Source organism: Winogradskyella wandonensis, from assembly GCF_004346845.1.
GTDB classification, from domain to species: domain Bacteria; phylum Bacteroidota; class Bacteroidia; order Flavobacteriales; family Flavobacteriaceae; genus Winogradskyella; species Winogradskyella wandonensis.
In genome coordinates this window covers 403,700-461,370 of sequence record NZ_SMGI01000001.1, presented here as the reverse complement: position 1 = coordinate 461,370, position 57,671 = coordinate 403,700, and the positions used below count along the sequence as shown (strand labels likewise).

The following is a 57,671-nucleotide window of genomic DNA, read 5'->3' as shown; positions in this document are numbered from 1 at the left end:
AATGCTAAAGGTACTATTTGGCGACACCAAACCTTTAGAAATTGAGCCTGATTGGAAGGGATTTAGCAATATTACCACCTATGGTGAGCAATACCTTAATTATTTTGTGACCCAGAAAAAGGCAGAAGGTAGCGACGATGTGCTTATTTTCATGGTAATCCTTATCGTTTCAACCTTTTTACTTAAAAATCTGTTCGGCTACTTAGCGATGTTTTTTATTACGTTTCTAAGAAATGGTGTTTTAAAAGACATGCGTAACGAGTTGTACAATAAAACCATAAATCTTCCTATTTCGTTTTATTCTGAAAAAAGAAAAGGCGACACCATGTCTCGTATTTCGACAGATGTTTTAGAAATTCAACACTCGTTCTTATCTATTTTAGAGCTAATTGTAAGAGAACCTTTGATGATTATTTTCACAATAATATCAATGTTTTTAATAAGCCCTAGTCTTACTTTGTTTGTTTTCATCTTTATTCCTACAAGTGGCTTTTTAATTTCACTTATTGGAAAAAGCTTAAAACGCAAATCAGATAAAGTACAGAAAGAACAAGGATACTTCTTATCTATTGTCGAAGAAACGCTTGGCGGATTAAAAGTGATTAAAGGCTTTAATGCCGAATCTATTTTTGCTAGAAAATTTCAAAACTCGACCAACCGTTTTTATAAATTTTCAAATAGCTTGCTTAACCGTCAAAATTTAGCTGGACCTACAAGTGAGTTTTTAGGCATTTCTGTTATCGCCGTACTTTTATGGTATGGTGGCCAGATGGTTTTAAGAGATAAATCATTAGACCCAGGTTTATTTTTGGTCTACATGGGACTTGCATATAATATACTAACGCCAGCAAAAGCGATAAGTAAAGCAAGTTACAGCGTAAAAAAAGGGAATGCAGCCGCAGAGCGCGTATTGGAAATATTAAATACCGAGTCGCCACTAGAAGATAGTCCTAACGCAAAAACCAAGGACGACTTTACATCTGATATAAGCATTAACAACATTTCGTTTAAATACGAAGATGACCTGGTCTTAAAAAATTTCACCTTAAAAGTACCAAAAGGAAAAAGCGTTGCCTTGGTGGGACAATCTGGGAGCGGAAAAAGTACGATTGCTAATCTAGTGACGCGATTTTACGATGTAAATGAAGGCAATATCTCAATTGATGGCGAAGATATTAAAACTCTAAAAAAAGCGTCTCTTCGAAGCTTAATGGGCTTAGTAACGCAAGACTCTATTTTATTTAATGATACGGTTAAAAATAATATTTTAATAGGTAATGAAAATGCTTCTGATGATGCGGTTATTGAAGCTTTAAAAATTGCCAATGCTTGGGAATTTGTTAAAGATTTACCAAACGGAATAGACACTAATATTGGTGATTCTGGTGGTAAATTGTCAGGCGGACAAAAACAGCGTCTTAGTATTGCTAGAGCTGTTCTTAAAAATCCACCAATAATGATTTTAGACGAGGCTACATCCGCTTTAGACACCGAGAGCGAACGCTTGGTGCAGGTTGCCTTAGAGAACATGATGAAGAATAGAACATCAATTGTTATTGCGCATCGCCTGTCTACCATCCAAAATGCAGACCAAATCGTGGTGATGTCTAAAGGCGAAATCGCAGAACAAGGCACGCATACCGAACTTTTAGCGAGAAACGGCGTGTATAAAAAGCTGGTGGAAATGCAGAGTTTTGAGTGATGTTAGTGACAAGTAATTAGTAAAAAGTGTAAAGTTGAATAAATTAGTGCAATTTCCAACTTCCATCCTCCATCTTCCATCTTCTAACTTCCATCTTCAAAAATTAAACCTTTTCTAGTTATCTTAGTCTAAGAAGAAAATAACATGTTTTTTGACGGACGAACTAGACTTAATATCTCGGCTTAAAAACGACGCTACAAAAGAAACCGCTTTTAGAGAGTTAATGACACTCTACAAAGAACGGCTGTATTGGCATATTCGTAAAATTGTAATAAGTCACGACGATGCAGATGATGTGCTTCAAAATACATTTATAAAAGTGTTTCGCAGCATAGATAAGTTCAAAGGTGATAGCAAACTCTACTCGTGGATGTATAGAATAGCTACTAACGAGTCGATTACGCACATCAATAAAAATGCAAAGCGTTTGCAAATTTCTAATGAAGATATGCAGAACAACGCCATTAACAACCTAGCAGCAGACGTTTATTTCGAAGGTGATGCTATTCAGTTAAAGCTTCAAAAAGCAATAGCTACATTACCACAAAAACAACAATTGGTATTTAACATGAAATATTTTGATGACATGAAGTATAAAGACATGTCAGACATATTAGATACAAGTGAAGGCGCATTAAAAACGTCGTATCACATCGCTGTAAAGAAAATTGAAACGTTTTTAAGTTCAGATTAAACCTTTTAAAAAAATGAAGGTCAAAGACATAGAAATAGATACTGAAACAAATTCAGCACAACGTGAAAAAAGATAAATTACATAACATTAATTCTAGCGGTTTTAAAGCACCTAATGGCTATTTTGAGTCTTTTGATGAAAAACTTATGCAACGCTTAGAGGATGCAAATTCTTTTAGTAAAGTTGAATCTCCTGGATTTAAAACGCCTGAAGCTTATTTCGATACTATTGAAGATAATGTTCTTAATCGCCTAAATACCGAAAAGCAAACACCAGTTATTAGTTTATTTAGAAACAAAAAGCTGTATTATATTTCTGGTATTGCAGCGTCACTACTATTGTTATTTGCCATTTTTATTAATAAATCAACTACCTCTGACTTGTCTGTAGAAATGGTAGAGAATTACTTTTTAAATAGCGATTTAGACACATATGAGTTAGCCGAACTTCTTGAAGACGCTGACATTTTAGAAGAAAATTTTACAATTACAGAAACTAATTTTAACCAAGATAATCTCGAAGAATACCTACTAGAAAACGCAGATATCGAAGCCATTATAGAATAAAAAATATATCATGAAAAGAATAATTACACTATTACTACTTTTTGCAGGACTATTAAGTGTTGCACAACCAGGACAGAATGGAAGAATGCAAGAGCGTATAAAAGCACAAAAAGTCGCTTTTATAACAGAACAGCTAGAGTTAAGTGCAGATGAAGCGGAAAAATTTTGGCCTATCTACAATAATTTCGATGATAAGTCTAATAAGATAAAATCAGATTATTTTAGACCTATTATGCGTAAAATACGCAAAAATCAAGAGGTGTCTGAAAGCGAAGCAAATACCTTATTAGAGCAAATGATAGAAGGCGAAAACAAAATGCATCTTGCCAAGCAAACGCTTTTAGAAGATTTAAAAAAAGTAATACCTGCTAAGAAAATCATTAAACTTAAAGCAGTAGAAGACGCTTTTAATAAAAAACTTCTAGAACGCTTAAAAAGTCTTAGAGATAGACGAAATAAAAATTAAGAAGAGGCTTTTTAAAAAGGCTCTTAAATGTCATTTCGAGCGTTCGCGTGTCGTTGAAGCTTTAGCGGAGGACCAAGTCGAGAAAACTTAATATTTGAATTTTAATTTATTTCGACTACGCCCTTCCGAGGCTTCGGAAGTGACAAATTCATGTTTATTACACTTTTTAAACATCCTCTTTTTATCTAAATGTAAGTTTACTTATGCGTCCATTACCCGCTGCATAAGCCACAGAATCATTCAAAAACCGAATAGTATAAAATCCTTCATCACTAAGATGTTTCCAGTTTTCACCGCCATCATTACTGTAATCGATGCCTTTAATGCCTACAGCTACTAATTCTTTTGCATTTCCGTTAGGCACATATTGCACGCAGCTACGATAACCAGGCGACTTACCGTTTCCAACAACTTGCCAAGTTTTACCACCATCGGCAGTTCTAATCTTATTGTTTAAGGAGTCGTTAGGTTTGGTATAATCACCACCAATGGCAAAGCCATTTTTAGCATCATAAAAATCTATAGAATATATGCCTGTAGTTGGTTTCCCTTGGATAATCGGTGTATCATAAACCGTCCATGTTTTGCCTTTATCTGGGGAATATAAAATACGACTAGCCATACCGCCTGTAGCAATCCAAGTATTGTCGCCAACAATAGCAATATTTGTATCACTGGCTGCGAAAGCAGCTTCGCCTTCAACAGCTTTTGGTAAATCGTCACAGGATAATTTAGTCCAAGATTCACCGCCATCACGTGTAATAATAATGCTAATACAATCGTCTGTTGGGTCACCCATGGCAATACCTTCTTGGTCATTCCAAAAGTCCATAGAATCATAGAAGGCTTTGGGGTGATTTTCTTGATATACCAATGTTCCGTGTTTGTATAATTTGGCAGGACTTCCAATCGTAATACCAAAAACTGGAAAATAGGTGTTCGTTTTGGGATGGTCAGTAATTGTTATTGCTCTAAAATTATTATTACCTATGGAATCTAAATCGTTCTTACCATTATCAAAGTTTATTCTTCCAATTGTTTTCTTATCATAAAACAATCTATAAAAATGGCCGTTTGACGCTGCAACAGTCACTTTATTAAATTTGACCTCCAAAGCCCTAACATTCAAAGTAGAGTCTTGTAAGAGGGTTTCTATTTTAACTTCAGAAATACTTCTAGATTTTATAGTCTTTTTAGACGTACAAGAACTTAAGCAAATCAATACAAAACATATAACTAGTAAACGCATAAACTGTATTTTCTTTAAAAATAAAAAAGCCAACTGAATAAACGACTAAACACTATAACAAATAAACATTTAATCGTACCTTTGCACGCTAATTTAAATATGGTTTTTAATAGCAAAAACATATTTAAAACACTGAATACTAGAATCATGCGATTACACAGAAATTTATGCTTTGCTGTTATTGATGGCCTTCACCTCATTTTTAATGAAGGAGAATATGCCGATAAGGTTGTACAACAACTTTTAAAACGTGATAAGCGCTGGGGAAGTCGCGACCGTGGTTTTGTTGCCGAAACGGTGTATCAAATCGTAAGATACAAACGCTTATATGCAGAAATCGCTGACGTGAAAGAACCTTTTGACCGCAATAATCTCTGGAGAGTTTTCGCTGTTTGGGCAACACTAAAAGGTATAAAACTCCCTGATTGGAAGTATTTTACAGAAACTCCGACACGAAAAATTAAAGGGCGTTTTGATGAGCTTTCTAAAACTCGAAAACTCAGAGAATCCATCCCAGATTGGATGGATATTCTTGGCGTTTCTGAACTAGGTGAAAACCTTTGGACCGCCGAAATTGCCAAACAAAATGAGCAGGCTGATGTTATCTTAAGAGTCAATACCCTTAAAACCACAAAAAAGGATTTACAACTGAAGCTTCAGTCCGAAGATATAGAGACAGAATTTATCCCTAATTACCCTTACGCCTTAAAATTAGTAGAACGTGCAAATATTTTTAAAACTGAAGCCTTTAAAAATGGCTGGTTCGAGGTACAAGACGCCTCATCACAGTTGGTTGCAGATTTTTTAGATGTAAAACCGGGCATGAAAGTTGTAGATGTATGTGCAGGTGCAGGTGGAAAAACCTTGCATCTGGCATCTTTGATGGAAAATAAAGGGCAAATCATAGCTATGGATATTTACGAAAGTAAACTGAAAAAGCTAAAAGTTAGAGCTCGTCGTAACGGTGTTCATAATATAGAGCTAAAGGCCATTGAGTCTACTAAACCTATTAAAAAATTACACGGTAAAGCAGACCGATTGTTAATCGATGCGCCATGTTCTGGTCTTGGTGTTTTAAGACGAAACCCAGATGCCAAATGGAAATTACAACCTGAGTTTATTGAGAACATAAAAAAAACTCAAGAAGATGTCTTGCAGCAATATTCAAAAATGGTAAAAGCTGGCGGTAAAATGGTTTATGCTACCTGTTCTGTTTTACCTTCTGAAAATGAAAAACAAGTTGAGAAATTCTTAACTTCAGATATTGGAAAAGATTTTAAATTTGTAAAAGACAAAAAAATATTAGCCCACAAATCTGGATTCGATGGCTTTTATATGGCCTTATTAGAAAAAAGCAATTAACTATGAAGCACTTCTACCTACTTTTTTTATTAATCACTACGTTGGGGTTTTCCCAAATCCCTTCAAACTATTACGACACAGCAAATGGTTTAAGTGGTTTTGCTTTAAAAACCGAATTACGGAATATCACTACCAACGGTCATTTTTGGTCTACAAGTAATCCAGACAGTTATGACGAGTTGTATACGGCATATGTCAATACGCATAGTGACGTTAATGTGTCTTCTGGTAACATCTACGAAAATGATGGAACTGTTTTAGATTTTTATTCAGAAAATCCATCTGGTGCTGACCCTTACAATTACACACACGGTAATATGCAATGCGGTAATCAAAGTGCAGAGGGCGATTGTTATAATAGAGAACATTTAGTTCCACAATCTTCATTTAATAGTGCCTATCCTATGCAGAGTGATATCCATCACGTTATCCCAACCGATGGTCGTGTAAATAATTTTAGAGGGTCGTTACCTTTTGGAGAAGTAGCCACGCCTAACTTCACCTCCTTAAATGGTTCTAAGCGCGGAAGTAGTGCTATAACTGGATATAGCGGTACGATGTTTGAACCAATAGATGAATTTAAGGGAGATATTGCCCGTGCCCTGTTATACTTTGCAACACGTTACGAAAATACTGTGGACGGATACACAAGTTTTGACATGTTTAATGGTACAAACAATCAAGTATTTTTTGGTTGGGCAATAGATATGTTATTAGATTGGCATTACAATGTCGACCCAGTCGACCAACGTGAGCGCGATAGAAACAATGCTGCTTATAATTTTCAAGGGAACGCCAACCCTTTTGTGGATCATCCAGAATATGCAAACTTAATTTGGAATCCTAGCTCAGATACGCAAGCTCCAACTACACCAACAAATTTAGTAGCTTCTAATCCGACCTCTTCTACTGTTGATTTATCTTGGACAGCGAGTACAGATAATGTTGCTGTTGTAACATACGATATATATGTTGACGGAAGTTTTTATATAACAACAAATTCAACAACACCTTCGTTTACCGTCACTGGTTTAAGTCCAGAAACATCTTATACATTTGCGGTTTTAGCAAAAGATGCTGCTGGAAACTCTTCTGCACAAAGTGCCTCCGCAAGTAGCACAACTACTGCTGGACCGCCAGTAGGTAGTGATTGTGTCTCCGAAGATTTTGAAGGCATTCCGGCAAACTCAGGATCATATTCAACAAGAATATGGACAGGTGTTGATGGTATTACAAATGGATGGACAGCTACTGATGCACGTACAGACCAAACTTTAAATGGTAGATCTATTTGTATCAGAAACGGAAACTTATCTTCTCCGACTATTGTAGGCGGAATTGGTAACTTAACCGTTACCACACAACTTACATTTGGTGGTTCTGCTGGTACTTTTGATGTTTTAGTGAATGGAAGCTCTGTAGGTTCAATACCTTACAGTGGTGATAATAGTATGCCAACTACTACTACAATCCCCAATATTAATATTTCTGGAGATATTACCTTAGTGTTAGATAATCAATCTACTTCCAACCGCGTAAGAATTGATGATTTGTCTTGGACATGTTACTCAGAAACTTTATCAAACAGTAATATAAACTCTATCGAAGATTTAAAACTTTTCCCCAACCCTACAAAAGGAAATTATATAACTATTGCCTATAATAAGGATATTACTGTAGAAATCTATGATGTCTTGGGAAAACGCGTAAAAGTGGCTTATCTACATTCAAGCATAAAACAAATCCCTATAAATAATCTACGAAAAGGCATTTATCTTCTTAAAATATCTGACGGTAATAGTAGTATAACCAAAAAGCTAATAAAACAATAAAATTTAAAAAGAGCGGCTAAAAATAGTCGCTCTTTTTTTTGCGATGATTTGTATCTTTACTTTTTGAAAAGAAAATGCAATGAAAAAATTCTACTTGCTTCTATTATTCTTTAGCTGTTTAATAACGGCACAACAGCCTTATTACGATAGTATAGATTTTACAGGACTTACCGGTGATAACTTAAAGAATTCTCTAGCGCAATTAATAGACAACGCGAGCACGACTTATACTTACGGCGATGTAAGAGATGATTTTAAATTTATGGAATTAGACCCTGATGATACTACTAACAATAATGTTTTACTGCTTTATGGATATGTTAATGATATAAGCTGCACAACCAGCCCTTTGACGTCAGACAGAAGAATTAGAAACAAAAATGATTTCGGAGGCTTATCATGCGATTACAATAGAGAGCATGTTTTTGCGCGATCAAATGCTAACCCAGGTATGGGACCAACAGATAATAGCTTTACAGGAATTGTTGCAGACCCGCATAATTTACGTCCAGCAGACAGAGATAGAAATAGCACTAGAAGTAATAGAAAATTTGCCGATGCTACAGGAAATAGTAGGGTGCTTCCAAGTGGAGATTGGTATCCAGGCGATGAGTGGAAAGGTGATGTAGCACGTATAATGATGTATATGTATACGCGCTACGGCGAAAGATGTTTACCAGAACTTAATGCTTCTGGCGCAAAACAAGGTACTACAGATATGCTTCAAATTTTGTTACAATGGAATGTCGATGACCCTGTTTCTGATATAGAAGACAATAGAAATAATTTTTTAGAAGGTGTTTATTTAAATAGAAATCCTTTTATAGATAATCCAGCTTTAGCAACTGCAATTTGGGGCGGACCAGATGCGGAAGATCGATGGGGCAATATTTTATCTGTCAGCAATTTTCGTCAGCCAAAAGTAAAGATTTATCCTAACCCGGTTAGTGGTAACGAAGTTTCAATTATATCCACCAAAGATATAGTGTTAGAAATCTACGATGTCTTAGGTAAAAAAGTGAAACAACAGAATTTAACCTCCAACCAGAAGAAAATTAATATCTCTGGACTAAAAAAAGGGATATACCTTTTAAGACTAAAATCCGACACTGGTACAATAACCAAAAAATTAGTAAGACAGTAATTAAAAGCGACCTAATTGGTCGCTTTTTTGTTTAAAAATAAGTGGATAACTCTAAATTTTCTTGAAGATTATTTAAGTTAAATACGCTTAAAAAAAGTAAATTTACAACTTCAAAAACACAACATAATCTTTTATAATGATTCACTTCTTCGGAAACCAAAACAGTAAAGTATTTGCTGTTCAAGCCACAAAAGAATTATCAACAGAAACCATCTCTAAACTGGTATGGTTATTTGGCGACCAACCAAAAATAGAACAAGCATCAATCGATGCTTTTTTTGTTGGACCTCGTGCCGCCATGATAACCCCTTGGAGTACAAATGCTGTTGAAATCACCCAAAATATGGGAATAGATGGTATCATCCGAATTGAAGAATTTCAGGCTTCAACAGAAGATTTCAAAGATTATGACCCTATGATTTCTGAGAAATTCAATGGTTTAAATCAAGATGTTTTTACTATTGATATTCAACCTGAAGCTATTCTCAATATTGAGGATATTTCAGCCTACAATCAAAAAGAAGGTTTAGCATTAAGCGATGAAGAAATTAAATACCTCGAAGGTGTCTCGAAAAAAATAGGTCGACCATTAACAGACTCTGAAGTGTTTGGTTTTAGTCAAGTAAATTCAGAACACTGTCGTCATAAGATTTTCAACGGTACATTTGTTATTGATGGTGAAGAAAAGCCGATGTCTCTCTTTAAAATGATTAAAGAAACATCAAAACAAAACCCTAACGATATCGTTTCGGCATACAAAGATAACGTTGCGTTTATCAAAGGTCCAAAAGTGGAACAATTTGCACCAAAACGTGCCGACATTCCAGATTATTACGCGACAAAAGCCTTCGATTCTGTTATTTCTTTAAAGGCAGAAACACATAATTTCCCAACTACAGTAGAACCTTTTAATGGTGCTGCAACGGGTTCTGGCGGCGAAATTAGAGATAGACTTGCTGGCGGAAAAGGCTCTTTACCATTAGCCGGAACGGCCGTCTATATGACGTCTTATTCTAGATTAGAAAAAGATAGACCTTGGGAACAAAAATTTGAAGCCAGAAAATGGCTCTACCAAACGCCAATTGATATCTTAATTAAAGCCTCTAATGGAGCATCAGACTTTGGAAACAAATTCGGGCAACCATTAATTTGTGGTTCTGTTTTAACATTTGAACATAAAGAGAATAACAGACAACTTGGCTATGATAAAGTAATCATGCAAGCTGGTGGAATTGGCTACGGAAAAGCAGACCAAGCTTTAAAAGACACACCTAAAGAAGGTGATAAAATTGTAATTCTCGGCGGTGAAAATTACCGTATCGGAATGGGTGGTGCTGCCGTATCATCAGCAGATACTGGCGAGTTTTCAACAGGCATAGAATTAAACGCTGTTCAACGTTCTAACCCAGAAATGCAAAAACGTGCCGCAAACGCCGTTCGTGGTATGGTAGAAAGTGACGAAAACCATATTGTTTCTATCCATGACCATGGTGCTGGTGGACATTTAAACTGTCTGTCTGAATTGGTGGAAGATACTGGCGGGAAAATTGACTTGGATAAATTACCTGTCGGTGACCCAACGCTTTCAGACAAAGAAATTATCGGTAACGAATCTCAAGAACGTATGGGATTAGTTATTGCCCAAAACCATCTAGACACGCTCCATAAAATTGCTGATAGAGAACGCTCGCCCATCTATGACGTCGGAGATGTAACCGGCGATAACAGGTTTACATTTGAGTCTAAAACCAATGGAAATAAACCAATGGATTTAGCACTTGAAGATATGTTTGGTAGTTCTCCAAAAACCATAATGACAGATAATACAGTTGACCATAACTATGGCGGAATATCATACAATCCAGATGATTTTTATAATTATTTAGACCAAGTACTTCAACTTGAAGCTGTGGCTTGTAAAGATTGGCTAACTAATAAAGTAGACCGCTGTGTTGGTGGTAAAGTAGCTAAACAACAATGTGCTGGTCCGCTACAATTACCGTTAAATAACCTTGGCGTTATGGCACTCGATTACAACGGAAAAGAAGGTATTGCTACCTCAATTGGCCACTCGCCTATTTCCGGTTTAATTAATCCTGTTGCAGGTAGTCGTAATAGTATTACCGAAGCGTTAACCAACATCATGTGGGCACCACTTAAAGACGGATTGAAAAGCGTTTCACTTTCGGCAAACTGGATGTGGCCTTGTAAAAATCCTGGTGAAGATGCACGCTTATATGAAGCTGTAAAAGCCATTTCAGAATTTTCTATTGACTTGGGCATCAACGTTCCTACAGGAAAAGATTCCTTATCCATGAAGCAAAAATACCCTGATGGCGAAGTGATTTCTCCCGGTACAGTAATTATTTCTGCTGCTGCAAATTGTAATGATATTACCCATGTAATTGAGCCTGTTTTTCAAAAAGGAAAAGGTGATATTTACTACATTAACATTTCTCAAGATGACTATAAATTAGGCGGAAGTAGCTTTGCACAAATAAAAAATAAAGTTGGAAGCAACACACCAAATGTTCAAAGTGCGGACTATTTGAAAACAGTGTTTAATACCATTCAGAAATTAATAAACGACCGAAAAATTGTTGCAGGACACGATGTCGCTTCTGGTGGATTGATTACAACCTTATTAGAATTATGCTTCGCCGATACTAATCTAGGCGCTGAATTAGATATTACTTCGCTTCAGCAAAAAGATTCTATTAAAGTATTATTTGCAGAAAATGCTGGTATTGTTTTTCAAGCCGAAGATAATTCTATTGAAGCTATTCTTTCTGATGCAAATATCGATTTTCATAATATCGGAAAAGTCACAGAAAGCGATGTTTTAAGTATTATCAATAGAGATGAAGTTTACACCATGACGGTTTCGCGTTTAAGAGATATGTGGTACAAGACTTCATATCTATTAGACCAAAAACAAACGGCAAATGGTTTGGCAAAAGCACGATTTGAAAATTATGCAACTCAACCTTTAGACTACAAATTTCCTTCAAAGTTTGATGGTGTTTTAAAAGACTACAGAGCCAATTCAAATAAACCAAAAGCGGCTATTATCCGAGAAAAAGGAAGTAACTCCGAACGCGAAATGGCAAATGCTATGTATTTAGCAGGTTTTGATGTTAAGGATGTGCATATGACCGATTTAATTTCTGGTCGAGAAACTCTTGAAGACATTCAGTTTATTGGCGCCGTTGGTGGCTTTTCAAACTCTGATGTACTTGGCTCAGCAAAAGGTTGGGCCGGCGCCTTTAAATACAATGAAAAAGCCAACATAGCATTGAAAAATTTCTTCGAAAGGGAAGATACGTTGTCTGTTGGTATTTGTAACGGTTGCCAATTGTGGATGGAATTAGACCTTATCAATCCAGACCACGAACAACACGGTAAAATGACCTACAATGATTCTGGAAAACACGAAAGTGCCTTTACTTCGGTAAAAATCCAAGAAAACAACTCAGTGATGTTATCGACTTTAGCCGGAACAACTTTAGGTGTTTGGATTTCTCATGGCGAAGGTAAATTTAGCTTACCATATACTGAAGATAAGTACAACATTGTTGCTAAATATGCTTACGATGCATATCCACACAACCCAAATGGTTCTGACTTTAATACCGCGATGATGACGGATAAAACAGGTCGTCATTTAGTAACGATGCCACACATTGAGCGTTCTACATTTCCATGGAACTGGGCATATTATCCCAAAGATAGAAATGATAAAGTATCGCCTTGGTTAGAAGCATTTGTAAATGCCAGAAAGTGGATAGAAAAGAGAAATTCTTAAAATATTCGTTCAAAACTATTAATCTTTTAGTTTCTACTGTTAATTTTCATATTTTCGTAATATTGCGTTCCCTTAACTGAAAAATGACTATGACAGAAATAAAAAGACTCTTTGACTTTCCATACCATCAGCTCAAAAATAACCCTAACAATTCCGCTTTAGTTACCAAGTACGATGGCAAATGGACGCCGATGTCCACGCAAGACTATTTAGACAAAGCCAATGCAGTTAGTCGTGCTTTACTGAAAATGGGCGTAAAAAAAGGTGATAAAATTGCGCTTATTTCTTCAACAAACAGAACCGAATGGAATATTATGGACATTGGCACACTACAAATTGGCGCTACAAATGTCCCTATTTATCCAACGATTTGTGCTGAAGATTATGAGTATGTGCTGAATCATAGTGAGTCGATTTACTGTTTTGTTTCTGATGAAGAAGTTTTAGAGAAAGTCAATAAAATTAAGGCGAATACAAAACTGAAAGACGTTTACTCTTTTGACCAAATTGAAGGCTGTAAGCATTATTCAGAACTATTTACGCTTGGAAAAGACGAAACCAACCAACCAGAAGTTGAAGCTAGAAAAGACGAAGTCGATAAACACGATTTAGCAACCATAATTTACACGTCGGGTACAACAGGAAAACCAAAAGGGGTTATGCTAAGTCATTGGAATATTACAAGTAACGTTCTGGCAAGCTCTCCTCGTGTACCTCTACCAGAATCTGGAGAAACCAGAATATTAAGCTTCTTGCCAATTTGCCATATTTTTGAGCGTGTACTTATTTACGTTTATCAATACGCTGGCACATCAATTTACTTTGCTGAAGCCCTAGATAAAATTGGTGATAATGCCAAAGAGGTTAAACCAAATCTTATGAGTGTTGTACCTCGTTTACTCGAAAAAGTGTTTGATAAAATTATGCTTAAAGGAGAAGAGCTTACAGGTATTAAAAAAGCGCTTTTCTTTTGGGCCGTTAGTTTGGGCGAAAAATGGGAGCCTTACGGAAAAAATGGTGCATGGTACGAGTTTAAACTTAAGATTGCTAACAAACTTATTTTTAGTAAATGGCGTGAGGCATTAGGTGGTCAGCTATACACTATGGTATCTGGTAGTGCAGCTTTGCAACCAAGATTGGCTAGAGTTTTTGGGGCTGCTGGCATGCGTGTTATGGAAGGCTACGGCCTTACAGAAACATCTCCTGTGGTTTCTGTTGGTCTTTACAAAAATAATATGTACCAAATTGGTACAGTTGGCAAACCCATAGATGGCGTAGAAGTAAAAATTGCAGATGATGGCGAAATTTTAATTAAAGGACCAAATGTCATGCAAGGCTATTACAAGGATCCAGAAAAAACAGCTGAAGTCATGTCTGGCGATTATTTTCATACAGGAGATAAAGGAGAAGTCACTGCTGATGGATTTCTTAAAATAACAGGACGTAAAAAAGAAATGTTTAAAACCTCAGGCGGTAAATACGTTATCCCTACGCTTCTAGAGAATGATTTAAAACAATCCTTATTTATAGAACAAATTATGGTTGTAGGCGAAGGTGAAAAAATGCCTTGCGCTCTTATTCAACCAAATTTTGATTTCGTAAGAGATTGGATAGAACATAAAGGTCATAATATCGGAACGTCTAATGAAGACATCGCTGCTTCGGAAATTGTAATAAAGCGTATCCAAAAAGAGGTTGATAAATACAATATCAATTTTGGAAAGTGGGAGCAGGTTAAGAAATTCGAATTAACATCTTCAGTCTGGTCTATAGATAATGGAGAACTAACACCTACTATGAAGATGAAACGCAGCGTTATTAAAGAGATGTATAACGACTTATACGAGAAGATGTATCGCGGATAACAAAGAATCTTCTCATCGAAATGTAAGTAAATGTCTCACTAACTCTGAGACATTTTTTATTTCAATAGATAAATTTACTATGCATGCATAATTTATTTTTAAATACTATGCGTGCATAGTATTTTTTATTATATTTGTCTTCCTAACACGAAAACGTTTGAGTTTGAAAGACAAAACTATAGATTACGTACTCAGAACCACATGGTTAGCAGTAAATAAAATGTATAACGAAGAAGCCGCTCAATTCGATACAACAATGGCAACCGGTTTCGCTTTATTAAGTATTGACCCTGAAGAAGGAACACCTTCCACCTCACTTGGTCCAAAAATGGGAATGGAAGCTACAAGTCTTTCGCGTACCCTTAAAACGATGGAGGAAAAAGGACTGATTACAAGAAAACCTAATCCTGAAGATGGTCGTGGCGTATTAATTCACCTAACTGATTTTGGAAGAGAAAAGCGTGCCTACTCAAGAGACCGCGTACTTACGTTTAATGAAGCCATTAGAGATAACGTTTCTAGAGAAGAACTCTCTGGCTTTTACAAAGTAGCAGAGATTATAAATCACATGATATCAAATAAGAAAATATACAATCAAAAAGAAAAAATTCTAAAATAACATGAGCAAACGTAGAATTAAAAAAGTAGCAATTATCGGTTCCGGAATTATGGGAAGTGGTATTGCTTGTCATTTTGCCAATATAGGTGTAGATGTCCTTTTACTAGATATTGTTCCACGAGAACTAAATGAAAAAGAAAAAGCAATGGGACTTACACTTGATGATAAAGTGGTAAGAAATCGCATTGTTAACACTGCGCTTCAAGACTCTCTAAAATCGAAGCCCTCGCCTATTTACAATCAAAAGTTTGCTAGTAGAATTACCACAGGTAATCTCGAAGATGATATTGCTAAAGTAGCGGATGTCGATTGGATTATGGAAGTTGTTGTTGAACGTCTCGACATTAAACAACAAGTTTTTGAGAAGTTAGAAAAATACAGAACACCAGGTACTATTATTTCATCTAACACTTCTGGTATTCCTATTAAATTTATGAACGAAGGCCGTTCTGAAGATTTCCGTAAGCATTTTGCAGTGACGCATTTCTTTAACCCGCCACGTTACTTAAAGTTATTTGAGGTTGTTCCAGGTCCAGATTGCAAACAAGAGGTTACAGACTTCTTAATGGAGTATGGTGAAAAATTCTTAGGTAAGACTTCGGTTTTAGCAAAAGACACACCTGCGTTTATTGGAAACCGTATTGGAATTTTCGGTATTCAATCGTTATTCCACCAAGTAAAAGAACTAGGCTTAACGGTTGAAGAGGTTGATAAATTAACTGGCCCAGTCATTGGTCGTCCAAAATCGGCAACATTCCGTACAGTAGATGTTGTAGGTTTAGATACATTAGTACACGTTGCTAATGGTATTTACGATAATTGCCCAGATGACGAAGCGCATGAGCTTTTCAAACTACCAGATTTCATCGACACTATGATGGAAAATAAATGGTTAGGAAGCAAAACTGGTCAAGGATTTTATAAAAAATCGGTAAATGCAGATGGTAAAAAAGAAATTCTAACACTCGATTTAGACACGATGGAATATCGTTCTAAAAAACGTGCGTCTTTTGCGACTTTAGAATTAACAAAAACAATCGATAAACCAATTGACCGTTTTAAGGTTTTAGTTGGTGGTAAGGACAAAGCTGGCGAATTCTACAGAAAGAATTTCGCAGCGATGTTTGCTTACGTACAAAATAGAATTCCAGAAATTTCTGATGAATTATACCGAATTGACGATGCAATGAAAGCTGGTTTTGGTTGGGAAAATGGACCATTCGAAATTTGGGATGCCGTAGGTGTTGAAAAAGGTATTGAACTTATGAAAGCTGAAGGCAAAGAACCTGCAGCTTGGGTTAAAGAAATGGTATCAAAAGGCGAAACGTCTTTCTATACCGTAAAAGATGGCGCAACTTATTATTATGATGTTCCTACAAAATCTCAGGTTAAAAAACCTGGTCAAGATGCATTTATCATCTTAGATAACATCCGTAAATCAAACGAAGTATTCAAAAACTCTGGAGTTGTTATCGAAGATATCGGTGATGGAATTATCAATTGTGAGTTCCAATCTAAAATGAATACCATCGGTGGTGATGTTTTAGCTGGTCTTAACAAAGCAATTGACTTAGCCGAAAAAGATTTTGATGGTTTAGTAATTGGTAACCAAGGCGCAAACTTCTCGGTTGGTGCAAACATCGGAATGATTTTTATGATGGCTGTTGAGCAAGAATATGACGAGCTTAACATGGCTATTAAATATTTCCAAGACACGATGATGCGTATGCGTTATTCATCTATCCCAACAATTTCTGCGCCCCATGGTATGACGCTTGGTGGTGGATGTGAATTATCACTTCACGCTGATAAAGTAGTCGCTGCTGCAGAAACGTATATGGGACTTGTTGAGTTTGGTGTTGGTGTTATTCCTGGCGGTGGTGGTTCTAAAGAAATGGCGTTGAGAGCTTCAGATACATTCCGTAAAGGTGATGTGCAGCTGAATGTTCTCCAAGAGTATTTCTTAACTATTGGTATGGCCAAAGTATCGACTTCAGCATATGAAGCTTACGATTTAGGTTTATTACAGCACGGTAAAGATGTTGTGGTGGTGAATAAAGACCGTCAAATTGCTGAAGCTAAGAAACATGCCAAATTATTGGCAGATGCTGGTTATACGCAACCTGTAAAACGCAATGATGTTTTAGTTTTAGGTAAGCAAGCATTAGGTGCATTTTTAGTGGCGACAGATTCTATGCAAGCCAGCAACTTTATTTCTGAGCACGACCAGAAAATCGCTAACAAATTAGCTTACGTTATGGCTGGTGGCGATTTATCAGAGCCGACCAAAGTATCAGAGCAATATTTATTAGATATCGAGCGTGAAGCCTTCTTAAGTCTTTGTACAGAGCGCAAAACATTAGAGCGTATTCAGCACATGTTAAAAACTGGTAAACCGTTACGCAACTAAAGTTGCTAAGCTATGAGCCATTAGCCTTTGGCTATTGGTAAATCAATAATTATAAAACGCTAAAAGCTAAGAGCTATTAGCCAAAAGCTATAAACTATGAAAACAGCATATATAGTAAAAGGATATAGAACAGCCGTTGGGAAATCCAAAAAAGGCGCGTTTAGATTTAAAAGAGCTGATGAGTTAGCTGCAGAAACCATCTCATACATGATGGAGCAGTTACCAGAGTTTGATAAAACACGTATCGACGATGTTATTGTTGGTAATGCGATGCCAGAAGGTTCTCAAGGACTAAACATGGCACGTCTCATCTCTCTTATGGGATTAAAAATTGAAGATGTACCTGGTGTAACGGTTAACCGTTTTTGTTCTTCAGGATTAGAAACTATTGGTATGGCCGTCGCAAAAATTCAATCTGGAATGGCAGATTGTATCATTGCTGGTGGTGTAGAGAGTATGAGTTCTGTACCAATGACAGGTTTTAAACCAGAATTAAACTACGATACCGTTGCAGATGGGCACGCCGATTATTACTGGGGAATGGGAAACACTGCTGAAGAAGTGGCAAACAAATTCAATGTGTCTCGTGAAGACCAAGATGAATTTGCTTACAATTCTCATATGAAAGCCTTAAAAGCTTTAGAAGAAAATCGTTTCCAAGATCAAATTGTTCCGATTGAAGTTGAAGAAACCTACATCGATTCCAAAGGAAAAAAGGCGACGCGCACATACACTGTGACTAAAGATGAAGGTCCGCGTAAAGGAACAAGCAAAGAAGCTCTAGCTAAGCTTAGACCTGTTTTTGCTCAAGGCGGAAGCGTTACCGCTGGTAACTCTTCTCAAACAAGTGATGGCGCAGCTTTTGTTATGGTGATGAGTGAAGATATGGTGAAAGAACTTAATCTTAAACCAATCGCTCGAATGGTGAGCTATGCTGCTGCTGGTGTTCCTCCTCGTATTATGGGTATTGGTCCTGTTGCTGCAATTCCAAAAGCATTAAAGCAAGCTGGACTTAAGCAAGACGATGTTAAGTTAATTGAATTGAATGAAGCCTTTGCTTCACAATCGTTGGCGGTTATTCGCGAATTGGACTTAAATCCAGATATCATCAATGTAAATGGAGGTGCCATTGCTTTAGGTCACCCGTTAGGATGCACTGGAGCTAAATTATCTGTACAGTTATTTGACGAAATGCGTAAGCGCAACATGCAAGGACAATACGGTATGGTAACCATGTGCGTTGGTACAGGTCAAGGTGCCGCAGGAATATTCGAATTTTTAAATTAAAAAAAGATACAAATCATAAGAGTTATGGAAGCGACTACAGAAAAAGAAATCCTTCGCGGCGGACAATTCCTCGTTAAGGAAACCAAATGCGAAGATATCTTCACTCCAGAAGATTTTAACGAAGAACAAACAATGATGAAAGAAGCGGTTATGGAATTTAACGACCGTGAAATCATTGCACATAGAGAACGTTTTGAAAAGAAAGACTATGCCTTTACAGAAGAGTGTATGAAAAAGGCTGGAGAATTAGGATTCTTAGGCGTTGCAGTACCAGAAGAATATGGCGGATTAGGAATGGGCTTTGTCTCTACCATGTTGGTTTGTGATTATATTTCTTCAGGAACTGGTTCTTTCAGCACAGCTTTCGGTGCGCATACAGGTATTGGTACCATGCCAATTACATTATACGGTACGGAAGAGCAAAAGCAAAAATATGTTCCAAAATTAGCTACAGGCGAGTGGTTCGGAGCATATTGTTTAACTGAGCCAGGTGCAGGTTCGGATGCTAACTCTGGTAAAACAACTGCAGAATTAACTGCAGACGGAAAGCACTACAAAATTAACGGACAAAAAATGTGGATTTCTAATGCTGGTTTCTGCCAATTATTTATCGTTTTTGCACGTTTAGAAGACGATAAAAATATTACAGGATTCATCGTTGAGAATGACCCATCAAACGGTATTACTTTAGGTGAGGAAGAGCATAAATTAGGTATTCGTGCGAGTTCTACTCGTCAAGTGTTCTTTAACGATTGCTTAGTTCCTGTAGAAAATATGTTGGCTGGTCGTGGTGAAGGTTTTAAAATTGCTATGAATGCCTTAAACGTTGGTCGAATTAAATTAGCAGCAGCGTGTTTAGATTCGCAAAGACGTATCATTACTACAGGTGTACAATACGCAAACGAGCGTAAGCAATTTAAAACACCAATTGCCGATTTTGGAGCTATCAAAGCAAAGATTGCAGAAATGGCAACAAGTGCATATGCTGGTGAATCTGCATCGTACCGAGCTGCAAAAAATATCGAAGACCGTATTGCAATGCGTGTTGCTGCCGGTAATACACATCAAGAAGCAGAGCTTAAAGGTGTTGAAGAGTATGCTATTGAATGTTCAATCTTAAAAGTTGCCGTATCAGAAGATGTACAAAATTGTGCAGATGAAGGTATCCAAATTTTTGGAGGCATGGGCTTCTCTGAAGAAACACCAATGGAAGCGGCTTGGAGAGATGCCCGTATTGCACGTATCTACGAAGGTACTAACGAAATTAATAGAATGCTTTCTGTTGGTATGCTAGTTAAAAAAGCCATGAAAGGTCATGTAGATTTATTAGGTCCTGCAATGAAAGTAGCAGACGAGCTTATGGGAATTCCATCATTTGATGTTCCAGATTATTCAGAATTGTTTTCTGAGGAAAAAGAAATGATTGCAAAACTTAAGAAAGTCTTCTTAATGGTGGCAGGTTCTGCAGTTCAAAAATATGGTCCAGACTTAGAGCAACACCAACAGTTATTAATGAATGCTTCAAACATTCTTATTGAAATTTACATGGCAGAGTCGGCAATTTTACGTGCTGAGAAAAATGCGAAACGTTTTGGTGAAGATGCTCAGAAAGAACAAATCGCTATGGCCAAGTTATATTTATTTAATGCTGTAGAAATTATAAAGAAAAACGGTATCGAAGGTATTGTTTCTTTTGCTGAAGGCGATGAGCAAAAAATGATGCTAATGGGTCTTAAGCGTTTTACTAAATATGCTAACTACCCTAACGTTGTTGCTTTACGTAACACCATAGCAGAAAAAGTAAAAGCAGAAAATAAGTACTGCTTTTAAAATAGAGTGATTAAATCTCATAAAAGGTTTAAGTTTAATTAGATGGAAAAAGTCGGATTGTGGTAATAGCAATTCGACTTTTTTATTTGTGTATATTTAGATTTCAAAAAAACTAAAAGTCTATGAAATCTATAGTCTACATTCTCTTATTTGCATTTGCAACCACTACTCTAGCCCAAAATACCGAGGTCTATCTCTTCGATATAACCAACTCAAACGGAGAATTAGCTTTAACTAATCAACGAAACATATCAAACAACAAAGGTTATGACAACCAACCTAGTTTTTATAACGACAACTTAGTCAGTTTTGTTTCAACAAAAAAAGGACAGACAGATATCGCATTCTACCATTTAAACAAACAAATTGTTTCTTTTGCTAATTCTACACCAAATGGTGGTGAGTATTCACCTCTAAAAATTCCAAATTCAAAAGACATATCAGCCGTAAGACTAGATAACGATGGCAAACAACGTTTGTATCGTTACGATTTTAGAACAGGAGAATCTACAGAATTAGTTAAAGATTTAGTAGTAGCCTACTACACTTGGTACGACGAGAGTACAATTGTTGCCGCCGTTATAGAAGAAAGCGGACTTAATCTTTATGTTATAGACGTCAATACTGGTAAAAGACGAAGAGATGCCATTAATGTTGGGCGTTCCTTTCATAAAATACCAAATAGTAAACTGGTAAGTTTTGTAGAAAAACGCGACGATAAATGGACCCTAAAATCACTCAACCCAATTACAAGTGAAACTAGAGACATTATAGAACTCCCGAATAAAACAGAAGATATCTGCTGGCTTATTGATGGAAGCATCGTTATTCCTATAAATAATAGCGTCTATTTATTCAACCCAAAAAAGGACAAACAGTTTAGACTTTTAGCAAATTTTGACGACGATAATCTTCAGAAAATAACCCGTATTGCAACAAATGAAATAGGAACCATGCTAGCCTTAGTTTCAGAAATCTCACCAGAAGAGATTGTGCAACAGCAATTAGACGCTTATAACGCAAGAGATATAGATGCTTTTATGGCGACTTACTCTAACGATATAAAACTTTATAATTTCCCTAACGAATTACGTACAGAAGGTCAAGAGGCAATGAAAACCTCATACAAAGGCTTCTTTGAAAATACACCAGATCTCAACTGTAAAATATTAAAACGTATAGTCACAGGAAACAAAGTTATAGACCACGAATTAGTGACCGCTAATGGAAATACGTTTAAAGCCGTTGCGATTTACGAAGTCGAAAATGGATTGATAAGTAAAGTGACGTTTGTGAGGTAACAGGATTTATTAAAAATTGAATAATAAATAACTTTACAATAACAATCAGGCTAGTTTAATTTGAATCTCTAGGCATAAATGGTAAAATTCTTCCGACATATCCGTCTCTCACTAATAAATCAAAATAAAATGGGTAAGTACTTTAAATACGCTATTGGCGAAATCATTTTGGTCGTCATCGGGATTCTCATTGCCCTACAAATCAACAATTGGAATGAAAATAGGAAAGACCGATTGTTAATACAATCCTATTACAAACAACTTTTAGATGAATTGGATTCAGATGTAAGTACTATAAAATTTTCTATTTCCAGACTACAAAATGATATAGAAGCATACAACAACCTTAAAAAAGAAACTAGTAATCCAAACCTTTCAATAGATTCCGTATTAATCTATCATCAAAATGCAGTCTTCGATTTAGAAAATACAACCTTTAATACAAAAACAGTGAGTGTCATGCAATCTACGGGTGACATTAGGCTGCTTCCTTCGCACATTCGAAATGCTTTAATAAATTTAGAAAACGAGCAAAAAAGTCACTTAGATGATTTTAAAGGGAGATTGGACTTATATCTAGCCATATTCAAAGAATTAGATTTTTTAGAAACCTTTAGCGACTTAGATATTTGGAAAAACAATAAAGCACTCTCCAATCGACTAAATATTCAAGAAAGACAGTTAGAAGAATTACCCGTTTTAATTAAAGCCTTAAAGATTAAAAATATTAGCAATAAAAGGAACAAATTAGAGCTTAATAATATTCTAAACTACACCGAAGAATTAATTCGGTTTATAAAAAAAGAAATGGACTAATTACTTTTTATTAATATCAACTCCTCTTGCGGTTCAATTAGATACTCAGCGCCATCTTTTTTAACCACAGCCATTTCCTCTACCGATATGGTTTTTGTTCCGCCATCTTTTAATTTCCATGCATGGAAACCATCAAAAGCAAAGGTCATTCCTTCTTTTATGATTTTCTCAGAAGCTGGTCTTACATGAGACGCTTGCGAACCTCCAAGATTTGGCCCAACATCATGCGCCACATAACCCACTGGATGTCCTGTGCTCCACATCACATAATCCGAGCCTGCTTCTTTCATAAGTACACGTTGTGCCCTATCAACGTCCACACCCTTTACACCAGGTTTCATAGCAGCAAGCGCAGCACGATTTCCTGCTTTACCACTTTCCCAATAATGCAAAATGCCCTTTGGCGCTTCAGTTTCACCGTCTTTTAATACATAAGCAAAACGCTGAATATCGCTCACCCAGCGGTCATAAACCTTTACACCAAAATCTATTTGTATGACGTCTCCTGGCATAATTACTTTGTCCGTTGCATGAGAATGTCCTCGGTCAGCACCAGAATTTACATTCGGGTTTTGGTCAGGTGCCCAGCCATCTTTTACACCATATTCTGTCATTTTTTGCTTTAAAAATTTAGCAATATCAGCATCTGTAGATTTGCCTGGAGTCACTTGTTTATAGGCTTCAATCTGCCAATCAGCAGTCAACTGTGCCGCTTTACGAAGAATCTCAACTTCTTCTGGTAGTTTTATAGATAGCCATTCGTAAACAACTTCTGTAGATGGCACTAAACGGTTAGAATAATCACCTAATAATTCTTCTAAATTCTGTCGTTGAGAATACGATAGTCCGTCTGCCATAGCGTTGCTCTTAGACGAATTAACAGCTATAGTTCCAAATTCTTTTTCTTTTATAAAATCTACCGCCATAGACACCGCAGATGTACCACGATCAACACTCACAACCTCGTCGTGAATATCTAAATCGTCTAAAGCCGTAGCTTCACCAGATGGTGAGAATACTTTAGAATGAAATCCGTTTTCGTCATTATAAAACAAGAACACAGCAGTACCTCCAGCATTTTCGCCGCCTATATGGTCTGCAATAGGGTCGTTATTATTTTCTCTACAGATGACTAACCAACTATCTACTTCTGCATTTTCTAGAGCTTTTGGAAGTAGCGTAGTGATACGCTTTTTTCTAATCTCTGGCCAAGGGCTGTCGCCCCAATACGTTTCAGGATTAATGCTTGTTGTTTCAGCAGTTGTTGAAATAGTGCCATCAACACAGCCAAAAAATAGAATTACAAGTAATACAGAATAAAATCGTTTCATTTTTTAACTTTATAAAATCTAAACGAAGATACGCATTAATCAAAACTCGTATGAAACACTTTTCAATTTTTCTACTGCTCATGTCCTGCTCACTAATCGCTCAAGAACAAAAACTAGAGCCAAAATTAGAAAACATCGCTTGGATTTCTGGTACGTGGCATGGTGAAGCTTTTGGTGGAAAAACGGAAGAAATCTGGAGTGAACCATCAGCTGGCTCTATGATGGCAACCTTTAAATTAATTAATGAAGGAAAAGTTACCTTCTATGAAATTGAAATTATCCGTGAGATAGAAAACTCGCTTGTCCTCCAACTCAAACATTTTAATAACGACCTTAAAGGCTGGGAAACCAAAGACGAAACCGTAGACTTTCCACTAAAATATATTACCAAAAACAAAGTTGTATTTGAAGGCATGTCATTTGAAAAAGTTAGCGATACAGAGATGAATGTTTACGTTGACATTAAAGCGGAAGATAAAGTTGAAACCGTAAAATTTAATTACAAAAAACAAATACCCGTAAAAAAGCCAGTCAACCAACTTATAGAAGTAAAAAAAGCTGCTGTAACTCCAATAATTGACGGAAAAGCTAAGGAGGCTATTTGGGGAAAATCGAAATGGCAACCAATAAATCAGTTATGGTTAGGAGAAGCCTATTCGCAAGATGATTTTCAAGGACGCTATAAGCTAGCTTGGACAGAAGATGCCTTATACCTTTTGGCTGAAATTACTGATGATATTCTTTTAGATAAAGAAAAAGACCCTTTAAAAGCGTGGTGGGACGATGACTGTTTAGAGATTTTTATAGACGAAAACAATAGCGGTGGCAATCATCAGTTTAACCATAACGCGTTTGCTTATCATATAGCCTTAGATGGTAATGTCGTAGATATGTCAACAGAAGAAAAGGGAATACTTTTCAACTCTCACATAACATCAAAACGAATAACTACAAGAAATCAATCGGTTTGGGAAGTCAAAATTTCTTTATATGATGACACCTATAACGAATCTGGGACTAATTTTCCCATAAAATTAAGCGCCAATAAAAATGTAGGTTTTGCCCTTGCGTATTGCGATAATGATAATAGTGCCACTCGCGAAAACTTTATCGGCTCTGTAAAAGTTGAAGGTGAAGATAAAAACCGTGGCTGGATTGATGCTAGTATTTTTGGCACGCTTTTACTTATAGACGACTAAAAACAGATTAACGTATTAACAAATCTTTAAACACAAGGCTTTAGCGAAAGCCTTATTTTTAGGCTTCAAAACACTAACTCTCATGAAAAAAATTATTTTAGGACTTGCCTTATTTGGCTTTACAATAAATCAAGCACAAACCGACCCAAAACTTTACGATATTATTGATGCTGTTTCTGAAGAACGCTTAAGAAACGATGTGAAAACCCTTGCGGATTTTGGCACACGTCACACCTTAAGTGACACCTTATCAGACACACGAGGTATTGGTGCAGCGCGGCGTTGGATTAAGTCTGAGTTTGATAAAATTTCTAAAGATTGTGGTGATTGCCTAGAGGTATTCTATCAACAAGATTTAGTTGAAAAAGGCCGAAATCAACGTATTGTCAAGGACGTTATGGTAGTTAATGTCGTAGCGATACAACGCGGTACAAAATATCCAAATCGTTTTATTATCATGAGTGGTGATATCGATTCACGAGTGTCAGACCCAACTGATTTCACTTCAGACTCACCAGGCGCTAACGATAACGCTTCAGGTATGGCTGGCGCTATAGAAGCCGCTCGTGTATTATCTAAATACAAATTTGATAGCAGTATTATCTACGTAGGTCTTTCTGGAGAAGAACAAGGCTTGTTTGGTGGTCAAGGTTTAGCAAAATACGCGCAAGACAACAATTGGGATATCGTAGGAATTTTAAATAACGACATGATTGGAAATATTAAAGGCGTTGATGGCGTGATTGACAACCGCACATTCAGAATTTTCTCAGAACCAGTACCTGCAAACGAAAGTGAACGTGCACGTCGTGCAAGACGTTTTTATGGTGGTGAAGTTGATGGGATTTCACGTCAATTGGCGCGCTATGTGCATAAAACCGTGAAGACGTATATGCCAGAGATGAATCCAATGATGGTCTACCGCTTAGACCGATTTGGCCGTGGCGGACACCACAGACCTTTCAACGATGTTGGTTTTGCGGGAATCCGTATTATGGAAGCACACGAAAATTATACGCAACAACATCAAGACATTCGTACAGAAGATGGCATTGATTACGGTGATACCTTTGAGCATGTTAACTTCCCGTATTGTAAAAAGCTAACCGCTGTAAACGCAATAAATTTAGCAAGCATTGCCTCTGCTCCACCGGCACCAAAAAACGTAGGTATTGGTGGTATTGTTCAGCCTTCTGCAAAATTTAGCTGGGATAAAGTTGATGGCGCTGTTGGTTACAAAATTTATTGGAGAGATACAACTTCGCCTACTTGGGACAATAGCCGTTATGTTGGAGATGTTAGTGAATATACTTTGGATGGTATCGTGGTCGATAATTTCTTTTTCGGGGTTGCGGCCGTTGGAAAAGATGGTCACGAAAGTCTAGTAACGTTCCCTAATAAAATTATTCGCTAGTAAAAATGAAACGGTGTTTCTTTCTGTTCATATTTTTTATTTCATTGGTGGTAGGTTGCTCAAAAAAACTTACCTCTCCAAACTTTATAAAATTTAAGGTTGAAAAAGATTCGCTTTTAGTGATTTCTAAAAATCATTTAGTTTCTCCAATGTATATAAAAGTCATTGATAGAAAAACAGATGAAACACTTTTTAAACAATTAGAATCCAAAGAAGAACAACAAATTTTTGGTTATCGTCTTACGGAAACAGACTCCAATTCAGTATTAAAAAAGTACAGATTTTTAGGTTATTATGGCAGATATCCATTTACAGAATACGATACAAATTATGTTTATACACTTCCGTTTCAGAAAGGTTACGAATCTAAAATAATTCAAGGCTATGATGGCGATTTTTCGCATAAAGGCGATTTTTCTTCAAAATGCATAGATTTTGACATGGCTATTGGAGATACTATAGTAGCCGCAAGAGATGGGGTTGTAGTTAATGTTGTCGCCAAACACAATAAACAAGGAGTTACTGAAGATTTTAAAAATTACGGAAATTATGTGATGCTCTATCATGAAGACAACACATTTTCACAATATGTGCATCTAAAACAAAATGGAAATTTGGTAAAAATTGGTGATTCCGTCAAAGCCAACCAACCTATTGCATTATCAGGTTTTACGGGATGGACGACCGTTCCGCATTTACATTTTGGTGTTTACAAACCAACTGCAGACGGATTAGTATCAATTCCCGTAATTTTAGACTCTATTCCAGCAAAAACATTAAAACGAGGATTTATTATTTCAAAAAAATAAAATGAAAAAAATTCTACTTGCATTACTAATTATCATCCCATGCCTAAGTACATCTCAAGGTTTGTTATCTAAAAAAGAAACGTTTACGCGACAAGATACTTTGCGTGGCAGCATTACGCCAGAACGTGCGTGGTGGGATTTAACCTATTATCACCTCGATGTTGAAGTGAAGCCTGAAGAGAAATTCATTTCAGGAAAAAACACTATAAATTATCGTGTTTTAAAGGCTAAACCAGAGCTTCAAATCGATTTACAAGCGCCAATGAAAATCACGAAAGTGATTCAGGATGGTGATGAATTAGAGTTTAGAACTGAGGGAAACGCTCATTTTATTAAAGTTGAAAGTGAACAACCCGTTAACGCTATAAAATCCATAACAATCTATTATGATGGCTATCCTCGCGAAGCTAAACGTGCTCCTTGGGATGGCGGTTTTTCGTGGAAAAAAGATGCTAACGGCAAGCACTTTATCGCAACATCTAACCAAGGTTTAGGCGCCAGTGTTTGGTGGCCAAATAAAGACCATATGTATGACGAAGTCGATAGTATGCTCATTAGCGTGACCAATCCTAAAGGCTTAACGAACGTCTCAAACGGCCGGCTAAGAAAACTTGAAGATTTAGGTAATAAAGTAAAGTCTCACTGGTTTGTCAATAATCCAATTAATAATTACGGCGTGAATATAAATATTGGTGACTATGTCAATTTTTCTGAAACCTATCAAGGTGAAAAAGGCGAATTAGATATGGATTATTGGGTGTTAAAGGATAATCTTGAAAAAGCAAAAGAGCACTTTAAAGACGCACCAAAAATGATGAGAGCCTTCGAACATTGGTTTGGTCCTTATCCGTTTTATGAAGATAGTTTTAAACTTGTTGAAGTCCCATATCTTGGTATGGAACACCAGAGCTCTGTAACTTATGGTAATCAATACAAAAAAGGATATTTAGGCAATGATTTATCTGGTACAGGTTGGGGATTAAAATTCGATTTTATTATCATTCACGAAGCTGGTCACGAGTGGTTTGCCAATAACATCACCTACAAAGATGCTGCAGACATGTGGATTCACGAAGGATTCACAGCCTATTCGGAAAATCTGTTTTTAGATTATTATTATGGAAAAGAAGCTTCTGCCGATTATGTCATCGGTACGCGAGCTAATATTAGAAATGACAGGCCTGTGATTGGTCAGTATAATGTAAACAACGAAGGCTCTGGTGATATGTATTACAAAGGCGCGAATATGTTACATACACTCAGGCAGCTTATTGAAGATGATACGCTATGGCGAGAAATTCTACGAGGCTTAAATAAAGAGTTTTATCATCAAACCGTAACTACTGCACAAATTGAAAGCTACATAAGTAATAAAACAAAGAAAGATTTATCCGCCTTTTTTAATCAATATCTCAGAGATACACGCATTCCTACTTTAGAATATACAATTGAGGACAATCAACTAAAATATAGGTATGTCAATATTGTAAAGGGTTTTGATATGCCTGTTGAAGTTAAAATTGACGGTAAACCAAAATGGCTATTTCCAAATTCTGAATGGAAAACCATGGCTATTGATAATGATGATTTTATAGTCGATAGAGACTTCTACATCAATTTGAGTAAAGTAAAATAGAATGAAGTTTCCAGAGCTCTATTTTCAACGTGATGTAGAATGGTACGATTGGCTCCTCGCTAATCATACTAAGGAAAAAGCGGTTTATCTGGTGTTTTACAAACTAGAAACCAAAATACCAACCATGCGTTGGGAAGAGGCTGTAAAAGTTGCGCTTTGCTTTGGATGGATTGATGCTACTGTAAAAAGTCTTGGTGGCGGAAAACGTATCCAATATTTCACGCAACGTAATCCTAAGAGTACTTGGAGTGCACTCAACAAAAAGTATATTGACGAACTAGAAGCCGCAGGATTAATCCAAGAGGCAGGTTATAAAATGATTGACCTCGCCAAAAAAACTGGAACTTGGACGGCGATGGATGATGTTGAAAATGGCGTCATACCAGATAATCTTCAACAAGCGTTTGATAAAAATCCACGAGCATTTGAAAATTATCAAAACTTCTCCAAAGGCTACAGAAAAAGTTATCTATCTTGGTTAAATAGTGCCAAGCGCGAAGACACCAAACAAAAAAGAATTGCAGAAATCATAAGGCTCTGCGAGGCTAATATTAAAAGTAGGAATGCTTGGTAGCTAAAACATTAGCTTTTTTATATTCTCCATATAACCTCTACTTACCCTAACTACATCTCCGTTTTTCATGGTTACATCGTAACTTTTTGTGTACTTATTTAGCTCTTTTACCGCATTGAGATTAATAATAGATGAACGGTGTATTCTTATAAAAATAGATTCATTCAACTTTTCTTCTAGCGTAGAGATTCCATAATTACTCACATAAGTTTTTGCTTCAGTCACTAACTTCGAATAATCTCCGTAGGCTTCAATTCTAATTACATCTTCAACTGCAATTGTCACCAATTTGTTTTGGCTCTGGACCAAAATACGTTCAGGATATATTGGTGTATCCATCAATAAACTTTCTGCTAATGGTCTAGCCTTATTGACTTGTACATTTTCTTTCAGTTTGTCTACAGCCATTTTAAAACGTTCTTTAGTATAAGGTTTTAAGAGATAATCTACAGCATGGACTTCAAAGGCTTTAAGCGCATATTGGTCGTAAGCGGTTGAGAAAATAATTTGAGGCAACTCTTCTAAATGTGTGAGCACATCAAACCCGGTCATTCCTGGCATTTGAATATCCAAAAATACCAAATCGGGTTTAAACTTATTAATAATTTTTACAGCATCAACACCATTATTGGCTTCACCAAGAAGGATTAATTCTGGGTAGTCTTCTAGGTATTGCTTTATCAACTGACGTCCTGATGCTTCGTCATCAATTATAACTACCTTTTTCATAGAGTAAAGCTAATTTTTAAGCCTTTAGGACTATTATCACTTAGATTTAGAGTCGTTTGATACATTTTTTCTAAACGCAATTTGGTATTAGTTAACCCTATGCCTTTATCAAAAACCGATAATTTATTTTCAATTCCAATGCCAGTATCTGCAATTTCAAAATGTAATTTGTCTTCTTTTTTAAATATTGAAATAGAAATCTCTCCGCCTTCGATTAAAGAAGATAGACCATGCTTTACTGAATTTTCAACCAATGGCTGAAGCAGCATTGGTGGAACCATCTCATCTAGTAAATTCTCCTCAACATTAATACTAACTTTTAAGCGTTCTTGGAATCGTTCTTTCTCCAAAGCCAAATATTTATTTACAAACTCTAGCTCTTCCCGCAATGGCACTTTTTCCACTTGAGAGGCTTTTAATTGGTATCTAAACAAATCTGAAAGCTCTGCAATAAGACGCCTTGTTTTTTCATTTTCTGGAGGTACTGATGCGCTTATGGTATTAAAAATATTGTAGAGAAAATGTGGATTTAACTGTGCTTTTAAAGCTGATAGTTCGCTTTTTAAAGCAGCTGTTTTCAACTCGCCTTCTATTTTTAATTTTTGCTGGTTTTCTTTGAAATAACGGTATGCAAAGAAACAGCCAAACTGAATCATCATAAATAATGTTGGGATATACCAATCCCAAACAGAACCTGTGCCAGTTAAGTGGGTTTCACCCATAGCATCCAGCAATAAATAACGCCATTCTCTAACAAAATATACGGTAATTGGTATAAGGATTACAACAACTGCTATTTGAAGAAGTTTTGGTCTATCTTTTAATAACCTCACTCCTAAGAACCAAATCACGATAGATGCTAAAAAATAAAAAAAGTATTGCATACCAGACATGTACCAATACCCTTCAGGATTTGCCCAGCCCCAGATACCATCTTCTCTAAACTTCATCATATTATACCATAATACAATACGATACAAAACGGAAAAGAATAAGTAAAAACCAAAGATGATTACTAATTCTTTTAATTTAATATTCTTCATAACTGTACTCATATGACTCAAATATAATGTAAGTCTAATCATTAATTAAACAAATAAAGACGAGTTGACCCATAGCCCGATGAATGGACTTGGCCACTCATCACTCTATTTCCCTACTTATCGGTTTAGACGTGAATAGAATATGTTAATGCTTCAAATTTGCTTCAGAAATTAAAAACAAACTATTATGAAGTCTTTTATTCTCGTACTCCTAAGCTTAGTTTTTGGAGTAACATGGTCACAAAACACAATAAACGGTAAAATTGTTACAGAAAACAAACAACCCGTTCAAGCTGCAATTATTTCGCTTTTAGATGTTAAAACCAATGGATTTATTAAAGGAGAACTCTCTAATGAAAAAGGAGAATTTCTATTTAAATCTATTGAGAATGGTAGTTACTATTTACTCATAACAAGTTTGGGATTAAAAGATTATAAGTCGGAGCCTTTTGATTTAGAGAATACTAACAAAACTTTTGATCAAATAGTAATGCAAGATGATTCTGAAGCTTTAGAAGAAGTAACCATAGTTGCGGAAAGGCCAATGATACAAGTACAAGCAGATAAAACTGTTTTTAATGTTGCCAACACAGTTAATGCTATTGGTGATAATGGATTTGAACTATTACGAAAAGCGCCAGGAATAATTATAGACAACTCAGATAGTATCATTGTAGAGGGAAAAGCAGGTGTATTATTCTATATAGACGATAGACCATCAGTCCTTAGAGGTCAGGATTTGGTCAACTTCTTAAAGACGCTTCAGGCTAGCGACATAGACAATATAGAAATTATAACACAACCTTCTTCGAGTTACGATGCTGAAGGTAATGCTGGAATTATCAATATCAAATTAAAACGAGATAAAAGCTTAGGAACAAATGGTAGTATTGCATCTGGTCTCACAGTTGGAGATTTTGCGAGATACAACAACTCTATATCTTTTAATAATAGAAACAAAAAGACAAGTTTATATGGTACATATAGTAACAATTTTGGTAAGAGTACAAGTTTTATAAACCTTAACCGAACTCAAAACAGTATCAACTTTGATGCGCGCTCAAATAGTGTTTTTGATAATAATAGTAATAACTTAAGATTGGGTTTTGACTACTATGCAAATGCCAAATCTACATTTGGTATCATAACCACTGGAAACTTTAACAACTCTTCATCTGAGACAGATTCGAGAACGCCTATCCGACCAATTACACAGCAAAATCCTGATGAAGTATTAATCTCGGGAAGTGATTCTGATAATAAAACCTCAAATATTTTTACTAACCTCAACTACCGATTCAAAGACACCCTTGGACACTCTTTAAATATTGATTTAGATTATGGAAAATACAATAGCGAACGTTTTAATTTACAACCCAACCGCTATTTTAATGGAGATGAAACGCAAGTAATCAGTGAAAACATTGTATTTTTTGATACACCTATTGATATCTCTATCCTATCTGGACAAGCAGATTACAAACAAAACTTCCTTAAAGGTGTTTTAAGTACTGGTTTTAAATACTCTAAAGTATATACAGAAAATAGCTTTGATGCCTTTGATAGAACTAACGGTGCAAATGATTTGGATGAATCTCAGTCTAATGATTTTGATTATGATGAGCAAATCTATGCTGCCTATTTTAACTACAATAGAAAATTTCAAAAACTAAATATTCAGTTTGGTCTACGAATGGAGAATACAGTTTCTGACGGACAACTAACAAGTCTTCAAGCCAATCAAAACAATCGTGTAGAACGCAACTACACCAATTGGTTTCCTAGCGGCGGAATAACGTATCAAGTTAATAGAAAAAACACTTTATCTCTAAATTATAGTAAGCGTATTCAGCGTCCTAATTATCAAAGTTTAAATCCTTTTCAGTACAGAATCGATGAGCTATCTTTTAGACAAGGAAATCCGTTTCTACAGCCACAATATACAGATAACTTAAAATTATCACACACATACAATTACAGACTAACCACCTCAATCAGCTATACATTTGTTAGTGATTTCTTTGCTCAGATTACTGAAGCAGGACAAAACAATACCAACTTCATTATCCAAAGAAATGTAGCCAATCAAAAAATTATAAATCTTGGTATATCGTATCCCACAAAGTTTAATGATTGGTGGAATGTATATATAAGTCTTAATGCTTACCGTAGTATCTATGAAGCGACAAATCCAGATTTTGTAGAGACACAACAAAATACATTAAGTCTTTATGCGCAAAATACATTTAAGATTTCAAAAGGGCTTACTGCAGAAATTTCAGGTTGGTTTAACTCGCCATCTGTTTGGGGCGGAACTTATGAAACAGAGAGCTTAGGCGCATTAAACATTGCTTTCCAAAAGCGATTTTTAGATGATAAACTCACCGCTAGATTAGCCTTTAACGATATCTTATTTACATCACCATGGCGAGGGACTACACAATTTGGAGACTTATTTATTGATGGTAATGGTGGTAACGATAGTAGACAAGTACGCATTAATCTCACTTATAATTTTGGTAGAAATGAAATTAAAAAAGCTCAAAAAAGAAAAACAGGAATTGAAGACGAAAAAAATAGAATATAAACTAGTAAAAAATAGAAATTATGAAAACTAAAAAAACAAAACTCACAACATTAGTATTATGCTTATTTATCAGTATCGCAGGATACTCGCAAACTACTTATTTGAAGATTACAAAATCTAACGAAGCGAATGATTACGAAATGTATCCACCAGGCACAGAATTTGAATTAAAAAATGAACATGGCTACATTATTTTCAAAAATAGTGATGACCCTGGTGAAATAGATATTGACGGTAATTATACACTTTATGTTTATCCTTCATGGAAGGACTCAGCGGATGTTTTTAAGCTAAAAGAAGGACGCGTAGAAAAAGTATTAACCTCTAGCTATAAAGAAAATCATTCCGATGAATATTCAATAAAAAGTAATGGTGTTACAGCCAACTATTCTGTTACAGACTCTAGAGAAATAGAAGGTAAAAAAAATCTAAAATTTAAACTTAGTAACGGAATTACATTTATATACGAAGACCTTAAGTACAGAGCCTATCTTAATGATGAAGATAATTACATCCGTATACAAGGAAAATATTTAATTGAGTCCGAAATCGGTACTTTAAAATTAAGCTTTAATCCTAGCAACGGAGTTGTATGGTGGGTTTTTGAACCCAAAAACTAAAAAAAGGGAAGCAAAACTGCTTCCCTTTTTTTATAATCCATTAATAAAACTACCGTAAGGGTCTTGAAACTGTAGACCGTCTGAATAGCGGTATTTACTCAGTTTCTTAAATTGGGTTAAACCCCATAGTATGAATTCTTTTTCAAAATAGACATCACGTTGGTCTATATCTGGTTGGTAATCTGCCAAAAGTGCATCTAATGGTTTTACCTCATCGAGTTTAGATTTATAGGTTGAATCATTATCGTCATCTAAAAGCTCAAAACCATCCGAATTGAAGAACCAAGAAATTAAATCGTCATAAGGTGTTTCTTCATCTTGTTTCTGTAGTTTTTCAACCTTTGGGAAATACTTTGGAAATAGAGTTTTTATAGCTTCGTCTATTAATGCATTGGCTACAAAATCAGCGCCTTCTTGTTCGCCTTCATACACCAATTCTACCTTACCAGTTATCGCAGGAATTACACCAATAAAATCTGAAAGTCTAACTGAGGTTTCAGAATCACCAGCCAATAAAGCACGACGCTCTGCTGTACTCAATAAATTTTCAAAAGCTGTAATACTCATTCGGGCACTGACGCCACTTTTCACATCGACATATTCGCTTTCGCGAGCTTCAAAACTAATCTGCTCTAACAAATCTTTCGCCAGCTCAGGCACATAAACAGTGGTTGCTTGGCGCTCATCTAACTTGGCTTCTTGCGCAGTAATGGTTTTTGCAGTGTCTACCGTATCTGGGTAATGGGTTAAAATTTGTGAACCTATTCTATCTTTCAGCGGTGTTACAATACTACCACGATTGGTATAGTCTTCAGGATTTGCTGTAAAAACAAACTGCATATCTAAAGGTAAACGCAATTTAAATCCTCTAATTTGAATATCACCTTCTTGCAGAATATTAAATAATGCGACCTGAATACGCGCTTGCAAATCTGGTAATTCGTTAATTACAAAAATGCAGCGATTGGCTCTCGGAATCATCCCGTAATGAATCACTCTATCATCGGCATAACTTAATTTTAAATTCGCCGCTTTTATGGGGTCAACATCACCAATAATATCTGCTACCGTAACATCTGGCGTTGCTAATTTCTCGGCAAAACGTTCGTTTCTATGTAACCAAGTGATTGGTGTATCATCTCCTTTTTCTGCGATTAATTCTGTAGCAAATCTTGAAATGGGTTGTAATGGGTCGTCATTAATTTCAGAACCTTCAACTACAGGAATATACTCATCTAGCAGATTTACCATCATTCGGGCCAATCGCGTTTTTGCTTGACCTCTTAACCCCAATAAATTGATATTGTGTCTTGACAAAATCGCCCGTTCTAACTCTGGAATCACCGTATTTTCATAACCGTGAATACCTTCGAACGTGGTCACTTTATTTTTTATGTTTTCAATTAAATTATCACGCAATTCATCCTTTATAGATTTTGGTTGATAATCGGACTGTTTTAATTCTCCTAGTGTTTTAATTTGTTCTAGTTTCATATATTTTTTTCAATTGAGACATCTCGACTGCGCTCGATGTGACAGCATTATTATTTTAGTATTAGTATTAGTATTTATTCTTCCCCTTCGGGGAAGCTAGATGGGGCTTTAACCCTTAATCCTTTTCTTTCTATTATTCTCGTAATCTTCAAAAATCATTTCACCCAAACCTTTCAATCCTGTATAGAATGCTTTACCGCGATTGGCTTGTGTAAACTCACGTACAAACTGCATTAAATATGGGTCTTCTGCAATCATAAATGTAGTGATTGGTATGTGCAAACGTCTCGCCTGCTGCGCCATAGCATAACATTTGTTGGTAATATAAGGGTCGAGACCATTAGAGTTTTTATAATACTGACCATCTGGTAGACGCAAACAACTTGGTTTACCATCAGTAATCATAAAAATCTGTTTGTTGGTGTTTCGTTTTCTGCGCAACATATCCATCGCCAACTGCAATCCTGCAACTGTATTGGTGTGATATGGGCCAACTTTAAGATATGGCAAATCTTTAATTTTTATCGGCCAAGCATCGTTTCCGAAAACTAGAATTTCTATAGAATCCTTTGGATAGCGCGTTGTGATTAATTCCGACAATGCCATGGCGACTTTTTTTGCTGGCGTGATACGGTCTTCGCCATACAAAATCATACTGTGGCTAATATCTATCATCAACACCGTACTCATCTGGCTTTTGTGCAATGTTTCTTCTACCACCAAATCATCTTCAGTTAAACTGAAGTCGCCAAGACCATTATTGATTTGTGCATTTCGTAAACTTTCGGTCATCGATACTTTTTCTAAAGCATCTCCAAATTGGTAAGCTCTAAAATCGCCAGTATGCTCATCGCCTATGCCAACGCCTTTACTTTTGTGGTTTCCTGCGCCGCTTCGTTTTATTTTTCCAAAAATGTGGTCTAAAGCTTGTTGACGTATGGCACGCTCGGTCTTAGCTGTAATTGCAAATTTACCTTTGCCATCACCTTCACCGTCGCCTTCGCCCGTTGGGTCTATTTCTTCACGGATATACCCTTTATTTTTAAGGTCTTCAATAAAATCATCAATAGTGTAATCTGGTGTGGTGAGCTCGTACTCTTTATCGAGTTGACGCAACCAATCAATAGCTTCATCAAAATCGCCAGATGTATAAGTGATGAGCTCCTTGAAAATTTCAAAAAGCTTTTCAAAAGGCGATTGATTTGGTGCTTCGTAGGTCTTAAATACGAATCCTGATTTTCTTGTTTTCATAGCAGTATAAAAATACCGCTTTTTCAACTCCTAACGAAAGCATTAACATCTCTTTTAGAAATCATCATCTTCACCACCATCATTATCATCTCTAGAACCTTTTTGTCGTTCTTTTTTCTGATTAAATCTAAAGACGAAAGATGCATTGATAGTACGTACTCTAAACTGAAATTCGCTATCGCTTCTAAAGGTTTCTGCCTCTGTAAGAGATATACGTTTTCTAGAGTTAAAAACGTCTCTTACATTAAGTGCTATTGTACCATTTCCTTTTAAAACATCTTTACTTAATGCCATATTAAGAAATAAAATGCTTTTTGTTTCGGTCTGTGCATTATTTCGTGGACCTCTATAAATGGCGTTAGTCTGAAATTGAAAGTCTTTTGTGAAATCTACTTTTGCACTTAATCTTGAAAAGTAACTGGTATTTTTAGTACCGTAATCTATACCATTAAAAGCACCTTTTGTATTAAATTGAAAGAAGTTAAAACTACCATTAATTTGTAACCATTTTAATGGATTGTAAAGTAGACCAGCCTCAAAACCGATACGCTCATTAGTACTTAAATTTATAGGAATAGTTCTAATGATTGGAATACCATTTGGAGTTTCTTCTCCTGTGTCTTCTTGGATACGCTCAAAGGCATCTGTTTCGTATTGATAGTAAACAGATGTTGTAAAGGTTAAGGTTTTTCCCCACCGTTTTAAGTAACCTAGGTCAAAAGCATTTGCAAAAGCAGGATTTAAGCTTGGGTTTCCTTGAAAAATATTGGCCTCACTAGAACGCGATGGAAATGGATTAACAGATCTTCCTCGAGGCCTATTTATTCTTCGATTGTATCCAAATGTGAAGTTTTCAGAATCGTTGATTTCGTAATTTAAATTTAACGTGGGAAACAACCCTGGATATGAGTTATCGAAATCGATTACGACATCATTGTTTCCATCGCCTTCTACCGTTCCTGCTAGCCGCGTGTGCTCAAAACGTAATCCTGCTAAAAAAGAAAATTTACCAAATTTATTTCCGTATTGAGTATACACCGCATTGATGCCTTCTTTATAGGTAAATATGTTGGTTAAATCTTCGTTTGTAATAAACTCACCACCTGCTGTAGCTTGTTCTGTAACCAAAAAATCTGTGGTTGTCGTTTCAAAATTACCTCGGTATCCAGCTTCAAATTGTGCATTTTCACCAATTGGATACACGTAATCGACCTGTGCTAAAAATTCATTTCCATCTTCTATTGTACGTATAAGTTCAGAAGGTAAAATTTCTTCAGAAGGAAATGTATTTAGCTCATCAATTAAAGCCGTTTCCTCTTGGTCATCAACGCCATATTGAAGGTCTGCTGTAAGTTGATGACCACTATCATTAAATCGATTTATGTAATTTAGAGAAAACTGATAATTGTTATCGTCTTCCGTTTCATATTCGGTTCTAATTCGGTTAAAAGCTAAATCATCATTAGGGTCAAATTCATCTGTATTATTTATAGTTTCATCATCGTCTTTACCATTAGAAATAAAAAATGACCCTGTGATAGACGACTTATCATTTATAAAATATTCTGCTCCAATATTGGTATTAAAGCCAATATCTGATCTATCGAAATCTCTATTTTCTATCACTATAGGATTTACAACTTGGTTTGAGAAAAACTGATTTCTAAAAAAAGCTTGTCCCGGAGATGTTCTTCTATTATAACTGGTTGTGTTGAAAATATTGAATTTCTCTGTTCGTAGATTTACATTACCCGTAACACCTGCTCCCCAAGGATAGCGCACAAAAGTCTGTACAGAACCATTAAAGCCTAGTGTTTTTTCTCGCTTTAAAATAATATTTAAAATACCAGCTGTACCTTCTGCATCGTATCTAGCCGATGGCGATGTAATCACCTCTACACGCTCAATCGCATCTGCAGGAAGTGATTGTAAAGCATCTGTAGAACCAAAACCTGCGATAGCTGATGGTCTACCGTTAATTAAAATTCTAACATTACCATTACCACGCAGTGCTATGGCACCATCCGCATCTACTGTTACCGACGGTACATTGCCAAGTGCATCGCCTACTGTGGCGCCGCCAGTCGTTAAATCTTTACCAATATTGTAAACTTTTTTATCTAATCTAATTTGTACTTCGGTTGTTTTTGCTGTTACCACAACTTCGTCTAAAGACTCCGAATCAATTTCTAATTTTACGGTTGGTAAAGTTGTATCTTTTACAATATTCTGATTTTTTAAGGTCTTCGTTTTAAATCCTATAAATTCAAACTTAACATCGTATGTACCTGGAGCTACGAGAATACTGTAATTACCATCGATATCTGCAATACCACCAGTAATTACTTTTCCTTCAGGATTTAATACAACAATTGTTGAGTATTCTAACGACCGACCGTTAGATGCCTCTACGACTTTACCCGTTATTTTAACTTCACTAGCTTGAGAACGCTCTTGAGCTTGAATAAACGTAAACGTAAAACCTAATAATAATGTTAGAATTTTTTTCATAGCGTTTTGTTGGATTTTTTTGTAAAAGTAAAGATGTTGTGAGACCATGTAAAACCAAAACCTGTAAACGACAACACTTTTAGGTCTAACCGCACAATTGTTGTTTATAGCATACTTATTGTTGTTGGGTCTGAAATATTGGTTGTTTCTAGAAACTATTAAAGAATAATCACCTAAATCGTTATTTTTAAAGCATGAAGGATGTCATTAACTCTAACAAATTTTCGTCTAAAGAATTAGTTTTTATACTATGCCTTAATGTCGTAGTCTTTATTTTCTATGCCTTTGATAAGCGGATTCCTGGATTAGAAGCACATCAAATATTATTCTATTTAAATTTTGCTATTGCTGGTTTAATCATCAATTACGTATGTCTTCCAAATTTTTTGTATAAACGTAAATACATTCTCTTTGCTATAAGTACTGGGCTAATTGCAGTTGCTGTGATACTTGTTGAAGAATTGATTTTAGAAAAAATATTTTATCCAGATACGCGCGGTCGTCGTTTTTCTAATATTTTTTATAATCTATTGAATACACTACCTACACTTACCATTTTAGTTGGTTTTAAATTTGCATGGGATGCTTTAACACAGCAGAGAGAAGTTCAGAAACTAAAAAACTCAGTAAAAGAAAGTGAACTTCAATTTTTAAAATCTCAGATTAATCCTCACTTTTTGTTCAATAACATTAATAACTTGTATGCACACGCTATTGAACAGTCACCAAAAACACCCGAAATTATTCTAGAATTATCTACAGTTTTAAGATATATGCTTTATGAATGTAAAGCAAAATTTGTGCCTTTAGGAAAGGAAATTGAGCAACTTAAAAATTACATTAACCTCAGTAAGTTTCAAGTTGAAGGTCGTGGTACAGTTAATTTTAATGTGGAAGAAATCCCATCGAATTACAAAATTGCGCCACTTATACTTACAGTATTTATAGAGAATGCCTTTAAGCATAGCGCATCTAGTCAAACCAAAAGCATCTCTATTACTATAAATCTTAAAGTTACTGACGAAGGTTATTTAACTTTTGAGTGCTCTAATACTTATAGTGAAGCGTCTAATGTCGATAATTTACCACACGGCATTGGTTTGAAAAATGTAAAAAAACGATTAGAACTTATCTACCCAAACAAGCATCAATTAGACATAAAATCAGATAACTCTATCTATGAGGTGAAATTGGAAATTAATCTCAACGAGAATTAATGATGAACTGTATTATTATAGAAGACCAATTACCAGCGCAACGTATTTTAAAAAAATATATCGAAGATGCTAAAAGCTTATCGCTCGTTGGGACTTTTTCGGATGCTATAGAAGCACTAGAAACTATAAAAACACAACAAGTAGATGTCATTTTTTTAGATATTCATTTACCCAAACTTTCTGGTATTGACTTTTTAAAAAGTCTGTCAAATCCTCCAAAAGTTATCTTAACAACGGCTTTCCCAGATTATGCCTTAGAAAGTTACGAACTCAATGTGGTAGATTATCTTTTAAAACCATTTTCTTTTCCAAGGTTTATCCAAGCAATTACAAAGGCATCTCAAATGTTGGAGAGTAATTCTACCAATGATTCTAAAAATGAACCCAATCAAAAGAAAGAGATTTTTATAAAATCTGGTTACGAACTTGTACGCCTAAAAATTGACGATATCATTTACATAAAATCTGATGCTGATTATGTAGAAATCTATACAGAAAATAAGAAGCTATTATCTTCAGACTCATTAACTGAATGGATAAAACGCCTAGACACTAATCAATTTGCTAGAGTGCACAAATCTTACATCATCAACACCAATAAAATTGAAAAGATTAGCGGAAATCGTGTATATCTCCAGTACGATAAAAAAATACCTATCGGAAGAGCTTACAAGAGTGATTTTACAAATAAATTTTTAACATAAATACAACTAATATAAAGCCGTCATTCACTAATTTTAGGCTTTACGCAAACTAACCCAAAATTATAATGAAACAATTTTTCTCTGTTGTTATGCTTATCTGCGTAACACTTCTTTCTGCACAAGATTTTTCTATGGACATGGTAAAAAACATGAAACCTAGAAATATTGGACCTGGCGGTATGTCTGGTCGTGTAACAGCTATTGATGTTGTAAACAGCAACCCCGACATTATGTATGTTGGTACAGCTTCTGGTGGTCTATGGAAATCGACTTCTGGTGGCATAAAATGGGAACCTATTTTCGATAAAGAATTAACGGCTTCAATCGGAGCAGTAGAAATTCAGCAATCTAACCCAAGTGTCATTTGGGTGGGTACAGGAGAAGGTAATCCACGTAACTCACTTAATGGCGGTTACGGTGTTTACAAATCCCTAGATGGCGGAAAAACATGGATGGCAATGGGCTTAGAAAAAACCCGCCATATCCACAGAATAATTGTAGACCCAACAAATCCTGATGTAGTGTATGTTGGCGCCATTGGTTCACCTTGGGGCGAGCACCCAGAGCGCGGTGTTTTTAAAACGACTGATGGCGGAAAAACGTGGAATAAAATCCTTTTTGCCAATAATAAAACTGGTGTTGCGGATATGGTAATGGACCCAACTAACCCAAATAAATTATTTGTGGCTATGTGGGAACACAAGCGCGACCCATGGTTTTTTAATTCTGGTGGAAAAGGCTCAGGATTGCATATGACGCATGATGGTGGAAAAACATGGAAAAAATTAACGGATGAAGACGGATTACCAAAAGGAGATTTAGGTCGTATTGGTATCGCTATTGCACCTAACAAACCTAACATCGTTTATGCCTTAGTTGAAGCAAAAAAGAATGCGCTATACAAAAGTGAAGATGGTGGTTTTAGCTGGAAAATGATTAATAATAAAAGTGATATTGGTAACCGACCATTCTATTATTCTGAAATCTATGTGGACCCACAAAATGAAAACCGTGTGTACTCCGTGTTTACTTACGTGAATGTTTCTGAAGATGGTGGTAAAAATTTCAGTCAATTGATGCCTGCTTATGGTGTAAGCAATGGTGTACATCCAGATCACCATGCATGGTGGATTCATCCTGAAGACGGAAGTTTTATGATTGATGGTAACGATGGTGGAATGAATATTACCAAAGATGGCGGAAAATCTTGGCGTTTTATTGGCAATTTACCTGTAGCTCAATTCTATCATATTAATGTAGATAACGAATATCCTTACAATGTTTACGGCGGAATGCAAGATAACGGTTCGTGGCGAGGTCCGGCTTATGTCTGGCGCGCACAAGGCATTAGAAATAGCTATTGGCAAGAAATTAGTTTTGGCGATGGTTTTGATGTGGTACCAGACAGAGAAGATAGCCGTTACGGATGGTCAATGAGTCAGCAAGGAAATGTGACACGGTACGATTGGCAAACAGGAAATAACTACGGCGTAAAACCAACACATCCTGATGCTGATGTGCGTTTAAGATTCAATTGGAATTCAGCCATAAACATCGACCCTTTTGACAATAGCACCATTTACTTCGGAAGTCAGTTTGTGCACAAATCGACAGACAAAGGGGAAACTTGGACCGTAATTTCTCCAGATTTATCTACTAACGACCCAGAAAAACAAAAACAATCCGAAAGTGGTGGACTAACCATGGACGCAACTGGTGCTGAAAATCACTGTACTATTTTAGTGATTGAACCATCACCAGTAGAAAAAGATATGATTTGGGCAGGAACAGACGATGGACGTGTACACTACACCACAAATGGTGGCGAGTCTTGGAACGAAGTCACTAATAATATAAAAGGTTTACCAAAAGGAAGTTGGGTTGCGCAAATAAAAGCGTCTAATAAAAACAAAGGCGAAGCACTTTTAATCGCAAATGATTATAGACGTTTTAATTACACGCCTTATGCGTATAGAACTAAAAATTATGGTAAAACTTGGGAGCGCATTGTAGATGAAAATGATGTGCAAAGTTACACACTAGCCATTGTTGAAGATTTAGAAGAACCAAACTTAATGTTTCTAGGCACAGATGATGGTTTGTATGTATCCATAAACGCAGGCGAAAAATGGACCAAATGGACTAACGGTTTCCCTACAACCTCTGTAAAAGATTTAGTAATCCATCCACGTGAGCACGATTTAGTAATTGGTACTTTTGGCCGCGCCGCTTGGGTTTTAGATGATATTAGACCGTTAAGAGAAATAGCGAAAAATTCATCGACATTATCTTCAAATATTAAATTATTTAATCCGCCAACGGCATATCAAGCAGCATACCAACAACCAACAGGAAGTCGTTTTGGTGCAGATGCCATGTATCATGGCGAAAATAGACCTGGTGGTGCTAGGTTTGCTTATATGTTTAATAAAAAGGAATTGCCAAAAAAAGAGAAAAAGGATAAAGATGAGAGCAACGAAAAAGATGAAGGGAAAGTCAAGTGGGATTCACTTCAATTAAAAATTTACGATAGCTCACGTCTTATCAGAACGTTGAAGCAAAAAGCACCAAAAGAAAATGGTCTACACCGTTGGACATGGTATATGGATGAAGCTGGCGTAGACAGACCATCTAGACGTATCAGAAAATCGACAAGAGAACCAAGCGGTGTTTCCGTAAAACCAGGAACATACAAAGCGGTATTGCATTACGGCGACCAAACTTCTGAGACTACGGTTAAAGTTGAATCTGACCCTAGACTTAATGTATCTCAGAAAAATATTAACGAGATTTATGCAGCTTCAAAAGAATTGGAAAAAATTTATCAAACACTTGCTGATGCTTCAAAACAACTGGTTGAAAGTAAAGATATTGCTTCAAAATATAAATCTGAATTGAAAAAACTAGATAAAGAAGCTTATAAGACTCAGATTGAAGCTTCAGATTCTGTTGTAAAATCTATTGACACCCTTCTAGATAAATTCTTTGGTAAAGAAGACAAGCGTCAAGGTATTACCCGTAATCCTGAGGTCACTGCACTTCAGCGTTTAGGAACTGCTAGAGGTTACATTGCAGGTAGTCAAAATGGCTTAACTACAACAGAAACCACGCTGATAAAGCATGCGAAAGATGCTGTAAAAGAATTACTAAGTGAAACCAATGCATTTTTCAATAACCGATGGAAGAACTATGAAGCAGAAATGAAAACGCTTCAGACCAATCCATTTAAAGAAACCAAAACATTTGGTATAGACTAAATATAAACTAATCAACAAGAATATGAAAACAAAACTTTTTGGCTTATGTATGGCTATTTTACTTTTTTCGTGCAAGGATGAGGCTAAAAACTCAGACCTAGCAAAGAAAGAAGTCAAGCAATACACCATTGAACAATTTATGGATAACGAAGCCATTGGAGGTGGCAGTTTTTCATACGACAACTCACAATTGCTAGTCTCTAGTAATCGTTCAGGAATTTATAATGTGTACACGATTCCGTCAAATGGCGGCGAAATGACACCAATTACGGCATCAGATAGTACTTCAATTTTTGCGGAGGCTTTCTTTCCTAAAGACAATAGAATGCTACTTAGTGCTGATGGAAACGGAGACGAAATTGACCATCTCTTTGTTAGAGATTTAGAAGGTAACATAAAAGATATTACCCCAGAAAAAGGGGCTAAATCTAGCTTTTATGGCTGGTCTAAAGACAATAAAAGCCTGTATTACGGTTCTAACAAGAGAGACCCTAGATTTTTTGATGTGTATAAAATGAATTTAGAGGACTATTCTTCTGAAATGATTTATCAAAACAATGATAACCTCACATTTTCTGGCATGTCGAATGACGAAAATTATTTTGCATTATCAAAGTCTATAAATACCAACGATAGCGATTTGTTTCTTTATAATTCTACAACTAAAGAAAAAGTAAAAATCAATGACAATCAGAGTGCTAATTCTGCTCAAGACTTCGCAGTAGATAATTCAAAGTTCTATTACACTACAGACGATGGTAGCGAATTTGCTTACCTAATGTCTTACGACCTTTCTACAGGAGAAAAGAATAAAGTTGTTGAAAAAGACTGGGACATCATGGGTAGTGGCTTTACAGAAGATGGCAACTACATGGTTGTTTACGTCAATGAAGACGGTAAAAACGCTATCGAAGTTTTAGACACAAAAACAATGACTCCGATAGATTTACCAGATTTTGATGGTAAAAGTATAACAAGTGTTGGTTTTAGTAGCGACGAAAATTGGATGCGCATGTATGTAGGCGGTTCTAATGCACCTTCAGATTTGTACACTTACAATTTAGAAACAAAAGAACAACACAGACTAAGCAATGTGCTAAATAAAGATATAGATGCAGGCGACCTAGTGACAGCAAAGGTAATTCGCTATAAGTCTTTTGATGGTGTAGAAATTCCTGCTATTTATTATTTACCGCATCAAGCATCGGCAGAAAACAAAGTGCCTGCAATGGTTTGGGTACATGGCGGGCCAGGCGGACAAACGCGCCAAAACTTTAGCTCACTGATTCAGTATATGGTTAATCAAGGTTATGCGGTTTTGGCTGTTAATAATCGCGGAAGCAGTGGTTACGGAAAGACGTTTTATCAAATGGATGACTTAAATCATGGCGAAAAAGACCTTCAAGATTGTGTAGAAGGAAAAAATTGGTTGGCAGAACAAGCTGAGATTGATGGTAGTAAAATAGGAATCATTGGTGGGTCTTATGGTGGTTACATGACAATGGCCGCACTAACGTACACACCGGAAGAATTTGCTGTTGGTGTAAACCTTTTTGGAGTAACTAATTGGATGCGAACATTAAAAAGTATTCCACCATACTGGGAGTCGTTTAGAGAATCGTTATACAAAGAATTGGGTGACCCATTTTCGGCAGATTCTGTACGTTTAAAACGTATATCACCTCTATTCCATACAGATAAAGTTACCAAACCCTTAATTGTATTACAAGGATCAAAAGACCCTAGAGTATTGCAAGTAGAGTCTGACGAAATCGTTGAAGGTGTCCGTAAAAATGGTGTTCCAGTGGAATATGTTTTATTTGAAGATGAAGGTCATGGTTTTGTGAAAAAGGAAAATCAGATTAAAGCTAATGAGCGTATTGTTCAATTTTTGGATAAATACCTTAAAAAAGAGAGCCCTCCTAAAGATGGTGACGAGCCTGAAGCGGATAAAAAAATCGAAGCAGAATCGAAATAATACAATAGAAAAAAAGCCGATAATTATAAGTTATCGGCTTTTATTTTTCATGACTTAATACCTTTATTCAACCCATTTAAGAGCGTTAGCGTCTTCTATTCTTATACGCTTTCCCGAAGTACTTATAAGCCCTTCTTTTTTAAACTGAGACAAAATCCGAATTGCAGATTCAGTAGCAGTACCCACAATACTCGCATAATCTTCTCTAGATAATACGATGGTTAAATAACCATCTTCATCTGTACCAAAACTATCATGGATATAGAGTAAAGCCTCAGCCATTCTTTTCTTAACAGGTTTTTGCGCCATATTTACTATAGAATGTTCGGATTCTTTTAAGTCTTCCGTCATCTTTTGTAAAACATCTAGCGTAAAATTTGCATTCTTTTGTAAATCGTCCATAATCTCAGCCTTTGGTATAAAACACATCTCCATTTCGGTAAGTGCTGTTGCTGTTAAGCTAGAAGACTCATTGGTAACCAACGAACGCTTACCTAAAAGACCACCTTTTACCACAAGTTTAACAACTTGGTCTTTACCATTTTCACTTAGCTTAGTTAATTTACAAACCCCATCTTTAACGCAATACACACCATTTATTGTTTCACCTTCTTCAAAAATAACGCGACCTTTATCATAAGTCTTACCCGTTTTACAAGCGGAAATACGCACAAGTTCATCCCGCGTTAAAGATTTTAAAGAATTAAATTCTTTAACAATACATGATTCACATTTACTCATACCTATTGATTTAGTGATTATTCAAAAATAATGATTTATATGATTTTTATCATGTTTTTAACACCTTCATATTCTGAAATTTGTGCCAGGTATAAATAAGCAAGTTGAATGAATACAAACACATGTTATCATTGTGGTGACGATTGTGGGAATTCACCCATAGATTATCAAGAAAAACGTTTTTGTTGTAACGGCTGTAAAACAGTTTTCGAAATTTTTAATGAAAACGATTTAACGTGTTATTACGATTTACAAAATTCGCCTGGGGCTACTCCAAAAGAAATTGAAGGGAAATACGATTTCCTATCTCAAGAAACTATTATTGATAAACTTACTGAATTTAAGAGCGATAATCTAGAGATAGCAACACTTTACATACCGCATATCCACTGTAGTTCTTGTATTTGGATTTTAGAAAATCTAAACAAACTAAATCCTAGCATTACGGATTCTCAGGTGAATTTTGGTAAAAAAACCGTCAGAGTTACCTATAAAAACCAAGAAACAAGCCTAAAATCAGTTGTTCTATTACTTAACAAAATTGGCTATGAACCTTATATAAGTCTAGAAGATTTCGGAACAAGTAAAAAACAGATTAATCGTTCTTTAATATACAAACTGGGCGTTGCGGGATTTGGTTTTGGAAACATTATGTTCTTGTCCTTTCCAGAATATTTTGAAGTCAATGAATTTTGGTTAGAGCAATACAAACATCTCTTTCGCTGGCTCATGTTTGGCTTATCATTGCCCGTTGTATTTTATTCGGCTCAAGACTACTTTTCTTCTGCCTATAAAGGACTAAAAGCAAGACTTCTTAATATCGATGTACCGATAGCATTAGGCGTTTCGGTGTTATTTATAAGAAGTACGTTTGAAATTGCTCTTGATTTAGGTTCTGGATTTTTCGATAGTCTCGCAGGACTTGTATTTTTCTTATTAGTCGGAAAATATTTTCAGCAAAAAACCTACGACTTTTTATCTTTTGAGCGCGACTACAAATCGTATTTTCCTATCGCTGTGACCAAAATAGACAATGGGAAAGAATCTAGCGTACAAGTTTATGATATTAAAAAAGGAGACCGATTACTTATACGAAATGAAGAGCTTATCCCTGTTGATGGTATTTTAATTAATGGACGTGCTAAAATAGATTACAGCTTTGTTTCTGGAGAGTCGCAACCCGTAACTAAACATTCTGGAGACAAGCTCTTTGCCGGTGGTAAACAGACGGCTGGAATTATAGAATTAGAGGTGCTAAAACCTGTAGAACAGAGTTACCTCACGCAATTGTGGAGCAATGATGTCTTCAATAAAAACAAAGAAGACGGCTTTAAAAACATTACAAATACCATTAGTAAACATTTTACGATAACACTATTAGCCATAGCAATTATTGCCACCAGCTACTGGCTTTTTAGAGACGCGTCTAAAGCTTTAAATGTATTTACTGCAGTGCTTATCATTGCTTGTCCTTGTGCTATTGCCTTGTCTGCGCCATTTACTTTTGGGAATTTATTACGAATTTTTGGTAAACTAAAATTCTACATAAAAAATGCAAGTGTTATAGAGCAATTAGCTCAGGTTGATACAATTATATTCGATAAGACCGGAACCATAACATCAAATAAAACCAATAACGCAGAATACGAAGGTGATTTACTTTCTGAAACTGAAGTTACGGTATTAAAAAGCTCACTTCGAGGTTCTAGTCATCCCTTAAGTCGCTCACTCTATGAGATTCTAAAAACAAATGGCATAGTAAGTCTAGACAAATTTGAAGAACACGTCGGAAAAGGCATAGAAGCCAAACATAAAAATACAGAACTAAAGATTGGCTCGTCAAATTTTGTAGGAAATACAACTGCGGAAGTTGCTCTAAACACCGCTGTACACATCAGTAGCAACAATACATATAAGGGAAAATTTACCTTTTATAATAGCTATCGTGAAGGTGTTTCAAAATTATTTAAACAATTAAAAAAGGATTTTGATTTAGCCATTCTTTCAGGCGATAATGAAGGTGAGCTTGAAAATTTAAAAAAACTATTACCCTCTAAAACAAAATTGATTTTTAACCAGAAGCCAAATGATAAGCTAGAGTATATAAAATTTCACCAAAAAGAAGGTGCTAAAGTTGCCATGATTGGTGATGGTCTAAATGACGCTGGTGCGTTAGCCCAAAGCAATGTTGGTATTGTTATATCCGAAGATGTTAATGTCTTTTCGCCAGCTTGTGATGCTATTTTAGATGCTTCAAAATTTAAAAAATTATACAGCTATATAAAAGCTTCAAAATCGGCTATTTCGATAATTAAATGGAGTTTTTTACTATCATTTTTCTATAATGTTATAGGCCTATATTTTGCTGTAACTGGACAGTTAGCGCCGGTTATTGCGGCGATATTAATGCCTTTAAGTTCGATTAGTATTGTAGTCTTTACAACGATTGCAACTAATCTTTTAGGCCGACGATTAAAATGAGAAAATTAATTAGATATGATAAAAGTCATGTTTTTAAAAAAGGTTCAACAGTATTTTTGAGCCATAACTTCAAATAGGTATGAGCGTTATATATATTTTACTTGCTGTAAGCATTATTGTTGCTATTGTATTCTTTGCAGTCTTTGTTTTTGCTGTAAAATCTGGGCAATACGATGATAGTTATACACCGTCTGTGCGCATGCTTTTTGAGGATGAACTCGTAAAAGCTGAAAAAGAAAATAATTCAACTAAATAAATCAATTACACTAACTATGGAAATTCAACAATTTTATTACGATAACAAAGTCGTTAAAAAATTCCTCTATGCCACCATACTTTGGGGAGTTGTTGGAATGCTGGTAGGGCTTATACTGGCATTTATGTTTTTATTCCCAAACATGACCGATGGCATATCCTGGTTAAGCTTTGGACGTTTACGACCACTGCATACAAACGCTGTGATTTTTGCCTTTGTGGGTAACGCCATTTTTGCAGGTGTTTACTACTCGACACAACGTTTACTTAAGGCAAGAATGTTTAGCGACTTTCTAAGTAATTTTAATTTCTGGGCTTGGCAATTACTTATTGTTGGCGCAGCTATTACCTTGCCTTTGGGTTATACAACCTCAAAAGAATACGCTGAGCTAGAGTGGCCTTTCGATATTGCTATAGCATTAATCTGGGTAGCTTTTGGTGTTAATCTTATTGGTACTATACTAAAACGTCGTCAACGCCATTTATACGTAGCGATATGGTTTTATCTAGCTACGTTTGTTACTGTAGCGGTACTTCATATTTTTAACAGTTTAGAATTGCCAGTTAGTGGTTTAAAAAGTTACTCTGTTTATGCTGGTGTACAAGATGCTTTAGTACAATGGTGGTACGGACACAATGCTGTAGCATTTTTCTTAACAACACCGTTCTTAGGTTTAATGTACTATTTTGTACCTAAAGCCGCTAATAGACCAGTATATTCTTACAGGCTTTCCATAGTTCACTTTTGGTCATTAATATTCATTTACATCTGGGCCGGACCACACCACTTATTATATACAGCTTTACCAGAATGGGCGCAACATTTAGGTGTAGCATTCTCTGTAATGCTTATTGCACCATCTTGGGGTGGTATGATTAATGGATTATTAACCTTACGAGGTGCGTGGGACAAGGTTCGTACAGACCCAGTTCTAAAATTTATGGTTGTTGCCATTACAGGTTATGGTATGGCCACCTTCGAAGGACCTATGCTTTCGCTTAAAAATGTAAATGCTATTGCACACTTTACCGATTGGATTATTGCACACGTACACGTCGGTGCATTAGCTTGGAATGGCTTCTTGGCCTTTGGTATGATTTATTGGTTAATCCCAAGATTATTTAAAACCAAACTCCATTCAATAGGTTTAGCCAACTTACACTTCTGGATAGGTACTCTAGGTATTATATTATACGCCTTACCAATGTATGTTGCTGGATTTACACAAGCAAGTATGTGGAAACAGTTTCAACCAGACGGGACGATAGTTTACGGTAACTTTTTAGAAACTGTAACCCAAATTATGCCAATGTACTGGATGAGAGCTATTGGTGGTACACTATACATCGCAGGTATGCTTATTCTAGTGTATAACGTTATTGTAACTGTAAGACGTTCTGGCGAAACAGTTACGGACGAATTAGCAGAAGCTCCGGCTCTAAAACGTGTGTCTAAAGGCCGAGTAGCTGGAGAAGGATGGCACACTTGGTTAGAGCGTAAACCTGTTTTATTAACCATTTATGCAACCGTAGCTATCTTAATTGGAGGTATTGTTCAGATTATACCAACGTTAGTCGTAGAGTCTAATATTCCAACAATTAGCAGTGTAAAACCATACACACCGCTAGAATTAGAAGGTAGAGATATCTACATCCGTGAAGGTTGTGTTGGCTGTCACTCGCAAATGGTAAGACCGTTTAGAAGTGAAGTGGAGCGTTATGGTGAGTATTCTAAAGCAGGTGAATATGTCTATGACCACCCATTCTTATGGGGAAGTAAACGTACCGGACCAGATTTACACCGTGTTGGCGGAAAGTACACAGATAGCTGGCATCTAAGTCACCTTTACGACCCGCAAGCTATGAATGAAGAATCTATTATGCCGAGATATCAGTGGCTTATTAGAGATGAACTCGATAAATCCATGACCGAAAAGAAAATGGAAGCCATGGTAACATTAGGTGTACCTTACACTCAAGAGGACATTGACAACGCACAGCAATCTATGCTAGCACAAGGTGCACAAATCGAGAAAAATCTTTACGACGACCCAGACTTTGTAAAAAGTTACGAAGCAGATAAAGCAGCCGCTGGTGCTGATTTTGTAGAAATGAAAAATCGTGAAATTGTTGCGATTATTGCCTACTTACAGCGCTTAGGCACTGATATAAAAGTAAAAGAAATCATAGAAGAAACCGCTCAAAACTAAAAGCCATGCTAAAATTTGTAAAAGGACATATGGAAAGTATCACAGGTATAGAAATATACCCTTTGATATCCTTACTTATATTTTTCATCTTTTTTGTCACTCTTTTTTACTGGGTATTTACCGCTAAGAAAGACTACATCAATACGGTGAGTAACTTACCATTAGACAACCAAAACGATACATTATCATGAGAAAATTAATCCCATCATACATAAGAGTTCCTCTTGTATTCTTTATTATAGCAGGACTTGTCGAATACTTTGTAGAGTCTGGAGACCAACCAGCCTTTATGGAAAAACCAGTGGTTTTAGCTTTCTTACTATTGGTACTCTTAATTCTAATTGCCATAGAAGGTATTGTTGGCGCTATGGAAAACGTCTTGTATCAAAGTTTAGACGAAGAAGCCAAAGCAAGATACGATGCGCAACAAGAAGCACCGTCTAAACTAGTATTATGGTTTAAGAACGCATACAAAAAACTAGTCGGTTCTAAGCCTATTGAAGAAGAAGGCGAAATTATTTTAGACCATAACTACGATGGCATAAAAGAGCTCGATAATAATCTTCCACCTTGGTGGGTCTATAGCTTTTACGTTACAATTATATTCGGAGTCGTTTATATGATTAGATATCATGTGCTTAATGCAGATGACCAATTTGCAGAATATGAAATTGAGTATGCCGAAGCACAACGCGCGATAGAAGAGTATAAGAAAAATGCCAAAGATTTAGTAGATGTAAATACAGTAGTACTTTTAACTGAAGCGTCTGACTTAAAAGCTGGTGAAAATATTTTTGTCTCCAAATGCGCCGTGTGTCACAAAGCTGATGGCGGTGGTGGTATTGGACCAAATCTTACCGATGAGTATTGGATTCTTGGCGGTGGTATAAAAAATGTGTTCAAAACTATTTCTGAAGGTGGACGCTCTGGTAAAGGTATGGTCTCTTGGAAGAAAGAAGGTTTAAAGCCTTCTGAAATGGCACAAGTAGCAAGCTATGTGTTACAATTTCAAGGCACAACACCTGCAGAGGCCAAAGCTGCCGAAGGTGAGATTTGGATAGATGAGTCTGCAACAGACCAAGAAACTAACAAAGAAACAGAGGAAAAAACAGAAGAAAACAGCAGTACAGAAAGTACTGAAGCCGTAGAAGTTGTAAGTGCTACAGAAAACTAAGGTTAATTTATAAAAACAGCCAAATCGCCAGTTGCGTAAAAACATGGAAACCCCTTCAAACGAAGTTTTTAGAGATTCTATCGCTACCATCAATGAAGAAGGAAAGCGCAACTGGATATTTCCTAAAAAACCATCCGGACCACTTTGGGAAAAACGTAAATTATTAAGCTATTTTTTATTAGCCTTTTTATTTGCCTCGCCATTTATAAAAATTAATGGCAATCAGTTTTTGATGTTCAATGTATTAGAGCGTCGCTTTAATATTTTTGGCTTTCCGTTCTGGCCACAAGATTTTCATTTGTTCGTTATATCAATGATAATTCTTGTTGTCTTTATTACGTTGTTTACCGTAGGTTTTGGGCGTATTTTTTGCGGGTGGTTTTGTCCTCAAACCATTTTTATGGAAATGGTCTTTAGACGTATTGAGTTTTGGATTGATGGCGATAGAAACAAGCAGCGTAAACTTGCAAAACAAAAATGGGATTCAGAAAAAATTAGAAAACGCCTACTAAAGTGGTTTATATTCTTAGTTATATCATTTTTAATAGCTAACGTATTTTTAGCCTATCTTATAAGTGGTGATAAGCTTATAAAGTATATTATCGAAGGTCCGTTTAAGCACCTTAGCACACTTATACCACTAATAATTTTTACAGGTGTATTTTATTTTGTTTTCGCCTGGTTTAGAGAACAAGTTTGCATTATTGCCTGTCCATACGGGCGCTTACAAGGTGTATTATTAGATACCAAATCTATTGTCGTGGCGTATGACCACAAAAGAGGCGAAGGAGAAAACGGGCGTAAATCGTTCCGAAAAAATGAAGACCGCCAAGCTTTAGGTCATGGCGACTGTATTGATTGTTTTCAATGCGTACACGTCTGCCCTACCGGAATAGATATTAGAAACGGTACGCAATTAGAGTGCGTTAATTGCACAGCATGTATCGATGAGTGCGATACAATTATGGAAAAAATTAATCTTCCTAAAGGTCTCATCCGTTATGCTAGCGAGGAAAACATCGAAAATAAAACTGAGTTTAAGCTAACTGCAAGAATGAAAGGATACATCACAGTCCTTGTTATTCTCTCTGGAGTTTTATTAGGTATGCTGGCTCTAAGAAATGACGTGGAAGCTAATATTCTTAGATTACCAGGCCAACTTTACGAGCAAAAAGGAGAAGATATTATAAGTAATGTGTACACCTACAAACTGGTAAATAAAACGTCGGAAGATATCCAAAATATAAGCTTTAGAATAAGAAATATGGAAGGCGAAGTAAAACTCGTTTCAAATTCTGATGCGATGGTATTAAAAGCGCAAGACATTGCCGAAGGTACATTGTTTATAGAATTATATCGCAAAGACGTATCCGGCGATAAAAATAAGTTAACAATAGATATATACAGTAACGAGGAGTTAGTTGAAACCACAACTGTTGGTTTTTTAGGACCTCGTAGCTATAATTAAAATATAAGATATGAAAATAAATTGGGGCACAGCAATCGTCATTGCGTTTATAGGATTTATAGCATTTATAATGTATTTCGTGATTAGTATGAGTACAGATTCTAAATACAATCACGACTTGGTAACAGATGATTATTACCAACAAGAATTAAAATATCAGAACGATATTAATAAGGTTGAAAATGCCAAAAAGCTTTCAGAAAATATCACCTGGAAAAAGACAGAAGATGGTATTCTTTTAGCCTTTCCAAAAGACTTAGACATTACAAGCATAAAAGGAAAAGTGTTCCTATATAGACCATCTAATAAGCAACTAGATTTTGAGATTCCTATTTCATTGTCTAATCACAACTTGCTCATACCTGACAATCGCTTGTTAGATGGTCGCTGGAACATTAAGATAGACTGGACTTATAAAGACGAAGCGTTTATGTATAAAGACCAATTAAGCTATTAATATTTATGGTAGCCACAGCGTTTGCATTAGGATTATTAGGGAGTTTACACTGCGTTGGCATGTGTGGTCCTATTGCGTTTATGCTACCTGTGGACCGAACAAACTCGTTTAAAAAAGTTTCACAAATTTTTATGTATCACTTAGGTCGTTTATTGGCTTATAGCCTTATTGGGCTAATCTTTGGCATTATCGGTAAAAGTTTAAATATTTTTGGCTTTCAACAACAATTGTCTATAGTTATTGGTGTTTTAATGATTGTTTTAGTCTTAATGCCTTACAAGACAATTTATAAATACAATCTCTCTAAACCGCTTCATCGAATTATAAGCAAGGTAAAATCGTCATTAGGTGCAGCATTAAAAAAGAAAAGTGCCGATACCTTTTTAACCATTGGTTTTTTAAATGGATTTTTGCCTTGTGGATTAGTATATATGGCAGTTTTTGGAGCAATAGCCACAGGAAGTCTTACTTGGGGAAGTTTATATATGCTAATTTTTGGTATTGGGACTATCCCGTTAATGACCTCAGCCATTTATTTTGGTAAGTTTTTAAACAGTACAATTAAACAGCGCATACAGAAAGCAGTTCCTGTTTTTGTTGTAATTATTGGAGCCTTATTTATTCTTAGAGGTTTAGGTTTAGGCATTCCCTATATCTCACCAGAACCTTTTGTAGAGATGGCTTCAGGGCAATTAAATTGCCATTAGGTATAAGCTTTTCAATTCCACATTCTATTCAAATTTTAAATTATAAAAAAACGCCAAAGCTGATTAAACTTTGGCGTTATTACACTTGATTCTAAAAAAAATACTAACCAAACATTAAAAAAAGAGTCAAGTATTAAATTTTAAATGTCATTACTGGCAATGTCGAGTGGTTGGCTATATCTTCTGATATACTACCTTCGAAAAAGTGAGCCAAGCCTCTGCGACCATGTGTTGCAACAGCAACTAAATCTGCACCAATGCTGTTTGCAAAGTTTAGGATTCCTTTTTCTACAGAATAATCGGACACGACATTAACATTAGAGTAGTTCTCTAAATCGCCATCTGCTTTCCTTAGAAACTTAGTTACTAAAACATCTATTTCAGTAGAACTTTTAAAACCATTATCTGGTGTGTTTACATAAATTAGGTGCATTTTAGAATCTAATTTCTTAAAGGTTGCTTTTGCTCTTAGATAGGCTTCGATGGCATCTTCGGAGAAGTCGCTTGCAAATATTCCCGTATTAAACTCTACTAAAATTGGATTGTGCTTTACTATAAGAACTGGCACTTCGGAATAACGTACCACACGCTCTGCATTAGAACCAATTATGACATCCTTTACGCCACTGGTGCCATGAGACCCCATAACCACTAAATCGATTTGATGGGCATTAATTACCTCATTAATTTCTTTAAATACTTTAAAATGCTTTATTACTGGAGTTACATCTACACCATCAAGAAAATTTCTATCTAGAAATGTATTCATTTTCTTTTCTGCAAGTTTAAAATAGAATACACCTTCCTCGTTTAGAGCGGCTGTACTTGCTGTATAAATAGCGTTAGAGAGCTCCAACATATGAAGAACATAAAGTT

The 57,671-nt window shown here is 35.9% G+C and carries 43 protein-coding genes (2 of these 43 running past the window's edge); 34 read left to right on the top strand and 9 right to left on the bottom strand.

Translation table 11 applies throughout. The features are described 5' to 3' along the window. The 4 genes from DFQ05_RS02080 to DFQ05_RS02065 form a co-directional block, all read left to right on the top strand. Positions 1-1,702, top strand: the 3' portion of a protein-coding gene (locus DFQ05_RS02080) for an ABC transporter ATP-binding protein (RefSeq protein WP_132703088.1). Its footprint begins 122 nt before the window's first position; 1,702 of the gene's 1,824 nt are visible here — the last part of the coding sequence; its start codon lies off the left edge, out of view; its stop codon occupies positions 1,700-1,702. Positions 1,703-1,853: 151 nt separating this feature from the next. Beyond that, the gene (locus DFQ05_RS02075) at positions 1,854-2,396 is read left to right on the top strand and encodes an RNA polymerase sigma factor (RefSeq protein WP_132703086.1); all 543 of its coding nucleotides are present in this window, start codon (positions 1,854-1,856) and stop codon (positions 2,394-2,396) included. A 62-nt stretch (positions 2,397-2,458) separates the two neighbouring features. Further along, entirely contained in the window at positions 2,459-2,962 is a 504-nt protein-coding gene (locus DFQ05_RS02070) for a hypothetical protein (protein WP_132703084.1), read from the top strand. A 10-nt stretch (positions 2,963-2,972) separates the two neighbouring features. After that, positions 2,973-3,428, top strand: a complete 456-nt coding sequence (locus DFQ05_RS02065) for a sensor of ECF-type sigma factor (RefSeq protein ID WP_132703082.1) — start codon at positions 2,973-2,975, stop codon at positions 3,426-3,428. A 181-nt stretch (positions 3,429-3,609) separates the two neighbouring features. Here DFQ05_RS02065 and DFQ05_RS02060 read toward each other — a convergent pair whose 3' ends face one another. Then, positions 3,610-4,677, bottom strand: coding sequence for an oxidoreductase (locus DFQ05_RS02060; protein WP_132703080.1), 1,068 nt, complete (start codon positions 4,675-4,677; stop codon positions 3,610-3,612). 147 nt (positions 4,678-4,824) lie between these two features. Between DFQ05_RS02060 and DFQ05_RS02055 the strand changes: the two genes are divergently transcribed. The 11 genes from DFQ05_RS02055 to DFQ05_RS02005 all read left to right on the top strand — a co-directional run bounded on the left by DFQ05_RS02055 (position 4,825) and on the right by DFQ05_RS02005 (position 22,948). Further along, the gene (locus DFQ05_RS02055; RefSeq protein WP_132703078.1) at positions 4,825-6,039 is read left to right on the top strand and encodes an RsmB/NOP family class I SAM-dependent RNA methyltransferase; all 1,215 of its coding nucleotides are present in this window, start codon (positions 4,825-4,827) and stop codon (positions 6,037-6,039) included. Between the two features lie 2 nt (positions 6,040-6,041). Continuing rightward, a complete protein-coding gene (locus DFQ05_RS02050; RefSeq protein ID WP_132703076.1) occupies positions 6,042-7,871 on the top strand; it encodes an endonuclease in 1,830 nt (609 codons plus the stop codon). A 79-nt stretch (positions 7,872-7,950) separates the two neighbouring features. Further along, positions 7,951-9,015 (top strand): endonuclease, encoded by a 1,065-nt coding sequence (locus DFQ05_RS02045; RefSeq protein WP_132703074.1) that lies wholly within the window; start codon positions 7,951-7,953, stop codon positions 9,013-9,015. Between the two features lie 136 nt (positions 9,016-9,151). Further along, on the top strand, positions 9,152-12,820 hold the full coding sequence (gene purL / locus DFQ05_RS02040) for a phosphoribosylformylglycinamidine synthase (protein WP_132703072.1): 3,669 nt from the start codon (positions 9,152-9,154) through the stop codon (positions 12,818-12,820). Positions 12,821-12,909: 89 nt separating this feature from the next. Continuing rightward, positions 12,910-14,685, top strand: coding sequence for an AMP-dependent synthetase/ligase (locus DFQ05_RS02035; protein ID WP_132703070.1), 1,776 nt, complete (start codon positions 12,910-12,912; stop codon positions 14,683-14,685). Between the two features lie 163 nt (positions 14,686-14,848). Further along, the gene (locus tag DFQ05_RS02030) at positions 14,849-15,304 is read left to right on the top strand and encodes a MarR family winged helix-turn-helix transcriptional regulator (RefSeq protein ID WP_132703068.1); all 456 of its coding nucleotides are present in this window, start codon (positions 14,849-14,851) and stop codon (positions 15,302-15,304) included. A 1-nt stretch (position 15,305) separates the two neighbouring features. Next, complete coding sequence (locus DFQ05_RS02025; RefSeq protein ID WP_132703066.1) at positions 15,306-17,714, top strand: 3-hydroxyacyl-CoA dehydrogenase/enoyl-CoA hydratase family protein; 2,409 nt, start codon at positions 15,306-15,308, stop codon at positions 17,712-17,714. A gap of 96 nt (positions 17,715-17,810) precedes the next feature. Further along, on the top strand, positions 17,811-19,001 hold the full coding sequence (locus tag DFQ05_RS02020) for an acetyl-CoA C-acyltransferase (protein ID WP_132703064.1): 1,191 nt from the start codon (positions 17,811-17,813) through the stop codon (positions 18,999-19,001). 24 nt (positions 19,002-19,025) lie between these two features. Next, positions 19,026-20,831: an acyl-CoA dehydrogenase family protein gene (locus DFQ05_RS02015; RefSeq protein WP_132703062.1), complete on the top strand. Its 1,806-nt coding sequence runs from the start codon at positions 19,026-19,028 to the stop codon at positions 20,829-20,831. A gap of 122 nt (positions 20,832-20,953) precedes the next feature. Further along, positions 20,954-22,132, top strand: coding sequence for a nuclear transport factor 2 family protein (locus DFQ05_RS13635; protein WP_199221952.1), 1,179 nt, complete (start codon positions 20,954-20,956; stop codon positions 22,130-22,132). A 129-nt stretch (positions 22,133-22,261) separates the two neighbouring features. After that, positions 22,262-22,948 (top strand): DUF6090 family protein, encoded by a 687-nt coding sequence (locus tag DFQ05_RS02005; RefSeq protein ID WP_132703060.1) that lies wholly within the window; start codon positions 22,262-22,264, stop codon positions 22,946-22,948. Here DFQ05_RS02005 and DFQ05_RS02000 read toward each other — a convergent pair. Further along, the gene (locus tag DFQ05_RS02000; protein WP_132703058.1) at positions 22,945-24,279 is read right to left on the bottom strand and encodes a M24 family metallopeptidase; all 1,335 of its coding nucleotides are present in this window, start codon (positions 24,277-24,279) and stop codon (positions 22,945-22,947) included. The genes DFQ05_RS02005 and DFQ05_RS02000 overlap by 4 nt on opposite strands. Before the next feature lie 50 nt (positions 24,280-24,329). Between DFQ05_RS02000 and DFQ05_RS01995 the strand changes: the two genes are divergently transcribed. The 5 genes from DFQ05_RS01995 to DFQ05_RS01975 all read left to right on the top strand — a co-directional run bounded on the left by DFQ05_RS01995 (position 24,330) and on the right by DFQ05_RS01975 (position 29,911). After that, positions 24,330-25,478, top strand: a complete 1,149-nt coding sequence (locus DFQ05_RS01995) for a DUF6265 family protein (protein WP_241974192.1) — start codon at positions 24,330-24,332, stop codon at positions 25,476-25,478. A gap of 82 nt (positions 25,479-25,560) precedes the next feature. Beyond that, positions 25,561-26,892: a M28 family peptidase gene (locus DFQ05_RS01990; protein ID WP_132703056.1), complete on the top strand. Its 1,332-nt coding sequence runs from the start codon at positions 25,561-25,563 to the stop codon at positions 26,890-26,892. Between the two features lie 5 nt (positions 26,893-26,897). Then, complete coding sequence (locus DFQ05_RS01985) at positions 26,898-27,701, top strand: M23 family metallopeptidase (RefSeq protein ID WP_132703054.1); 804 nt, start codon at positions 26,898-26,900, stop codon at positions 27,699-27,701. Between the two features lies 1 nt (position 27,702). Continuing rightward, entirely contained in the window at positions 27,703-29,337 is a 1,635-nt protein-coding gene (locus DFQ05_RS01980) for a M1 family metallopeptidase (protein WP_132703052.1), read from the top strand. 1 nt (position 29,338) lies between these two features. Next, positions 29,339-29,911 carry a YdeI/OmpD-associated family protein gene (locus tag DFQ05_RS01975; protein ID WP_132703050.1) on the top strand — a complete coding sequence of 191 codons (573 nt, stop codon included), beginning with the start codon at positions 29,339-29,341 and terminating at the stop codon, positions 29,909-29,911. Here DFQ05_RS01975 and DFQ05_RS01970 read toward each other — a convergent pair whose 3' ends face one another. Together DFQ05_RS01970 and DFQ05_RS01965 are read right to left on the bottom strand one after the other, a co-directional pair. Continuing rightward, positions 29,912-30,640 (bottom strand): LytR/AlgR family response regulator transcription factor, encoded by a 729-nt coding sequence (locus DFQ05_RS01970; protein ID WP_132703048.1) that lies wholly within the window; start codon positions 30,638-30,640, stop codon positions 29,912-29,914. Further along, entirely contained in the window at positions 30,637-31,683 is a 1,047-nt protein-coding gene (locus DFQ05_RS01965; protein ID WP_241974191.1) for a sensor histidine kinase, read from the bottom strand. Before DFQ05_RS01965 ends, DFQ05_RS01970 begins: the two co-directional genes overlap by 4 nt. A 187-nt stretch (positions 31,684-31,870) precedes the next feature. On the opposite strand from DFQ05_RS01965, the gene DFQ05_RS01960 reads away from it, so the two are divergent. Further along, entirely contained in the window at positions 31,871-34,270 is a 2,400-nt protein-coding gene (locus tag DFQ05_RS01960) for an outer membrane beta-barrel family protein (RefSeq protein ID WP_132703044.1), read from the top strand. Positions 34,271-34,290: 20 nt separating this feature from the next. Beyond that, positions 34,291-34,890 carry a hypothetical protein gene (locus DFQ05_RS01955; RefSeq protein ID WP_132703042.1) on the top strand — a complete coding sequence of 200 codons (600 nt, stop codon included), beginning with the start codon at positions 34,291-34,293 and terminating at the stop codon, positions 34,888-34,890. A 30-nt stretch (positions 34,891-34,920) separates the two neighbouring features. Here DFQ05_RS01955 and DFQ05_RS01950 read toward each other — a convergent pair whose 3' ends face one another. The 3 genes from DFQ05_RS01950 to DFQ05_RS01940 all read right to left on the bottom strand — a co-directional run bounded on the left by DFQ05_RS01950 (position 34,921) and on the right by DFQ05_RS01940 (position 40,146). Further along, positions 34,921-36,384: a MoxR family ATPase gene (locus DFQ05_RS01950; protein WP_132703040.1), complete on the bottom strand. Its 1,464-nt coding sequence runs from the start codon at positions 36,382-36,384 to the stop codon at positions 34,921-34,923. Between the two features lie 108 nt (positions 36,385-36,492). Further along, on the bottom strand, positions 36,493-37,635 hold the full coding sequence (locus tag DFQ05_RS01945; protein ID WP_132703038.1) for a vWA domain-containing protein: 1,143 nt from the start codon (positions 37,633-37,635) through the stop codon (positions 36,493-36,495). A 54-nt stretch (positions 37,636-37,689) separates the two neighbouring features. Continuing rightward, positions 37,690-40,146, bottom strand: coding sequence for a TonB-dependent receptor (locus DFQ05_RS01940; protein ID WP_132703036.1), 2,457 nt, complete (start codon positions 40,144-40,146; stop codon positions 37,690-37,692). A 194-nt stretch (positions 40,147-40,340) separates the two neighbouring features. Here DFQ05_RS01940 and DFQ05_RS01935 point away from each other — a divergent pair, with 194 nt between their 5' ends. The 4 genes from DFQ05_RS01935 (at position 40,341) to DFQ05_RS01920 (ending at position 47,302) form a co-directional block, all read left to right on the top strand. Then, a complete protein-coding gene (locus tag DFQ05_RS01935; RefSeq protein WP_132703034.1) occupies positions 40,341-41,363 on the top strand; it encodes a sensor histidine kinase in 1,023 nt (340 codons plus the stop codon). Further along, on the top strand, positions 41,363-42,067 hold the full coding sequence (locus DFQ05_RS01930; RefSeq protein WP_132703032.1) for a LytR/AlgR family response regulator transcription factor: 705 nt from the start codon (positions 41,363-41,365) through the stop codon (positions 42,065-42,067). The genes DFQ05_RS01935 and DFQ05_RS01930 overlap by 1 nt, the downstream gene beginning before the upstream one ends. Positions 42,068-42,132: 65 nt before the next feature. Next, positions 42,133-45,324, top strand: a complete 3,192-nt coding sequence (locus tag DFQ05_RS01925; RefSeq protein WP_132703030.1) for a WD40/YVTN/BNR-like repeat-containing protein — start codon at positions 42,133-42,135, stop codon at positions 45,322-45,324. 22 nt (positions 45,325-45,346) lie between these two features. Continuing rightward, positions 45,347-47,302, top strand: coding sequence for a S9 family peptidase (locus tag DFQ05_RS01920; RefSeq protein ID WP_132703028.1), 1,956 nt, complete (start codon positions 45,347-45,349; stop codon positions 47,300-47,302). 63 nt (positions 47,303-47,365) lie between these two features. On the opposite strand, the gene DFQ05_RS01915 is transcribed toward DFQ05_RS01920, so the two are convergent. Beyond that, on the bottom strand, positions 47,366-48,043 hold the full coding sequence (locus DFQ05_RS01915; protein WP_132703026.1) for a Crp/Fnr family transcriptional regulator: 678 nt from the start codon (positions 48,041-48,043) through the stop codon (positions 47,366-47,368). A gap of 108 nt (positions 48,044-48,151) precedes the next feature. Here DFQ05_RS01915 and DFQ05_RS01910 point away from each other — a divergent pair, with 108 nt between their 5' ends. The 8 genes from DFQ05_RS01910 to DFQ05_RS01875 all read left to right on the top strand — a co-directional run bounded on the left by DFQ05_RS01910 (position 48,152) and on the right by DFQ05_RS01875 (position 56,795). Beyond that, a complete protein-coding gene (locus DFQ05_RS01910) occupies positions 48,152-50,524 on the top strand; it encodes a heavy metal translocating P-type ATPase (RefSeq protein WP_132703024.1) in 2,373 nt (790 codons plus the stop codon). 79 nt (positions 50,525-50,603) lie between these two features. Then, a complete protein-coding gene (gene ccoS / locus DFQ05_RS01905; RefSeq protein ID WP_132703022.1) occupies positions 50,604-50,780 on the top strand; it encodes a cbb3-type cytochrome oxidase assembly protein CcoS in 177 nt (58 codons plus the stop codon). Between the two features lie 16 nt (positions 50,781-50,796). Then, a complete protein-coding gene (gene ccoN / locus DFQ05_RS01900) occupies positions 50,797-52,989 on the top strand; it encodes a cytochrome-c oxidase, cbb3-type subunit I (protein ID WP_132703020.1) in 2,193 nt (730 codons plus the stop codon). Positions 52,990-52,994: 5 nt separating this feature from the next. Beyond that, positions 52,995-53,180, top strand: coding sequence for a CcoQ/FixQ family Cbb3-type cytochrome c oxidase assembly chaperone (locus DFQ05_RS01895; protein ID WP_132703018.1), 186 nt, complete (start codon positions 52,995-52,997; stop codon positions 53,178-53,180). Next, positions 53,177-54,163, top strand: a complete 987-nt coding sequence (locus tag DFQ05_RS01890; RefSeq protein WP_132703016.1) for a cbb3-type cytochrome c oxidase N-terminal domain-containing protein — start codon at positions 53,177-53,179, stop codon at positions 54,161-54,163. Before DFQ05_RS01895 ends, DFQ05_RS01890 begins: the two co-directional genes overlap by 4 nt. Before the next feature lie 43 nt (positions 54,164-54,206). Further along, positions 54,207-55,631, top strand: a complete 1,425-nt coding sequence (ccoG, locus tag DFQ05_RS01885; RefSeq protein ID WP_132703014.1) for a cytochrome c oxidase accessory protein CcoG — start codon at positions 54,207-54,209, stop codon at positions 55,629-55,631. Between the two features lie 10 nt (positions 55,632-55,641). Then, complete coding sequence (locus DFQ05_RS01880; RefSeq protein WP_132703012.1) at positions 55,642-56,088, top strand: FixH family protein; 447 nt, start codon at positions 55,642-55,644, stop codon at positions 56,086-56,088. A gap of 5 nt (positions 56,089-56,093) precedes the next feature. Beyond that, positions 56,094-56,795 (top strand): sulfite exporter TauE/SafE family protein, encoded by a 702-nt coding sequence (locus tag DFQ05_RS01875; RefSeq protein WP_132703010.1) that lies wholly within the window; start codon positions 56,094-56,096, stop codon positions 56,793-56,795. 133 nt (positions 56,796-56,928) lie between these two features. Here the strand turns inward: DFQ05_RS01875 and DFQ05_RS01870 are convergent, their stop codons facing one another. Then, positions 56,929-57,671, bottom strand: the 3' portion of a protein-coding gene (locus DFQ05_RS01870) for a universal stress protein (RefSeq protein ID WP_132703008.1). It continues 91 nt past the right edge of the window; 743 of the gene's 834 nt are visible here — the last part of the coding sequence; its start codon lies off the right edge, out of view — the gene reads right to left on this strand; the stop codon is at positions 56,929-56,931.

Bases quoted from the DNA above. Each gene is read 5' to 3' on its own strand.
- DFQ05_RS13635 (WP_199221952.1), top strand. From the start codon at position 20,954: ATGAAATCTATAGTCTACATTCTCTTATTTGCATTTGCAACCACTACT.
- DFQ05_RS01920 (WP_132703028.1), top strand. From the start codon at position 45,347: ATGAAAACAAAACTTTTTGGCTTATGTATGGCTATTTTACTTTTTTCG.
- DFQ05_RS01890 (WP_132703016.1), top strand. From the start codon at position 53,177: ATGAGAAAATTAATCCCATCATACATAAGAGTTCCTCTTGTATTCTTT.
- DFQ05_RS01925 (WP_132703030.1), top strand. From the start codon at position 42,133: ATGAAACAATTTTTCTCTGTTGTTATGCTTATCTGCGTAACACTTCTT.
- DFQ05_RS02000 (WP_132703058.1), bottom strand. From the start codon at position 24,279: ATGAAACGATTTTATTCTGTATTACTTGTAATTCTATTTTTTGGCTGT.
- DFQ05_RS01985 (WP_132703054.1), top strand. From the start codon at position 26,898: ATGAAACGGTGTTTCTTTCTGTTCATATTTTTTATTTCATTGGTGGTA.
- DFQ05_RS01935 (WP_132703034.1), top strand. From the start codon at position 40,341: ATGAAGGATGTCATTAACTCTAACAAATTTTCGTCTAAAGAATTAGTT.
- DFQ05_RS01875 (WP_132703010.1), top strand. From the start codon at position 56,094: ATGGTAGCCACAGCGTTTGCATTAGGATTATTAGGGAGTTTACACTGC.
- ccoG (WP_132703014.1), top strand. From the start codon at position 54,207: ATGGAAACCCCTTCAAACGAAGTTTTTAGAGATTCTATCGCTACCATC.
- DFQ05_RS01915 (WP_132703026.1), bottom strand. From the start codon at position 48,043: ATGAGTAAATGTGAATCATGTATTGTTAAAGAATTTAATTCTTTAAAA.
- DFQ05_RS01995 (WP_241974192.1), top strand. From the start codon at position 24,330: ATGAAACACTTTTCAATTTTTCTACTGCTCATGTCCTGCTCACTAATC.
- DFQ05_RS02060 (WP_132703080.1), bottom strand. From the start codon at position 4,677: ATGCGTTTACTAGTTATATGTTTTGTATTGATTTGCTTAAGTTCTTGT.
- DFQ05_RS01955 (WP_132703042.1), top strand. From the start codon at position 34,291: ATGAAAACTAAAAAAACAAAACTCACAACATTAGTATTATGCTTATTT.
- ccoS (WP_132703022.1), top strand. From the start codon at position 50,604: ATGAGCGTTATATATATTTTACTTGCTGTAAGCATTATTGTTGCTATT.
- DFQ05_RS01990 (WP_132703056.1), top strand. From the start codon at position 25,561: ATGAAAAAAATTATTTTAGGACTTGCCTTATTTGGCTTTACAATAAAT.
- DFQ05_RS01950 (WP_132703040.1), bottom strand. From the start codon at position 36,384: ATGAAACTAGAACAAATTAAAACACTAGGAGAATTAAAACAGTCCGAT.
- DFQ05_RS01880 (WP_132703012.1), top strand. From the start codon at position 55,642: ATGAAAATAAATTGGGGCACAGCAATCGTCATTGCGTTTATAGGATTT.
- DFQ05_RS01940 (WP_132703036.1), bottom strand. From the start codon at position 40,146: ATGAAAAAAATTCTAACATTATTATTAGGTTTTACGTTTACGTTTATT.
- DFQ05_RS01975 (WP_132703050.1), top strand. From the start codon at position 29,339: ATGAAGTTTCCAGAGCTCTATTTTCAACGTGATGTAGAATGGTACGAT.
- DFQ05_RS02065 (WP_132703082.1), top strand. From the start codon at position 2,973: ATGAAAAGAATAATTACACTATTACTACTTTTTGCAGGACTATTAAGT.
- DFQ05_RS01980 (WP_132703052.1), top strand. From the start codon at position 27,703: ATGAAAAAAATTCTACTTGCATTACTAATTATCATCCCATGCCTAAGT.
- DFQ05_RS01970 (WP_132703048.1), bottom strand. From the start codon at position 30,640: ATGAAAAAGGTAGTTATAATTGATGACGAAGCATCAGGACGTCAGTTG.
- DFQ05_RS01910 (WP_132703024.1), top strand. From the start codon at position 48,152: ATGAATACAAACACATGTTATCATTGTGGTGACGATTGTGGGAATTCA.
- DFQ05_RS01895 (WP_132703018.1), top strand. From the start codon at position 52,995: ATGCTAAAATTTGTAAAAGGACATATGGAAAGTATCACAGGTATAGAA.
- DFQ05_RS01960 (WP_132703044.1), top strand. From the start codon at position 31,871: ATGAAGTCTTTTATTCTCGTACTCCTAAGCTTAGTTTTTGGAGTAACA.
- DFQ05_RS02050 (WP_132703076.1), top strand. From the start codon at position 6,042: ATGAAGCACTTCTACCTACTTTTTTTATTAATCACTACGTTGGGGTTT.
- DFQ05_RS01945 (WP_132703038.1), bottom strand. From the start codon at position 37,635: ATGAAAACAAGAAAATCAGGATTCGTATTTAAGACCTACGAAGCACCA.
- DFQ05_RS02015 (WP_132703062.1), top strand. From the start codon at position 19,026: ATGGAAGCGACTACAGAAAAAGAAATCCTTCGCGGCGGACAATTCCTC.
- DFQ05_RS01965 (WP_241974191.1), bottom strand. From the start codon at position 31,683: ATGAAGAATATTAAATTAAAAGAATTAGTAATCATCTTTGGTTTTTAC.
- DFQ05_RS01930 (WP_132703032.1), top strand. From the start codon at position 41,363: ATGATGAACTGTATTATTATAGAAGACCAATTACCAGCGCAACGTATT.
- DFQ05_RS02035 (WP_132703070.1), top strand. From the start codon at position 12,910: ATGACAGAAATAAAAAGACTCTTTGACTTTCCATACCATCAGCTCAAA.
- ccoN (WP_132703020.1), top strand. From the start codon at position 50,797: ATGGAAATTCAACAATTTTATTACGATAACAAAGTCGTTAAAAAATTC.
- DFQ05_RS02045 (WP_132703074.1), top strand. From the start codon at position 7,951: ATGAAAAAATTCTACTTGCTTCTATTATTCTTTAGCTGTTTAATAACG.
- DFQ05_RS02020 (WP_132703064.1), top strand. From the start codon at position 17,811: ATGAAAACAGCATATATAGTAAAAGGATATAGAACAGCCGTTGGGAAA.
- DFQ05_RS02025 (WP_132703066.1), top strand. From the start codon at position 15,306: ATGAGCAAACGTAGAATTAAAAAAGTAGCAATTATCGGTTCCGGAATT.
- DFQ05_RS02005 (WP_132703060.1), top strand. From the start codon at position 22,262: ATGGGTAAGTACTTTAAATACGCTATTGGCGAAATCATTTTGGTCGTC.
- DFQ05_RS02055 (WP_132703078.1), top strand. From the start codon at position 4,825: ATGCGATTACACAGAAATTTATGCTTTGCTGTTATTGATGGCCTTCAC.
- purL (WP_132703072.1), top strand. From the start codon at position 9,152: ATGATTCACTTCTTCGGAAACCAAAACAGTAAAGTATTTGCTGTTCAA.